This window comes from Gemmobacter aquatilis (genome assembly GCF_900110025.1).
Taxonomy (GTDB): Bacteria; Pseudomonadota; Alphaproteobacteria; order Rhodobacterales; family Rhodobacteraceae; genus Gemmobacter; species Gemmobacter aquatilis.
In genome coordinates this window covers 223,830-278,965 of record NZ_FOCE01000005.1, presented here as the reverse complement: position 1 = coordinate 278,965, position 55,136 = coordinate 223,830, and the positions used below count along the sequence as shown (strand labels likewise).

General features: G+C 65.6%; 56 protein-coding genes (2 of these 56 cut by a window edge). 25 read left to right on the top strand and 31 right to left on the bottom strand.

The genetic code is table 11. From position 1 onward, the window contains the following. Positions 1 to 193, top strand: partial view of an L-ornithine N(alpha)-acyltransferase gene (gene olsB / locus BMX43_RS11295; RefSeq protein WP_091301381.1) — the 3' end only. It extends 593 nt beyond the left edge of the window; 193 of the gene's 786 nt are visible here — the last part of the coding sequence; the start codon falls outside the window, past its left edge; its stop codon occupies positions 191 to 193. After that, positions 190 to 1,014, top strand: a complete 825-nt coding sequence (gene olsA / locus BMX43_RS11290) for a lyso-ornithine lipid O-acyltransferase (protein WP_091301379.1) — start codon at positions 190 to 192, stop codon at positions 1,012 to 1,014. The genes olsB and olsA overlap by 4 nt, the downstream gene beginning before the upstream one ends. Before the next feature lie 128 nt (positions 1,015 to 1,142). Here olsA and BMX43_RS19990 read toward each other — a convergent pair whose 3' ends face one another. The 4 genes from BMX43_RS19990 to BMX43_RS11270 form a co-directional block, all read right to left on the bottom strand. Continuing rightward, positions 1,143 to 1,517 (bottom strand): hypothetical protein, encoded by a 375-nt coding sequence (locus tag BMX43_RS19990; RefSeq protein WP_091301377.1) that lies wholly within the window; start codon positions 1,515 to 1,517, stop codon positions 1,143 to 1,145. Positions 1,518 to 1,626: 109 nt separating this feature from the next. Next, complete coding sequence (locus BMX43_RS11280) at positions 1,627 to 1,848, bottom strand: hypothetical protein (protein ID WP_139201566.1); 222 nt, start codon at positions 1,846 to 1,848, stop codon at positions 1,627 to 1,629. A gap of 9 nt (positions 1,849 to 1,857) precedes the next feature. Beyond that, entirely contained in the window at positions 1,858 to 2,559 is a 702-nt protein-coding gene (locus tag BMX43_RS11275; protein WP_139201565.1) for a phage protease, read from the bottom strand. A 5-nt stretch (positions 2,560 to 2,564) separates the two neighbouring features. Beyond that, the gene (locus BMX43_RS11270) at positions 2,565 to 3,674 is read right to left on the bottom strand and encodes a Mu-like prophage major head subunit gpT family protein (RefSeq protein ID WP_139201564.1); all 1,110 of its coding nucleotides are present in this window, start codon (positions 3,672 to 3,674) and stop codon (positions 2,565 to 2,567) included. A gap of 42 nt (positions 3,675 to 3,716) precedes the next feature. Here BMX43_RS11270 and BMX43_RS11265 point away from each other — a divergent pair, with 42 nt between their 5' ends. The 9 genes from BMX43_RS11265 (at position 3,717) to mog (ending at position 12,078) form a co-directional block, all read left to right on the top strand. Next, positions 3,717 to 4,244, top strand: a complete 528-nt coding sequence (locus tag BMX43_RS11265) for a helix-turn-helix domain-containing protein (protein ID WP_091301368.1) — start codon at positions 3,717 to 3,719, stop codon at positions 4,242 to 4,244. A gap of 342 nt (positions 4,245 to 4,586) precedes the next feature. Then, positions 4,587 to 5,267: a GntR family transcriptional regulator gene (locus tag BMX43_RS11260; RefSeq protein ID WP_245749448.1), complete on the top strand. Its 681-nt coding sequence runs from the start codon at positions 4,587 to 4,589 to the stop codon at positions 5,265 to 5,267. 139 nt (positions 5,268 to 5,406) lie between these two features. Beyond that, positions 5,407 to 6,798 (top strand): aspartate aminotransferase family protein, encoded by a 1,392-nt coding sequence (locus BMX43_RS11255; RefSeq protein ID WP_091301367.1) that lies wholly within the window; start codon positions 5,407 to 5,409, stop codon positions 6,796 to 6,798. Positions 6,799 to 7,064: 266 nt separating this feature from the next. Further along, on the top strand, positions 7,065 to 8,168 hold the full coding sequence (locus BMX43_RS11250) for an ABC transporter substrate-binding protein (protein WP_091301489.1): 1,104 nt from the start codon (positions 7,065 to 7,067) through the stop codon (positions 8,166 to 8,168). A 98-nt stretch (positions 8,169 to 8,266) separates the two neighbouring features. Next, the gene (locus tag BMX43_RS11245; protein WP_091301365.1) at positions 8,267 to 9,142 is read left to right on the top strand and encodes an ABC transporter permease; all 876 of its coding nucleotides are present in this window, start codon (positions 8,267 to 8,269) and stop codon (positions 9,140 to 9,142) included. Next, positions 9,139 to 9,930 (top strand): ABC transporter permease, encoded by a 792-nt coding sequence (locus BMX43_RS11240; RefSeq protein ID WP_091301364.1) that lies wholly within the window; start codon positions 9,139 to 9,141, stop codon positions 9,928 to 9,930. The genes BMX43_RS11245 and BMX43_RS11240 overlap by 4 nt, the downstream gene beginning before the upstream one ends. Then, positions 9,927 to 10,976 (top strand): ABC transporter ATP-binding protein, encoded by a 1,050-nt coding sequence (locus tag BMX43_RS11235; RefSeq protein ID WP_091301362.1) that lies wholly within the window; start codon positions 9,927 to 9,929, stop codon positions 10,974 to 10,976. The genes BMX43_RS11240 and BMX43_RS11235 overlap by 4 nt, the downstream gene beginning before the upstream one ends. 80 nt (positions 10,977 to 11,056) lie before the next feature. Further along, positions 11,057 to 11,554 (top strand): DUF2478 domain-containing protein, encoded by a 498-nt coding sequence (locus BMX43_RS11230; RefSeq protein WP_091301360.1) that lies wholly within the window; start codon positions 11,057 to 11,059, stop codon positions 11,552 to 11,554. Continuing rightward, entirely contained in the window at positions 11,554 to 12,078 is a 525-nt protein-coding gene (gene mog, locus BMX43_RS11225; protein WP_091301358.1) for a molybdopterin adenylyltransferase, read from the top strand. Before BMX43_RS11230 ends, mog begins: the two co-directional genes overlap by 1 nt. Before the next feature lie 84 nt (positions 12,079 to 12,162). Here mog and BMX43_RS11220 read toward each other — a convergent pair whose 3' ends face one another. Then, positions 12,163 to 12,885: a CbiX/SirB N-terminal domain-containing protein gene (locus BMX43_RS11220; protein WP_091301356.1), complete on the bottom strand. Its 723-nt coding sequence runs from the start codon at positions 12,883 to 12,885 to the stop codon at positions 12,163 to 12,165. Between the two features lie 64 nt (positions 12,886 to 12,949). Between BMX43_RS11220 and BMX43_RS11215 the strand changes: the two genes are divergently transcribed. Further along, positions 12,950 to 13,618 (top strand): NnrU family protein, encoded by a 669-nt coding sequence (locus BMX43_RS11215; RefSeq protein ID WP_091301354.1) that lies wholly within the window; start codon positions 12,950 to 12,952, stop codon positions 13,616 to 13,618. Positions 13,619 to 13,625: 7 nt separating this feature from the next. Here BMX43_RS11215 and BMX43_RS11210 read toward each other — a convergent pair whose 3' ends face one another. From BMX43_RS11210 to BMX43_RS11145, 14 genes are all read right to left on the bottom strand, one after another. Then, positions 13,626 to 15,251 (bottom strand): amidohydrolase, encoded by a 1,626-nt coding sequence (locus BMX43_RS11210; protein ID WP_091301352.1) that lies wholly within the window; start codon positions 15,249 to 15,251, stop codon positions 13,626 to 13,628. A gap of 50 nt (positions 15,252 to 15,301) precedes the next feature. Continuing rightward, positions 15,302 to 16,312: an extracellular solute-binding protein gene (locus tag BMX43_RS11205; protein ID WP_091301350.1), complete on the bottom strand. Its 1,011-nt coding sequence runs from the start codon at positions 16,310 to 16,312 to the stop codon at positions 15,302 to 15,304. A gap of 42 nt (positions 16,313 to 16,354) precedes the next feature. Next, positions 16,355 to 17,146, bottom strand: a complete 792-nt coding sequence (locus BMX43_RS11200; protein WP_091301348.1) for an ABC transporter permease — start codon at positions 17,144 to 17,146, stop codon at positions 16,355 to 16,357. After that, positions 17,139 to 18,017 (bottom strand): ABC transporter permease, encoded by an 879-nt coding sequence (locus tag BMX43_RS11195; protein ID WP_091301346.1) that lies wholly within the window; start codon positions 18,015 to 18,017, stop codon positions 17,139 to 17,141. Before BMX43_RS11195 ends, BMX43_RS11200 begins: the two co-directional genes overlap by 8 nt. Continuing rightward, positions 18,014 to 19,102 carry an ABC transporter ATP-binding protein gene (locus tag BMX43_RS11190; protein ID WP_091301344.1) on the bottom strand — a complete coding sequence of 363 codons (1,089 nt, stop codon included), beginning with the start codon at positions 19,100 to 19,102 and terminating at the stop codon, positions 18,014 to 18,016. Before BMX43_RS11190 ends, BMX43_RS11195 begins: the two co-directional genes overlap by 4 nt. A gap of 2 nt (positions 19,103 to 19,104) precedes the next feature. Further along, positions 19,105 to 21,198: an oxidoreductase gene (locus tag BMX43_RS11185; protein WP_091301342.1), complete on the bottom strand. Its 2,094-nt coding sequence runs from the start codon at positions 21,196 to 21,198 to the stop codon at positions 19,105 to 19,107. A 178-nt stretch (positions 21,199 to 21,376) separates the two neighbouring features. Further along, positions 21,377 to 22,330 (bottom strand): LysR family transcriptional regulator, encoded by a 954-nt coding sequence (locus tag BMX43_RS11180; RefSeq protein ID WP_091301340.1) that lies wholly within the window; start codon positions 22,328 to 22,330, stop codon positions 21,377 to 21,379. A 41-nt stretch (positions 22,331 to 22,371) separates the two neighbouring features. Beyond that, positions 22,372 to 23,859 (bottom strand): aldehyde dehydrogenase, encoded by a 1,488-nt coding sequence (locus BMX43_RS11175; RefSeq protein WP_217643953.1) that lies wholly within the window; start codon positions 23,857 to 23,859, stop codon positions 22,372 to 22,374. A gap of 4 nt (positions 23,860 to 23,863) precedes the next feature. Then, entirely contained in the window at positions 23,864 to 24,538 is a 675-nt protein-coding gene (locus tag BMX43_RS11170) for a DUF1028 domain-containing protein (RefSeq protein ID WP_091301338.1), read from the bottom strand. 145 nt (positions 24,539 to 24,683) lie between these two features. Continuing rightward, a complete protein-coding gene (locus BMX43_RS11165; RefSeq protein ID WP_091301485.1) occupies positions 24,684 to 25,100 on the bottom strand; it encodes a RidA family protein in 417 nt (138 codons plus the stop codon). An 11-nt stretch (positions 25,101 to 25,111) separates the two neighbouring features. Continuing rightward, a complete protein-coding gene (locus BMX43_RS11160; protein WP_091301483.1) occupies positions 25,112 to 26,383 on the bottom strand; it encodes a flavin-containing monooxygenase in 1,272 nt (423 codons plus the stop codon). Positions 26,384 to 26,430: 47 nt separating this feature from the next. After that, positions 26,431 to 27,564, bottom strand: coding sequence for an aromatic ring-hydroxylating oxygenase subunit alpha (locus tag BMX43_RS11155; RefSeq protein WP_091301337.1), 1,134 nt, complete (start codon positions 27,562 to 27,564; stop codon positions 26,431 to 26,433). Between the two features lie 16 nt (positions 27,565 to 27,580). After that, positions 27,581 to 29,104: a 4-hydroxyphenylacetate 3-hydroxylase family protein gene (locus BMX43_RS11150; RefSeq protein WP_091301335.1), complete on the bottom strand. Its 1,524-nt coding sequence runs from the start codon at positions 29,102 to 29,104 to the stop codon at positions 27,581 to 27,583. A gap of 128 nt (positions 29,105 to 29,232) precedes the next feature. Next, the gene (locus BMX43_RS11145) at positions 29,233 to 29,595 is read right to left on the bottom strand and encodes an ArsC/Spx/MgsR family protein (RefSeq protein ID WP_091301333.1); all 363 of its coding nucleotides are present in this window, start codon (positions 29,593 to 29,595) and stop codon (positions 29,233 to 29,235) included. A 216-nt stretch (positions 29,596 to 29,811) separates the two neighbouring features. On the opposite strand from BMX43_RS11145, the gene BMX43_RS11140 reads away from it, so the two are divergent. The 3 genes from BMX43_RS11140 to BMX43_RS19495 all read left to right on the top strand — a co-directional run bounded on the left by BMX43_RS11140 (position 29,812) and on the right by BMX43_RS19495 (position 32,991). After that, positions 29,812 to 30,465: a protein-L-isoaspartate O-methyltransferase family protein gene (locus tag BMX43_RS11140; RefSeq protein WP_091301331.1), complete on the top strand. Its 654-nt coding sequence runs from the start codon at positions 29,812 to 29,814 to the stop codon at positions 30,463 to 30,465. 37 nt (positions 30,466 to 30,502) lie between these two features. Continuing rightward, entirely contained in the window at positions 30,503 to 31,891 is a 1,389-nt protein-coding gene (locus BMX43_RS11135; RefSeq protein WP_091301481.1) for a TolC family outer membrane protein, read from the top strand. A gap of 143 nt (positions 31,892 to 32,034) precedes the next feature. Then, complete coding sequence (locus BMX43_RS19495; protein ID WP_139201563.1) at positions 32,035 to 32,991, top strand: hypothetical protein; 957 nt, start codon at positions 32,035 to 32,037, stop codon at positions 32,989 to 32,991. A 163-nt stretch (positions 32,992 to 33,154) separates the two neighbouring features. On the opposite strand, the gene BMX43_RS11125 is transcribed toward BMX43_RS19495, so the two are convergent. Beyond that, a complete protein-coding gene (locus BMX43_RS11125; protein ID WP_091301329.1) occupies positions 33,155 to 33,478 on the bottom strand; it encodes a DUF6280 family protein in 324 nt (107 codons plus the stop codon). A gap of 216 nt (positions 33,479 to 33,694) precedes the next feature. Between BMX43_RS11125 and efp the strand changes: the two genes are divergently transcribed. Further along, on the top strand, positions 33,695 to 34,258 hold the full coding sequence (gene efp, locus BMX43_RS11120) for an elongation factor P (RefSeq protein ID WP_091301327.1): 564 nt from the start codon (positions 33,695 to 33,697) through the stop codon (positions 34,256 to 34,258). A gap of 106 nt (positions 34,259 to 34,364) precedes the next feature. On the opposite strand, the gene ygfZ is transcribed toward efp, so the two are convergent. Together ygfZ and BMX43_RS11110 are read right to left on the bottom strand one after the other, a co-directional pair. Continuing rightward, the gene (gene ygfZ / locus BMX43_RS11115; RefSeq protein WP_091301325.1) at positions 34,365 to 35,117 is read right to left on the bottom strand and encodes a CAF17-like 4Fe-4S cluster assembly/insertion protein YgfZ; all 753 of its coding nucleotides are present in this window, start codon (positions 35,115 to 35,117) and stop codon (positions 34,365 to 34,367) included. A gap of 11 nt (positions 35,118 to 35,128) precedes the next feature. Further along, complete coding sequence (locus BMX43_RS11110; protein WP_091301323.1) at positions 35,129 to 36,883, bottom strand: ABC transporter ATP-binding protein; 1,755 nt, start codon at positions 36,881 to 36,883, stop codon at positions 35,129 to 35,131. A 146-nt stretch (positions 36,884 to 37,029) separates the two neighbouring features. On the opposite strand from BMX43_RS11110, the gene BMX43_RS11105 reads away from it, so the two are divergent. Together BMX43_RS11105 and BMX43_RS11100 are read left to right on the top strand one after the other, a co-directional pair. Then, the gene (locus BMX43_RS11105) at positions 37,030 to 38,235 is read left to right on the top strand and encodes a pyridoxal-phosphate-dependent aminotransferase family protein (protein WP_091301321.1); all 1,206 of its coding nucleotides are present in this window, start codon (positions 37,030 to 37,032) and stop codon (positions 38,233 to 38,235) included. After that, positions 38,232 to 38,663, top strand: coding sequence for a GNAT family N-acetyltransferase (locus BMX43_RS11100; protein ID WP_091301319.1), 432 nt, complete (start codon positions 38,232 to 38,234; stop codon positions 38,661 to 38,663). The genes BMX43_RS11105 and BMX43_RS11100 overlap by 4 nt, the downstream gene beginning before the upstream one ends. Positions 38,664 to 38,756: 93 nt before the next feature. On the opposite strand, the gene BMX43_RS11095 is transcribed toward BMX43_RS11100, so the two are convergent. The 3 genes from BMX43_RS11095 to copM all read right to left on the bottom strand — a co-directional run bounded on the left by BMX43_RS11095 (position 38,757) and on the right by copM (position 40,324). Beyond that, positions 38,757 to 39,374 (bottom strand): LysE family transporter, encoded by a 618-nt coding sequence (locus BMX43_RS11095; protein ID WP_091301317.1) that lies wholly within the window; start codon positions 39,372 to 39,374, stop codon positions 38,757 to 38,759. Next, the gene (locus BMX43_RS11090; RefSeq protein ID WP_091301314.1) at positions 39,371 to 39,847 is read right to left on the bottom strand and encodes an Lrp/AsnC family transcriptional regulator; all 477 of its coding nucleotides are present in this window, start codon (positions 39,845 to 39,847) and stop codon (positions 39,371 to 39,373) included. The genes BMX43_RS11095 and BMX43_RS11090 overlap by 4 nt, the downstream gene beginning before the upstream one ends. Before the next feature lie 87 nt (positions 39,848 to 39,934). Beyond that, on the bottom strand, positions 39,935 to 40,324 hold the full coding sequence (gene copM / locus BMX43_RS11085) for a CopM family metallochaperone (RefSeq protein ID WP_483863932.1): 390 nt from the start codon (positions 40,322 to 40,324) through the stop codon (positions 39,935 to 39,937). A 180-nt stretch (positions 40,325 to 40,504) separates the two neighbouring features. On the opposite strand from copM, the gene BMX43_RS11080 reads away from it, so the two are divergent. The 3 genes from BMX43_RS11080 (at position 40,505) to BMX43_RS11070 (ending at position 42,626) form a co-directional block, all read left to right on the top strand. Further along, a complete protein-coding gene (locus BMX43_RS11080; protein WP_175482088.1) occupies positions 40,505 to 41,290 on the top strand; it encodes a gamma-glutamyl-gamma-aminobutyrate hydrolase family protein in 786 nt (261 codons plus the stop codon). Between the two features lie 70 nt (positions 41,291 to 41,360). After that, the gene (locus BMX43_RS11075) at positions 41,361 to 41,885 is read left to right on the top strand and encodes a flavodoxin domain-containing protein (RefSeq protein WP_091301308.1); all 525 of its coding nucleotides are present in this window, start codon (positions 41,361 to 41,363) and stop codon (positions 41,883 to 41,885) included. 54 nt (positions 41,886 to 41,939) lie between these two features. Next, entirely contained in the window at positions 41,940 to 42,626 is a 687-nt protein-coding gene (locus BMX43_RS11070) for a D-lyxose/D-mannose family sugar isomerase (RefSeq protein WP_091301306.1), read from the top strand. A 66-nt stretch (positions 42,627 to 42,692) separates the two neighbouring features. On the opposite strand, the gene BMX43_RS11065 is transcribed toward BMX43_RS11070, so the two are convergent. Further along, the gene (locus BMX43_RS11065; protein WP_245749447.1) at positions 42,693 to 43,760 is read right to left on the bottom strand and encodes a L,D-transpeptidase; all 1,068 of its coding nucleotides are present in this window, start codon (positions 43,758 to 43,760) and stop codon (positions 42,693 to 42,695) included. Between the two features lie 162 nt (positions 43,761 to 43,922). Further along, the gene (gene kynU, locus BMX43_RS11060) at positions 43,923 to 45,119 is read right to left on the bottom strand and encodes a kynureninase (protein ID WP_091301304.1); all 1,197 of its coding nucleotides are present in this window, start codon (positions 45,117 to 45,119) and stop codon (positions 43,923 to 43,925) included. A 323-nt stretch (positions 45,120 to 45,442) separates the two neighbouring features. Here kynU and BMX43_RS11055 point away from each other — a divergent pair, with 323 nt between their 5' ends. The 4 genes from BMX43_RS11055 to BMX43_RS11040 all read left to right on the top strand — a co-directional run bounded on the left by BMX43_RS11055 (position 45,443) and on the right by BMX43_RS11040 (position 50,879). Beyond that, positions 45,443 to 47,020 carry a Re/Si-specific NAD(P)(+) transhydrogenase subunit alpha gene (locus BMX43_RS11055; RefSeq protein ID WP_091301477.1) on the top strand — a complete coding sequence of 526 codons (1,578 nt, stop codon included), beginning with the start codon at positions 45,443 to 45,445 and terminating at the stop codon, positions 47,018 to 47,020. Positions 47,021 to 47,030: 10 nt separating this feature from the next. Continuing rightward, a complete protein-coding gene (locus BMX43_RS11050) occupies positions 47,031 to 48,464 on the top strand; it encodes an NAD(P)(+) transhydrogenase (Re/Si-specific) subunit beta (protein WP_091301302.1) in 1,434 nt (477 codons plus the stop codon). A 103-nt stretch (positions 48,465 to 48,567) separates the two neighbouring features. Further along, positions 48,568 to 49,407: a fumarylacetoacetate hydrolase family protein gene (locus BMX43_RS11045; RefSeq protein WP_091301300.1), complete on the top strand. Its 840-nt coding sequence runs from the start codon at positions 48,568 to 48,570 to the stop codon at positions 49,405 to 49,407. Between the two features lie 185 nt (positions 49,408 to 49,592). Further along, a complete protein-coding gene (locus tag BMX43_RS11040; RefSeq protein WP_091301298.1) occupies positions 49,593 to 50,879 on the top strand; it encodes a DUF3422 family protein in 1,287 nt (428 codons plus the stop codon). A gap of 63 nt (positions 50,880 to 50,942) precedes the next feature. Here BMX43_RS11040 and BMX43_RS11035 read toward each other — a convergent pair whose 3' ends face one another. The 4 genes from BMX43_RS11035 to BMX43_RS11020 form a co-directional block, all read right to left on the bottom strand. Continuing rightward, complete coding sequence (locus tag BMX43_RS11035) at positions 50,943 to 51,863, bottom strand: ABC transporter permease (protein ID WP_091301296.1); 921 nt, start codon at positions 51,861 to 51,863, stop codon at positions 50,943 to 50,945. Continuing rightward, positions 51,856 to 52,863 carry an ABC transporter permease gene (locus tag BMX43_RS11030; protein ID WP_091301294.1) on the bottom strand — a complete coding sequence of 336 codons (1,008 nt, stop codon included), beginning with the start codon at positions 52,861 to 52,863 and terminating at the stop codon, positions 51,856 to 51,858. The genes BMX43_RS11035 and BMX43_RS11030 overlap by 8 nt, the downstream gene beginning before the upstream one ends. Before the next feature lie 81 nt (positions 52,864 to 52,944). Beyond that, the gene (locus tag BMX43_RS11025; RefSeq protein WP_091301293.1) at positions 52,945 to 54,648 is read right to left on the bottom strand and encodes a peptide ABC transporter substrate-binding protein; all 1,704 of its coding nucleotides are present in this window, start codon (positions 54,646 to 54,648) and stop codon (positions 52,945 to 52,947) included. Between the two features lie 62 nt (positions 54,649 to 54,710). Next, on the bottom strand, positions 54,711 to 55,136 hold the 3' end of the coding sequence (locus BMX43_RS11020; protein ID WP_091301291.1) for an ABC transporter ATP-binding protein. It continues 585 nt past the right edge of the window; 426 of the gene's 1,011 nt are visible here — the last part of the coding sequence; its start codon lies off the right edge, out of view; the stop codon is at positions 54,711 to 54,713.

Sequence of the window (55,136 nt, the reverse complement as noted above, 5' to 3'; positions counted from 1 at the left end):
TGACCGGCGGGCGGCGATGCAGGCCACCCCGGCGCTGATCAAGGCCTATCTGCGGCTGGGGGGCTTTGTCGGTGACGGGGCCTGGGTGGACCATGAGTTCAATACGACAGACGTGCTTCTGGTGATGGATACGGTGCGGATGTCGGCCAAGCACCGCGAATATTACGTTCGAAAACATGGGGATACCGCGTGAGCAATTGGCAGGCGGAGCGGATGGAGCCCTTTCGCATCAGCCCCCTTGGCTGGGGGCTGGTGGCGCTGCGGGGGGGCGCGCTGGCGGTGGTGACCTATGGCTGCCTGCTGCTGTTCCTGCTGGTGCGGCTGGTGGAGCGACCGTTGTTCGGGCTGTCGCGGCCGGTCACGCCGCGGATCACGCAATTCGTGTGCCGGGCCGGGCTGTTCATCATGGGGTTTCGCTACAAGCTGACCGGGCGACCGATGGCGGAGCCGGGGGCGATTGTCGCTAACCATGTGGGATGGCTGGATATTTTCTCGCTCAACGCGGCGGATCGGGTGTATTTCGTCTCGAAGGACGATGTGGCGGGCTGGCCGGGGATCGGGATTCTGGCGCGGGTGACGGGGACGGTGTTCATCACGCGCAAAAGCACCGAGGCCAAGCGGCAACAGGAAATGATGGAAGAACGGCTGCGTGCCGGGCATCGGCTGCTGTTCTTCCCCGAGGGCACCTCGACCGACGCGATCCATATGCTGCCGTTCAAGACACCGTTATTTCAGGCTTTTTTCACCCACGGGATGGAGCGGGTGATGCATATCCAACCGGTGACGGTGATCAGCGAGGCGCCGCCCGGGCGCGACCGGCGCTATTATGGCTGGTGGGGTGACATGAGCTTTGCCGGGCATCTGTTGCAGGTGCTGGCGACGCCGCGACAGGGGCGGATCGAGGTGATTTTCCACCCGCCGGTTCCGGTGGACGGCTTTGCGGACCGCAAGCAACTCGCCGCCTATTGCGAGCGGGTGATCCGCACCGCCCATCCGCATGTCGGGGCGGAATGAGCCGAAAATGGGGGGGTGACATCGGTACACCCCCTGTGTGTGGTGTCACATGGTTTGCAAGGGTGATGACAGATGGTTTGATTACGGAAGAGGGCGGGGGTCCGCAGGTTATCCCGTATGGTCCGGGGTCATGGCTTCACTGGCCGGTTCCCGCTGCGGCTCTTGCGCCACCATTCGTGGATTGCACTTTTTCCGACGCGGCGATTTGCGGGGAAGTTCTGGGCGACCTCGGCGGCGATCTCTGCGAAGGTCAAGCGGTCCACCCGCGCGGTGATGAATGCCTGCAACTCGGGATCACCTGCGATCTTGGGCGGCGGGCCGGGGCGGTGTTCGCGCCGGTGCGCGCTGATCGGGGCGGCGGTTTCTGGCAGGGCGTAAATGCCCTGTTGAACGGCCTGTTCAAGTGCCGTTTCCAGCGCAGCGATGGCCCGACCTTGCGCGGCATGGCTTGCCCGCAATTCGGCCAGTGCCTGGGAAAGATGGTCGCGGATAGCTGATGTCATCGCTTGCCCTGTGGCTGGTCAATTTGGCCCGTGACGGATGGACCGCAGCCACGGGCCGAAGGTCGCGTCAACCCGCCAGAAACCGCGACCCTGTTTTCTGCCATGTCGCTCACCCGATCTGGTTCGGATCAAGCCCGAGCTGCGAACAGACGGCCAGCCGTTCCTGACCACCCCGGAAGCGCCCGCGTTCCAGCAGCTCGGGGGGCGGGTTCCGGCCAGCCAATTGCGGCGGACCAAGGTTCACCCGCACCGGCGTGGTGGCTTCCCAGCCTTCGAACAGGGCAAGGTTCTGTGCGGCCAGTTCCCGCGCCCAGCCTTCCATCGCAGGCACCAGCTTTCCCTAGCAGCGGGCACGTTCCAGCGCCGCTTCCACGCGGCCCTCATGCAGTTCGGCCAGAAGCTGCATGTAGCTGGAAGCCAGTTCCTTGGCCGGGGTGGTGTCGGTCCTGGTGCGCTGCGCCGCGTTCAGGATGTTGCGGGCACGTTTGATCAGGTCTGCCACCGGCATGTCGGCAGGCGCACCCAGGGCTTCGCGCAACATCCGCACCACCGCAGCGGCATCGCCGTCTTCGCCCGTCGGCGCATCCTCTTCGGTGGTGCAGATCGCCTTCATGGCGATGGCCGGAGCATTGGTCAGGCCCGCGCGCTTTACGGCCATGACCTCGCCCGCCTTTGTCACCATGACCACGGGGCTGATGAAGCGGTATTCCCGCCCGGCGATCTTGGCCTTGCCGGTCGGCGTCCAGGCGATGCGCGCCCAGATGCCGTCTTCGCGCGCCGCCAGTTCCTCGATCCAGCCCGCAGCCGGGGCTTCGGCCTCATTGCGGCGGTCCAGCGCATGATCCATGTCCACCGGCATTCCGCGCTGCACATCAGCCTGCGATGCGGCGATGACGGCGGCCATGTCCTTCACGACCCACGGCCCGCGCTTGTTGGCCAGATCGAACTGGCCCGAAGGCAGAAGCTGCACCCAGCTTTCCACCGAACTTTGGGCAATTTCGGGCAGGGGCACGGTGTCCACGTCTTTGAGATGTGCGGTCATGGCGATCACTCTTGCAGATAGGGCGAGACAAGCAGTTCCGCCGAGCCGCGCCAGATGTTGGTGCCGCCACCGGGCAGTTCCTCTGCGGTCAGCAGGGCGCGGGCGGCGGCTTCATGGGCGGGCGGCACCACAAGCAGGTTCGGCACCACGCCCATGATGCGCCCGCCGTCATAGCGCATCGCCTGCATTGCCGCGCGCGCCGCCGCATAGTTTTCGGGGGTCAGTTCCTGTTTCGACCCATAGGCGAACTGCCACAGGCCATAACCCGCGTTCACCCGCGCCCGGATGCCGTAAAGGTATTCGTCGTGAAAGAACACATTGCTGTCGCTGTCCTTGTTCAGCGCCTGCATCTGGTAGGGAAGGCGGGTCTGGAAGACCAACGGCTTCACTTGGCGGAAGGTCACCAGCAGGAACCACGGTGTGCCAGTGCCGCCCTGGAAGTTGGAGACGGAAACCGCATCGGTGCCGTTCAGAAGCACAGGGTGATCCGCGTCGAAGAACGGCTGACCATCATAGCAGTCTGCCTCAAAGCCGCGCCGCAGCACCTCGAACACCAGTTCGTCGGGATGGACGGCGGCGGAATGGGCCATCATGCTGATCTGCGGCGTATAGACGCCCAGCCGGTCATCCTCGATGTCTTCCCGGCGCACCCGGATCGTGGTTTCGAACTTGCGGTTGTCCGGTGCCGTTCGTACCTGCCGCATAGATGTAGAACTCGAACTGTTCCCATGCCTCGGGTGAAAGTTCTGCCGTGACGTTGCGACCTTGATACGCCGGGGCCAACGCGGGTGCCAGTTCACGGTATCGACGCCAGTGACCAGCGCATCCCAACGGCGCTTGGTCATATGCGAAGGGGCAAGAATGGCTGTGTCGGCTTTCGCACTCTCGACCTTCAAAAGGCTTGCGATTTGGCCCCATTTCAGACCCGCCCACTCATGCTTCGCAATGAACATCATGGTTTCTGCACGGGCATAGGCGGTGTTCTGCACCCCCACCGGCTTCGTGGCGAGCGCCAGATGCGCAGCATCATCATGGGTGCCCACCGGCAGGCCCATCGTTTCCGCATGGCGGGCGAGAAAGGCTAGGCGCTCAGGTTCGGGCAGGTCAGAAAGCAAGGTATATATTACTATGATAGTAGTAATTGGCAGGGTGAAAAGATGAGCGCCGATACGATTGCGGCTAGGCTGCGACTGGTTAAGGATCAGAACCGCTGGACCGTTGCGGATATGGCGAAGATGATTGGCATCTCTCGTCGCACCTTGGAAAGCTACATGCGGCGCGAGAACGCGCCGCTGTCAGGAGTTGAGGCACTCAAACAGATTGCCCTTGGGCTTAGGGTTTCCCTAGACTGGTTAGTGCTCGGCGACGTCGATGCAGCTTTAGGCGGCGTTTTGCTCGTTCGCCTTGCGGCTGAACGTGCTGCACTCCCCACACTGAAGAACCTTATTGAGATGCAACAGCGTAACGAGTTGATACCTCAACCAGAATACATGGCTCAGGAAATCGGAGCTCATGCTGCTGGGCTTGCCGAGACCATCGTCAGCAGCGGCCTGACTATGGTGCAGATCGCGGCATTCATCAAAATATCAGGTGAGGACATGCAGAAATCGCTGAGAAAGAAAATGGATGAGATGAAGGCTCAGATAGAAGAGCTGGAGAAGGCACACCCCGAGCTGAAGAAGTGAACGGCGGTCGGTTTTTTCGGCCACCTAATATTTTTCAGGCATTGATTTTATTGAATAATTTCTGACCTGATACATGCCTCAGGGGCAATATTGCCGCGATTGGGCCGAAATGTATCAAACCATGTGTCATCGCATCCCTGTAACCCTTTGAAAAATATGAGCCGTAAAAAACGGTCAATGTTCAATCCAAGTGTTACCGCTCACCCTGTACACCTGACGTGCCGCAGGTGGCCTGCGGGTTTTCGTGCGGCAGCGCAGCGGAATTGCATGGCGGCGGGCCCCCAAGACTTGATCAAAACCCGCAAGCACCCCATAACCTCGGAAGGCCGGGGAGGGTGATCCATGGATGATGCGATGCAGGGGCAGGGCGAGACGGCGCGAAAAGTGCCGACGCATGAGCTGACCTATGCGCGGCTGCGCGACATGGTGATGTTCGGCGTGCTGGCGCCGGGCCAGCCTGTGACCATTCAGGGGCTGATCCGCGATCTGGATGCGGGCATGACGCCGGTGCGCGAGGCGATCCGGCGGCTGACCGCCGAAGGCGCGCTGTCCTTGCAGGACAATCGCCGGGTGACGGTGCCGCGCATGACGAAAGAGCTGTTCGAGCAACTGGTCCATGCGCGTCTGGCCATCGAGCCGAAGCTGGCGGAACTGGCCGCGCCGAAGGTGACGCCCGCGCTGATCGCACGGCTGACCGAGATCGACGCCGGGATCGAACCGGCGATCCGGGCCGGGGATGTGCAGGCCTATCTGCGGCAGAACCACGCCTTCCACTTTGCGCTGTACGAGGTGGCGGGGGCGACGGTGCTGGAAGACATCACCCGGTCGCTGTGGCTGCGGTTTGGCCCGTCGCTGCGGGCGGTGCTGGGGCGCTATATCGACAGCGGCTTGCCGGACCGCCATGCCGAGGCGTTGGCCGCGATGCGGGCGGGCGATGCGGCGGCGCTGGCGCAGGCGATCCGCGACGACATCCTGCAGGGGGTGGAGCAGGTGCAGGAGGCGCTGGCGGCGGGCGAGGCGTAAGGGCGCGTTTTTGGCTCCGGTGAAGTGGCTGCTTTTAATTTGATCAAATTCTTGCGTCCTGCTGCGGAACCTCTTAGATTGAGGGGAGAAGGGCGCGCCGAATCCGGCCCGCGCCTCGCCGAACCGATCCGAGGACGCCATGAACAAGATCACCAACCACCTGCCCACGGCCGAGCTTCAGGCGCTGGACGCCGCCCACCACATGCACCCGTTCACCTCGGATGGGGAACTGGCGAAAAAGGGTGTGCGGGTCATCACCGGCGCCAAGGGTGTCTGGCTGAAGGACAGCGAGGGCAACAAGATCATCGACGCCATGGCGGGGCTGTGGTGCGTGAATATCGGCTATGGCCGGCATGAACTGGCGCAGGCTGCGGCGCGCCAGATAGAAGAGCTGAGCTATTACAACACCTTCTTCATGACGACCCATGTGCCCGCCATCGCGCTGGCGGCAAAGCTGGCCGAACTGGCGCCGGGCGATCTGAACCATGTGTTCTTCGCCTCGTCCGGGTCGGAGGCGAATGACACCAATATCCGTCTGGTGCGGCGCTATTGGGATGTGAAGGGCCAGCCGGAAAAGCGGGTGATCATCGCGCGCAAGAACGGCTATCACGGGTCCACCATGGGCGGTGGCAGCCTGGGCGGCATGGCGCCGATCCATGCCACGGGCGGCATCATCGACGGCATCGTGCATATCGGCCAGCCGCATTGGTGGGCCGAGGGCGGCGACATGACGCCGGAAGAGTTCGGTCTGCTGCGCGCGCGGGAACTGGAAGAGAAGATCCTGGAACTGGGCGTGGACAAGGTTGCCGCCTTCATCGGCGAGCCGGTGCAGGGCGCGGGGGGCGTGATCATTCCGCCCAGCACCTATTGGCCGGAAATCCAGCGCATCTGCGACAAATACGGCATCCTGCTGATCGTGGACGAGGTGATCACCGGTTTCGGGCGCACCGGCAACTGGTTCGGCAGCCAGACCTACAACATCAAGCCGCATATCATGACGATCGCCAAGGGCCTGTCGTCGGGCTATCAGCCGATCGGCGGTTCCATCGTCTGTGACGAGATTGCCCATGTGGTGGGCAATGCGGGCGACGATTTCAACCATGGCTACACCTATTCCGGCCATCCGGTGGCGGCGGCTGTGGCGCTGGAAAACCTGCGGATTCTGGAAGAGGAAAACATCATCGGCCATGTGCGCGATGTGGCGCATCCCTATCTGGCCGAGCGCTGGCACGCGCTGAAGGATCACCCGATGGTCGGCGAGACCAATCTGGTCGGGCTGATGGGATCGCTGGTGCTGACGCCGAACAAGGAGACTCGGGCGAAGTTCGCGGGCAAGCAGGGCACCGTGGGCTTCCGCGTGCGGGAACGCTGCTTCAAGAACAACCTGATCATGCGGCATGTCTATGACCGGATGATCATCTCGCCGCCGCTGGTGATCACGCCGGAAGAGATCGACGTGCTGATCGCGCGGGCGAAGCTGTCGCTGGACGAGGCCTATAAGAGCCTGGTCGAGGAAGGGCTGTTCAAGTGAGGTGATTCGCGCATTTCGCGCAGATTCGAACCTGAAGGGCGGGCGCGATTTTCGCGCCCGTTTCGTTTTTAGGCGATTTTATTCTGTAACGGATCGTTCCGGGCGTAATTTTGTGAAGAAAATGTAACAGACGTGTAACCGACTCGTTGCGCGGTGGAATTTTTTGCGCTTGGATCAGCGACAGGGGCGGTTCCATCAAACTGTCACACGACAAGAATAAGACGCTTAAGTCACCAACGGGGCCCTGAGGCCCAAGGGAGATGAAGATGACATTTTCGAAAACCACGGCCGGCCTGACGATCGCGGCGCTGCTCGCCTCGACCGGGCTGGTGAGCGCACAGTCGCTGGCCGAAATTGAAGCGGCGGCAAAGGCCGAAGGCATGCTGACCACCATCGCCCTGCCGCACAGCTGGTGCGGTTATGGCGACGTGATCGCCGGCTTCAAGGCGAAGTACCCGGAAATCACCGTGAACGAGCTGAACCCCGATGCGGGCTCGGCCGACGAGGTGGAAGCGGTGAAGGCCAACAAGGACAACAAAGGCCCGCAGGCGCCCGACGTTGTGGATGTGGGTCTGGCCTATGGCCCGGCGATGAAGGCCGAAGGGCTGCTGATGCCCTACAAGGTTTCGACCTGGGACGAGATCCCCGACAGCATCAAGGATGCCGAGGGGCATTGGTATGGCGACTATTACGGCGTCATGTCCTTCATCGTGAACAAGGATCTGGTCGCCAATACCCCGGCGGACTGGGCCGATCTGACCAAGCCGGAATATGCCGGGCAAGTGGCGCTGGCGGGCGATCCGCGCGCGTCGAACCAGGCGATCCTCGGTGTTCTGGCGGCGGGTCTGTCGTCGGGCGCCGCTGCGGGCGAAGCGGCGGGCAAGGCGGGCCTCGACTATTTCGCGGCGCTGAACAAGGCGGGCAACTTCGTCCCCGTGATCGGCAAGGCGGGCACCATCGCGCAGGGCGCGACGCCGATTGTTGTGGCCTGGGACTATAACGCGCTGGCTTGGGCCGACGAGCTGGCCGGCAACCCGCCGGTCGAGGTGGTCGTGCCGAAAACCGGCGTTCTGGCCGGGGTCTATGTGCAGGGCATCAGCGCCTATGCGCCGCATCCGAACGCTGCGAAACTGTGGATGGAATACCTGTATTCGGATGAAGGCCAGAACCTCTGGCTGAAGGGCTACTGCCACCCGGCGCGCTTCAACGCGATGTCGGCAGCGGGCAAGCTGGATGCCGACGCCATGGCCAAGCTGCCCCCGGCGGCGTCCTATGAGGCCGCCTACTTCCCGACGCTGGAAGAAGTGGACGCCAACAAGGCGGCCGTGACCGGCGGCTGGGATGCCGTTGTGGGCGCGAACGTCCAGTAACCGGACCTGACGCGACTGCCGCCCCGGCCCGAGACCCTCGGGCCGGGGCGTGCCATAAGAAGAAACGCCTCCTCCTCCTCTCCAACGGGACGCCCCCTATGCCCGACGCCCGAACTGCGCCTTGGCGGCGTTTGCCGCTGACCTGGCTGGGCCTTGCGCCCTTCCTGATCTTCAGCCTGCTGTTTCTGATCCTGCCCACCGCCCATATCGTGATTGGCGCGTTTCAGGATCGCAGCGGCGCCTTCACCTTGCAGAACCTGCGCGATCTGAACACCGGCACCATCCCGTCGAGCTATTGGGTTTCGATAAAGATTTCCGTCGCCTCGTCGGCTTTGGGCTGCCTGATCGGCTTTGGCATGGCGGCGGCGGTGGTGTTTGGCGCTGTGCCGCGTGCGATCAAGGCGCCGCTGCTGACGTTTTCGGGGGTCGCGTCGAACTTTGCGGGTGTGCCGCTGGCCTTTGCCTTTCTGGCGACCTTTGGCCCGGTGGGGTTGGTCACGCTGTTCCTGCGCAACAATTTCGGCATCGTGCTGAGCCGCGATCTGGGCTTCAGCATCCTGTCCTTCTGGGGGCTGACGGTCACTTACCTGTTCTTCCAGATCCCGCTGATGATCCTGATCATCACCCCGGCGCTGGAAGGGTTGAAGCGCGAATGGCGTGAGGCGGCAGAGGTGCTGGGGGCCAGTGCGGTGCAATACTGGCGCATGGTGGCGCTGCCGATCCTGTTCCCGTCGCTGCTGGGCACCTTCGCGCTGCTGTTTGCCAATGCCTTTGGCGCGGTGGCGACGGCGATTGCGCTGACCGGATCGGCGCTGAACATCGTGCCGATCCAGTTGTTCGCGCAGATCCGCGGCGATGTGCTGGGCAACCCGAACCTCGGCTATGCCATGGCCTTTGGCATGATCATGGTCACGGCAGTGGCCAATATCCTTTACATCTGGCTGCGCATCCGCGCCGAAAGGTGGCTGAAATGAGCCTTTGGGGACGCATCACCGGCTGGATCGTTCTGCTGTTCGGGCTGGGCTATTTCCTGCTGCCGCTGCTGGGGCTGACCGAGTTTTCGCTGAAGGCGCGGCGCGGGGTCTACAGCTTTGACGCCTATGCGAAAATCATCGGCGACCCGGAGTTTCAGGCGACCTTCGCCTATTCCATCACCATGGCGCTGGTGACCATTGTCTTCGGCGTGTTGCTAGTGGTGCCGACCGCCTATTGGGTGCGGCTGAAAATGCCCTGGGCGCGGCCTTATGTCGAATTCATCACGCTGCTGCCGCTGGTCATTCCGGCCATCGTGATCGTGTTCGGCTATATCCGGCTCTACAACACCTCCAGCTTTCTGCCGCTGACCGGCTCGATCATGGGCACCAATCTGTTGCTGGCCTTTGGTTATACCACGCTGGCGCTGCCCTATATGTATCGCGCCGTCGATACGGGCATGCGCACCATCGATGTGGCGACGCTGACCGAGGCCTCGCAGAGCCTGGGTGCCGGTTGGGTGACGATTCTGGGCCGGGTGATCCTGCCCAATGTGGTGCCTGCCGTGCTGTCGGGCGCCTTTCTGACCTTTGCCATCGTGATCGGCGAATTCACCCTTGCCGCGCTGCTGAACCGCCCGGCCTTCGGGCCCTATCTGGCGCGGATCGGGGCGAACAAGCCCTATGAACCTTTCGCGCTGTCGGTCATCGCCTTTGGCATCACCTGGGCCTGCATGGGGCTGATCCAGCTCGCCAACCGCTTCTCCAAACATACGAAAGCCGCGCAATGAGCTTTTTGGACATCTCGCATCTGGAAAAATCCTTCGGGTCGAACCGGGTGGTGAAGGATTTCAACCTTGCCGTGGAAAAGGGCGAGTTCATCTCGTTGCTCGGCCCGTCGGGCTGCGGCAAGACCACGGTGCTGCGCATGGTGGCGGGGTTCGAGTCGCCCTCGACCGGGGTGATCCGCATCGGCGGGGTGGATGTGGTGGGCACGCGGCCCAACCAGCGCAATATCGGCATGGTGTTTCAGGCCTATGCGCTGTTTCCCAACATGACGGTGGCGCAGAATGTCGGCTTCGGGCTGAAGATCAAGGGGGCCGGGCGCGACGAGATTACCGCGCGGGTGGCCGAGATGCTGAAGCTGATCGGCTTGCCTGACAAGGGGGCCGCCTATCCGTTCCAGCTTTCGGGCGGGCAGCAGCAGCGGGTGGCGCTGGCGCGGGCGCTGGCGCCGAAGCCGCAGGTGCTGTTGCTGGACGAGCCGCTGAGCGCGCTGGATGCCAAGGTGCGGGTGAGCCTGCGCACCGAGATCCGGGCGATCCAGCGCGAGTTGGGGATCACCACGATTTTCGTGACCCATGATCAGGAAGAGGCGCTGTCGATTTCCGACCGGATCGTGGTGATGAATGGCGGGATCGCCGATCAGGTGGGCACGCCGTTCGAGATCTACAACCGGCCGACCACGCGGTTCGTGGCGCAGTTCGTCGGGCAGTTGAACACGTTTTCGGCCGAGGTGCTGGATGGGCCTGCGGGCCGGGTGAGCGTGGCCGGGGTGCCGGTGACGCTGCCGGTGGCGGTTGCGGGGGCCCGCGTCGATCTGGCCGCGCGGCCCGAGGCGGTGCGGCTGGGGCGCGGCGCGGGCGATGATGTGGTGTTGCCCGCCACGGTGCGCGAGGTGCATTTCCTTGGCTCGGTGATCCGCATCACCGCCGAAATCGCGGGCGGGCGGGTGGCGCTGGACACGTTCAACCGCCCCGATGCGCCGCCGCCGGTGATCGGTGCCGCGGTGGAGCTGAGCCTTGCCGCGCGCGATCTGATCCCGCTGGCGGGGTAAGGGCGGCGGCGAAGCGTTTGCCTCTGGCCGGTCTTGCCCCTATCCTTTGTGCGCCAGAAGGGCGCCAGAGGAGAGGCGAAGTGCGGATCGGATATGTCTTCCTGCCGGAGCGCGGTGCCACGGATGCGGTGCTGACCGAGGTTGCGGCGCACCTGCTGGCCGAGGGGGTGCCGGTGGCGGGCGCGGTGCAGAGCAATACCGGCTGCGATATTCATTGCGACATGGATGTGCGGGTGTTGCCCGACGGGCCGGTGATCCGCATCTCGCAGCGGCTGGGGGCCGGGTCGTCCGGCTGCCGTCTGGATGCCGGGGCGCTGGAAGTGGCGGTGATGGAAGTGGCGGCGCGGCTGGCGGGGGCGCGGCTGCTGGTGGTGAACAAGTTCGGCAAGCACGAGGCCGAGGGGCGGGGGTTCCGGCAGATGCTGGCGGAGGTGGCGGGCGACGGCGTGCCGGTGCTGATCGGCATCAACAGCATGAACCGGCAGGCGTTTTTTGATTTCGCGGGCGATCTGGCCGAGGAAGTGGCACCGGAGCGCGCGCTGGACTGGGCGCGGCTTGTGGTGGCGGAGGGGGTGTGATGGCGCTGATCGCGGTTCTGACGGTATCGGATCGGGCCTCTGCCGGGGTCTATGAGGACAAGGGCGGGCCGGCGATCGAGGCGTGGTTGCGCCGGGCGATCACCTCGGCGGTGGAGATCCGGCGCGAGATCGTGCCGGACGGGCGCGAGCGGGTGGCGGCGGCGTTTCGGCACTGGGCGGATGTGGCGGGGGCCGATCTGATTCTGGCCACCGGTGGCACCGGGCCATCGCCCCGCGATCTGACGCCGGAGGCGATGGATGATGTGGTGGAGCGGCACTTTCCCGGTTTTGGCGAGCTGATGCGGGCGGTTTCGTTGCGCGAGGTGCCGACCGCGATCCTGTCGCGGCAGGGGGCGGGGACGCGCGGGAAAAGCCTGATCATCACGCTGCCGGGCAAGCCTTCGGCCATCGGCACCTGTCTGGATGCGGTGTTTCCGGCGGTGCCCTATTGCCTTGACCTGATGGGGGCGGCGCGGATCGAGACCGACCCGGCGATCTGTGCGGCGTTTCGCCCCAAAGGGTGAGGGTGGCCAATCAACCGGAGCGCGCTGCGCGCGCGCGGCTTTTTTGCCGATCCTGCGGATCGGGAGCCTCCGGCGGGGATATTTTCAAACAGAAAATGATGGGCCAGAAAATACGTGTGTCGTGGCGCGAGTGAGGGCGGCGGCGATCAGCGGGGCCACCTGCGGGTGTTCGCCGATGGCCGGGAGCAGGGGGCCGGGAAAGTTGGCCTCGGCCAGCGCTTGCGGCACGTCTTGTGCGACATGGCCCGCGCGGGTGGCGAAGAACGGCAGGCAGAGCGCCGGGCCCAGGATCTGGGCGGCGTGGTGCAGCAGCGGGTCTTCTTCGACATAGCCGGTGACGACGTGGAAGCGGGTGGCTTGGCGCAGCGCCTCGGCCATCTGTTCGGTGATGGTGGCGGAGGCGCGGGAGACCTGCGAGCCATGGGCGGCGAGGAGGAGGGTGGTTTGGGCTTCCGGGAGGCCATGGGTTTGGGCCGCGGCGCGGGCGGTGCGGGCGAGCAGGGCGGGCAGTTCGGGGTCATGGCCGAAGGCGGGAAGCTGGTGGGGGCTTTTCATCCCGGCGGCGGCGAGGCGTTTGGGCAATTGGCGGCGGGTGAAGAAGCCTTCGGCCATGAAGAACGGGTAGATCAGCGCGTCGGGCAGCGCCTTGGTGGCGGCTTCCAGTGCGCCGGGCAGGGCGAGGGTGGTGCCGCGGATCTGCCAGCCGGGCAGCCAGAGGCGCACGCGGGCGGCAAGGGCCTGCATGGCGCGCTCTTGCGGTTCGGGATCGGCGGGGGAGCCGTGGGCGATGAGGATGGCGCTGGTCATCGGGCAAGGATAGGCGGGCGGGGCGGCTTGTCCAGTGCGGGGCGTGAATTGCGGGAGGTGGGACATGGGATGGGGTGAGTTCGCGGCGGCGCTGGCGGCATTCGGGCTAAGCCATGTGGTGCCGGTGCGGCCTGCGGTGAAGGCGGCGCTGGTGGCGCGGCTGGGGCGGGGCGGCTTTGGTGCCAGCTATGGGCTGCTGTCGCTGGCGCTGCTGGTCTGGGTGATCGCGGCGGCGGGGCGGGCGCCGTTTGTGCCGCTGTGGGATCCGGCGCTGTGGATGCGCTGGCTGGCCAATCTGGCGATGCCGGTTGTGGTGGGGCTGGCCTGTCTGGCGTTGGGGGCGGCCAATCCGTTGAGCTTTGGCGGGCGGGCGGCGGGGTTTGACCCGTTGCACCCGGGGATTGCCGGGGTGGTGCGGCATCCGCTGCTGTGGGCGCTGCTGATCTGGGCCGGGGTGCATCTGCTGGTGAATGGCGATCTGGCGCATGTGGTGATGTTCGGGCTGTTCGCCGGGTTTGCCGCGCTGGGGATGCGTGGGATCGACGTGCGGTTGCGGCGGATGTGGGGGGAGGCGGAGTGGCGGCGGCTGGCGGCGGGGACGGCGAACCGGCCCTTTGGCGGGGCTTGGCGCGGCTATCGGCCCGCGCTGTGGCGGCTGGCGCTGGCGGCGCTGGTCTGGGCCGGGCTGTGGCATCTGCATCTGCCGGTGATCGGGGTCAGCCCGGCGCCGTGAGGCGTGGTCAGCCGCGCCAGACCTGTTGCCCGGCGCAGAGGGTGAGGGTGACGCGGGCAGCGTTGGGTGTTTCGGCAAGGCGATTGAGGTCGCCGGTCAGCAGGATCAGGTCGGCCTGTTGGCCGACGGCAAGGGTGCCGCGGTCGGTTTCGGCGAACATGCCGTAGGCCCCGGCTGCCGTATAGGCGGCAAGCGCCTCGGCCAGCGTCAGGCGCTGGTCGGGCATGTCGGGCGCCCAGGGCTGGCGGGTCAGCGCGCAGTGCAGGCAATGCAGCGGGTCGAGCGGCGAGACCGGCCAGTCGGTGCCGAAGGCCAGCGGTGTGCCCTGATCCGCGATCATGCGCCACGGGAAGGCGGTGGGCCAGCGGGTGCGGCCCATGATCGTGGTGGTGGGTTCCAGCGGCAGGCCCGCGCTGCCCGGCGGGTGGACCGGCTGCATCGAGGCCATGACGCCCAGCGCGCGCAGGCGCGGCAGGTCGGCTGGGGTGATCGTGTCGATATGTTCGATGCGGTGGCGCGAGTCGCGGGGGCCGTTGGTCTGTTGGGCGGCCTCGTAACCATCCAGCACCGCGCGCACGGCGCCATCGCCCACGGCATGGACGGCGATCTGCAGGCCTGCGGCATCGGCGCGGGTGGCGAGGAGGGCGAAACCTTCGGGCGAGATCAGGCGGGGGCCGTTGTTTTCGGGCTGGTCGGGGTAGCCGCCGACGACATGCGCTGTCCAGGTGTCATAGACGCCATCCATGAACATCTTGATCATGCCGAAGGACAGGTTGCCTTTGGCGGGCGTTTGCGCCTGCGCGATCAGGGCGTTCTGGCGGGCGGCATCCTGATCTTCGGTCAGGTTCATCGGCAGTTTGACGCGGATCGGCAGGTCATCGGCCAGTTCGGTGAACAGGCTGGCCTGATAGAGATTGCCATCCATGTTCACCGCCGAGGTGATGCCGTGGCGGGCGCAGTAATCGAGCGCGCGCAGGATGGTCTGCTTGTCATGGGCGCGCTGGTCTGCGGTGGGCGGGAGGGGCGGTTCCTGCCCGATCATCGCGGTGCTGTCGCGCCCGCCGGTGGGGGTGAGGCGGCGGACAAGCTCCATCGCCGCACCTTCGCGCAACTCGCCGGTGGCGGTGCCGTCAGGGGCCATCACCACCTCGGACCCCGGCGGGGTGGTGGCGCCGTGCAGGAGGTTTGCGAGGCGCAGGGCGGCGGTGTTGGCCCAGGCGGCGTGGTAATCGGTGGAGGTGATGAAGACCGGGCGGTCCGCGATCACCGCATCAATCGCGTGGCGGTCGGGGCGGGTGCCGGGGCCGAGCAGTTCGTAATTGGCGGCGTAGGCGCAGAGGAAATCGCCGGGGGGCAGGGTTTGCGCGAAATCGCGCAGGGCGGTGGCGAAGGCCGCGGCAGAGGTGACCGGGGCGAGGTTCAGTTGTGACAGCGCGGTGCCGCCGAGGAAGATGTGCAGGTGGCTTTCGGTGAAGCCGGGCAGCAGGGTGGCACCCTGCGCGTCGATGGTTCGGGCGGCGGGCGGGGCGTCGGCGGGGGCGCCGAGCCAGCAGATGCGGCCATCGGTGACGGCCAGCGCAAGCGGCGTGCCTTCGGGGAAGCGGCGGGCGTTCTGGATCAGCAGGTCGGTCATCGGGGCCTCGGGCGGTGTGCCCCCCGGGTTTGGGCCGGGGGGCGTTGGGGTTATTGCAGAAGCTGGGTCCAGACCTTGGTCACCAGATCCTGGGCTGCGGGCGAGCAGGTGCGCGAGAATTCGACCGGGACGGTGGGGAACAGTTCCGGCGCGTTTTCGGGCGTGTATTTCGCCTGTGCCAGATCCAGCGCCACCGGGGCGGAGTGGCCGTAATAGTTGTATTGCACGGTGGCGTTTTCGGGGGTGGACATGAAGTCGATGAACTTCTTGGCGTTCTCGACATTGGCGGCCCCTTTGGGCACCACGAAGCTGTCAAGCCAGCCGACCAGACCCTCTTTCGGCATGGCATATTCGATCGGCGCCTTTTCATTGGCGCGGGTTTTCATCGAATTGCCATCCCACCAGAAATGCGCCGCAACCTCGCCGCCGCCGATGCGGTTTTCGATATTGTCCGAGGTATAGGCGGCGACGAAGGGTTTCTGCGCGGCGAGCAGGTCGTAGACCTTCTTCATTTCGGCCGAGTCTTCCGAGCAGAACGGCACGCCGAGGTAAAGCTGGGCGGCGCCGACGATTTCGTCGGGATAGGACAGCATGGCGATCTTGCCCTGCAGGGCGGCTTCGGGTTCGAATAGCACTTTCCAGCTATCGACCGGGCCTTTGTACTGATCGCGGTTCACGGTGAAACCGGCGGTGCCGTAGGCCAGCGGGATGGAATATTCGTTGGTTTCATCCCACCACTGGCCGCGCCATTTTTCATCCACCGCCTGATAGGCGGCGAGGCTGTGGGCGTCGATGTCTTCCAGCAGGCCTTCGTCGGCCATGATCTTCAGGAAGTGCTGCGAGGGGGTGACGAGATCATAGCCCGAAGCGCCGGCCTGCAGTTTGGTCAGCAGGTCTTCGTTGGCGTTGAAGCCGTCCATCGTGACCTTGATGCCGGATTCGGTTTCAAACTTGGCGATCAGTTCGGGTGCGATGCTGTCGGACCACGCATAGATATTCAGCGTGCCTTCGGCCATCGCGGGCGAGGCGAGGAGGGTTGTGGCGAGGAGGATGCGTTTCATGGAGGACTCCTTGTTGGGTGGTTTCTGGTTGGTGGTTCGGGGTCAGGCGCGCTTTTCGCTGCGGAAGGTGAGGATCAGCGCGGTTGTGGCGAGGATCAGCGAGCCCAGCACGATCAGGGTGGAGATCGCGTTCAACTCGGGCGTGGTGCCCTGTTTGATCAGGCCGAAGATATAGACGGGCAGCGTGGTCGATCCGCCGGAATTGAGCATGTTGGAGGTGATGAAATCATCCATCGAGATGACGAAGGCCAGCATGGCCCCGGCAAACACCCCCGGCGCGATCAGCGGGAAGGTGACGCGGCGAAAGGTGGTCCAGGGGGTGGCGTAGAGGTCTTGCGCAGCTTCCTCGAAATCCGGCTCCATCCCTTGCAGGCGGGCGCGGATCGGCAGGAAGGCGAAGGGGATGCAGAAGGCGGTATGGGCGATGATCAGCTTCGCCATGCCGTTTTGCAGGCCAAGCTGCGAGAACAGGATCAGCACCGCCACGGCCAGCACGATTTCGGGCAGCAGCAGCGGCAGGTTGACCACGGTTTCCGACAGGCGGCGGAACTTCACGTCGCGGCCCCGCACGATGACGAGGGCGGCCATCAGGGCGACGGAGGTGGCAAGGACGGTGGCGATGCTGGCCACGGTGAGCGAGATCTTCACCGCATCCATCAGCGCGCGGTTGGCCAGCGCGCTGTCATACCATTTCAGGGAAAACCCGGTCCAGACCGAGACGAGGCGGTTTTCGTTGAAGGAAAAGAAGATCACCACGCCGATGGGCAGGTAGAGATAGAGGAAGAACAGCGCGGTGAAGCTGCGGGCGAAGGGATAGCGTTTTACGTCAGTCATGGGGCACCTCGGGCCGGGCGCGCAGCGCGTTGACCATCAGGAAGATCATCACCAGCACCATCAGCACCACGGCAATGGCCGCCCCGAAGGGCCAGTTGCGCCCACCGCCGAATTGCGTCTGGATCAGGTTGCCCATCAGCATGGCCTTGCCACCGCCCAGCAGGATCGGTTCCAGCACCGCGCCGAGGCAGGGGACAAACACGAGGATCGCCCCCGCCATCAGGCCGGGCATCGCCAGCGGCAGGATCACCCGGCGGGCGGTGGTGAAGCGCGAGCCATACAGATCGTGCGACGCCTCGATCAGCGCGGGGTCGAGTTTCTCGATGCTGGCGAAGACCGGCAGGATCATCAGCGGGATGTAGCTGTAGACCAAGCCGGTGAGCATGGCGCCATTGGTGAACAGCAGGCTGTCGATGTCGGTCACCAGGCCAAGCGAACGCAGGGTTTTTTCCAGCACGCCGTCATTGCCGAGGATGATGATCCAGGCATAGACCCGCACGATCATCGACACCCAGAACGGCAGGGTGACGAGGTAGATCAGCACGGCCTTGGCCCGCCCCCCGGCCTGCGCGATGGTATAGGCGGCGGGCAGGGCAAGGGCGGCGCAGATCGCCGTGGTCAGGCCCGCCAGCCACAGGGTGCGACCGATGATGGACAGGTATTGCGGGGTGAAGGCCAGATTGCCGTCCCAATCCTCTTCGAACAGGATCTGCGCGTAGGAGGCGGGGGAGAAGCCCCAGTCGAAGCCGCCATAGGCGCCGCGGCTGGCGAAGCTGACAAGGATCACGATGCCGATGGGCACCACCAGCGTCAGCGCCATGATGACCCAGGCGGGGGCGAGGCCCCAGATGCGGAAATCGGTGGGTTTCATCGCGCCAGCACCCGCGCGCTGTCATGGCGAAAGCCGAGGCGGACGGTGCGGCCCGGATCGAAGCTGGCGGAGTGGCTGACGGCGTTGCGGCGCGACACCCGCAGTTCCACCCCCGCCACATCGACGGTGTAATGGGTGTAGCCGCCCATGTAGTTGCGCCCGGTGATCCGGCCCTCCATCAGCTCGCCCGACTGGGCGGGGCCGTCGGCCTGATCTTCCATGCCGATCTTTTCGGGGCGCAGCGACAGGGTGGCCTTGCTGCCCACCTGCGCGCCCTTGTGGAAGGTGGTCAGGGTCTGGCCCATCGGCGTGCGGATGGTGGCCTGCGGCCCGTTGACCGCCAGCACATCGACCTCGAAGAAATTGGTCTCGCCGATGAAATCCGCGACGAAGCGGTTTTCGGGGTCTTCGTAGATCTCGTTCGGGGTGCCGAGGTGCTGAATCTCGCCATGGCCCAGCACGCAGATGCGGTCTGACATATCCAGCGCCTCTTCCTGGTCATGGGTGACGAAGACGAAGGTGATGCCGGTGGCGCGTTGCAGGGCGCGCAACTCGTCGCGCATGGCCTGACGCAGCTTGAGGTCCAGCGCCGACAGCGGTTCGTCCAGCAGCAGCACCTCGGGTTCCGGGGCCAGCGCGCGGGCGAGGGCGATGCGCTGGCGCTGGCCGCCGGAAAGCTGCGCGGGCCTGCGGCGGGCGAATTGCGACATGTGGACCATTTCGAGCATCTGCGCGGTGCGGGCGCGGCGGCGCTCTTTCTCCCAGCCGAGGTTTTCGAGGCCGAAAGAGATGTTCTGTTCCAGCGTCATATGCGGGAACAGGGCGTAGCTTTGGAACACGGTGTTGACGCGGCGCTTGTGCGGCGGCAGCGACAGGATGTCCTTGCCATGCAGGCGGATGGTGCCCGAGGTCGGGCTTTCAAAGCCTGCGATCATGCGCAGAAGCGTGGTCTTGCCGCAGCCCGAGGGGCCGAGCATGGTGAAGAATTCATTGTCGTAGATGTCGAAGCTGACCCCTTTCAGCGCCTGGAAGGTGCCGAAGGATTTGGCGACATTGACGACCTCGACGGCTTTCTTGCGGTCCATGATCAATCCACCGCCAGTTCGGTGATTTCGCGGCGGAAGGGCAGGGTATCGCCCCAGTCGCCCCCCGTCTCGTCCGGCCAGACGCCGGTATCCAACTCGCGGGCATAGCGGTGCCCGGCGAAGGTGGCCCAGGCGATGGGGCCGGGGGCGGCGGCGTCGCCGATCAGTTGCACCGAGCGGATGCCGGCGTCGGCCCAATCGGCCTGCCGGGCGCGCAGGGCGTGGAACAGGCCGTCGTTGGCGATGCGCGAGGCGACCATGATCACCGCATCGCAGGCGATGTGGCCGCGTTGGTCGGTATAGGTGCAGTTGGTTTCCACCCCGTCGGCGCGCAGGCTGGCCACGCCGGTGTTGAGCACGATCTTCACCCCGGCAGCGATCAGGCGGCGGTGGATCGCGCCCTGTTCCAGCGTGTTGATCGTCCAGTCCGAGACATAGGCCGAAGGGGTGACGAGGGTCACGTCGCAGCCTTTTTGTGCCGCCAGTTCGGCCAGAACGCCGCCCATGTAGTAATGATCGTCATCGAAGACCACGACCTTGCCCGAGGGCAGCCGCCCCTCCATCACGTCATCGGGGGTGAAGACGGGCAGGGCGCCGACCTTGGGCATCGGCATGACATGCTGGCGCGACACGCCATCGGCCCGCCACTGGGCGCCGGTGGCGATGCAGATGTTCTGGAAGCCGAAGTCCAGCACCTCGTCCACGCTGAGGGCGGAGCCGGGATACATCTGCACATTCGGGCGCTGGCCAATCTGATACAGGCGGTAATCGGCCACGCGGCCCCAGGCGGAGAGGCCGGGCAGCAGGCGTTCGCGGGCAACGCGGCCACCGAAGGCCTCGCGCGCCTCGGCCACCGCCACGTCATAGCCGCGCAGGGACAGCGCCCGCGCCGCCTCCAGCCCGGCGGGGCCGGAGCCGATGACCAGCACGTTTTCGCTGTCGCCGCGGGTGGCGATTTTCTCGGGGTGCCAACCGCGGCGCCATTCTTCCATGAAGGTCGGGTTCTGGGTGCAGCGCGAAATCGCCTGCGTCATGTCGCCGGTGATGCAGATATTGCAGCCGATACATTCGCGGATGTCGTCGATCCGGCCTTCTTCGATCTTCTTGGGCAGGAACGGGTCGGCGATGGAAGGGCGGGCGCAGCCGATGAAATCGAGCGTGCCCTGGCGGATCATCTTCGCCATCACATCGGGCGAGGTGAAGCGGCCCACGCCGACCACGGGTTTCGGCGACAGGTCGCGGATGCCGCGCACCAGCGCCTCTTGCGCGGCTTCTTCCTTGAAACGCGACGGGCCGGAGCAATCTTCCCAGGTGCCCTGCGCCAGATCCCAGAGATCGGGCAGTTCGGCGTTCATGGCGATGAAATCGCGCACCTCGGCGTTGGAAAAGCCAAGCTCGCCAATGGTTTCATCCAGGCTGACGCGCAGGGTGATCGCCATGGTATCGCCCACCGCATCGCGCATGTCGGCGATCACCTCGCGCGCGAAGCGCGAGCGGTTTTCCAGACTGCCGCCGTATTCGTCGCTGCGCTGGTTGGTGGCGCGGCTGAGGAAATGCTGGAAGATGCCGAAGCCATGCGCGCCGTAAAGGCAGATCAGATCGAACTCGGCCAGTTTGCAGCGCTTGGCGGCGTTGACGAACCAGCGGCGCAGGTTGCGGATGTCGGATTTATCCATCGCGCGGGCTTGCACCGGATCGTTGGTGAAGGTGCGGATCGGCAGGGCGCTGGGCGCCAGCGGCACCTCTTTGGTATACATGTTCGGGCCGTTGATGCCCGAATAGGCCAGTTGGATGCCCGCCAGCGCGCCATGGGTTTTCATCGCGCGCGCCATCTTGCGCAGCATCGGGATATCCTTGTCCTCCCACAGCCGCAGTTCGATAAAGGGGGTGATTTCCGAGGTATGGTGCATCTCGGTCTGTTCGGTGAAGATCACGCCCCAGCCGCCTTCGGCCTTGATGCCGCGCATCGCGGCGGCGGCCGAAGGGTCGCGGTAGCCGCCGCCATTGCAATGGGGCACCTGATAAAAGCGGTTCTTGGCCGTCAGCGGGCCAATGGCCATGGGTTCAAAGAGGATGTCATAGCGAGGATCGCGCAAGGCCCTGGCTCCTTCGTGTGATCAGGCCGCTTGTTGCGGCGTCAGGGCACAGAAAAGCGGTTGCGGGGCTTCGGGTAAATTATCGGTTCCGAAAGCCCGACTTAGGCGCAGTCTAACAGAAAAGCGACGCGCGTGTGATTTGGGCGAGGTGCCCGGATTTTCGGCGCAATATGAAGGGTCAGAAGTCGCGCGGCGGCCCGTCGAGCCGCAGGCGCAACCCATGGGTGTTTTCGGGCGTCAGTTGCGCGCGGCAATGATCGACAAAGGCACGCACGGTTTGCGAGGCGCGCGCCCCTTCGGACAGCACGAGGCCCAGTTGCATCGGGCGCACCGGCCCGGTCATCGGCACATAGCGCAGCTTGCGGCCATCGGGCGCGCGGTCGGACCAGGGCCGGATATTGGCGATGGAATAGCCGAATCCCTGGCCCACGAGGCTTTGCATCACCGCCATGTCGCGGGTGCGTTCGGCAATGCGCGGGCGCAGGCCGATTTCGGCGAAGAAAGACAGGAAATATTCGGCGCTGATCGGCAGATCGAGCAGGATCATCGGATAATCCGCCAGTTCGGCCGGCGAGACGGCGGACAGATGCGCCAGTTCGTGCGTGTCGGACAGCACGGCATAGGGGGGCAGGCTGGCCAGCGACACGAACTCCAGATCGGGCGGGATGTTCAGGTCATAGGACAGCGCGAGGTCCAGATTGGCACTGCGCAAGCCCTCGAAAATCTCGGACTGGTTGCGCTCGAACTGGTGGAAATCGACCTCGGGGTTCATGTCCACGAAGCTGCGGCGCAGTTGCGGCAGCACGACCTGCGCGAAGGTCAGCAGGCAGCCCACGTTCAGCGGGCCGCGCACCTTGCCGGTGATGGTATTGGCCAGATCGTTCAGCGCCGCCGCCTGCGCCAGCACCACCCTGGCCTGTGCAACGAATTGCTTGCCGCCCTGCGTCAGCGACAGGCCATGCGCGTGTTTGCGCACGAACAGCGGCAGGCCGAATTCCTGTTCCAACTGCGAAATCGCCGCCGAGATCGACGGCGACGACACATTCACCTTGTCGGAGGCCAGCGCGATGGAGCCACATTCCCCCACCGCCACGAGGTATTCCAACTGGCGGAGGGTGAAACGCAAGGGCATGGCTTATCCGATCCTGTTGCGGGTCAGGGGCAGCCTAACCCTCATCCGTATTTGATCCAAGTGGTCTTCAGCGCGGAATATTTGTCGAAGCTGTGCAGCGACAGATCGCGCCCGAAGCCCGACTGCTTCATGCCGCCGAAGGGGGTCATCGCCGACAGCGCATCGACGGTGTTCACCGACACGGTGCCGGCAAACAGCCGGTCCGACAGCGACAGCGCGCGGCCCAGATCGCGGGTCCAGAGCGAGGCGGCGAGGGCAAAGGGGCTGTCATTGGCCAGCGCAATCGCCTCGTCTTCGGTGGCAAAGGTCTGGATCGACAGGACGGGGCCGAAGATTTCCTCGCGCACGATGCGGGCATCGGGGGCGGCATCGGCAAAGATCGTGGGCTGGATATAGGCGTCGGAGCCGTTGATCGTGACACGTTCGCCCCCGCAGACCAGCCGGGCCGATTGCTTGCCCGAGGCGATATAGGACATCACCGTATCGGTATGCGCCCGGTCCACCATCGCCCCCATGGCCGAGGCGGGATCAAGCGGATCGCCGGGCTGCATCGCCGCCGCGCGGGCGGCCATGCGGTCGATCATTTCCTCGGCGATGGAGCGATGCACCAGAAGGCGGGAATTGGCCGAACAGACCTCGCCCTGATTGAAGAAGATGCCGAAGGCGGCCATGTCGGCGGCGGCATCCAGATCGGCATCGGGGAAGATCAGGTTCGGGCTTTTGCCCCCCGTCTCCAGCCAGACCTGCTTCATGTTGGATTCGCCCGCATAGCGCTGGAACAGCTTGCCGACGGTGGTCGATCCGGTGAAGACGAGGCAATCGACATCCGGGTGCCGCCCCAAGGCTTGCCCCGCATCCTGCCCGAAGCCCGGCACCACGTTCAGCACACCGTCCGGCAGCCCGGCCTCGGCGGCGAGTTCGGCCAGACGCAGGGCGGACAGCGGGCTTTGCTCGGCAGGTTTCAGCACCACCGAATTGCCCATCGCCAGCGCGGGGGCGAGCTTCCATGTGGCCATGTCGAGCGGGAAGTTCCACGGCACCACGGCGCCGACCACGCCCAAGGGGACGCGGCGGATCATCGCCAGATCGGCGGCGCCGGTGGGGGCGATCTCGTCATAGAGCTTGTCGATCGCCTCGGCGTGCCACTGGAAGAAATGCGCGGAACCGGGGGCGTCGATGGTGGCGGCGTCCTTCACCAGCTTGCCCATGTCGAGGCTGTCGAGCAGCGCCAGTTCGGGGATATGGTCGCGGATCAAGGCGGCGAGGCGCAGCAGAACCTCTTTGCGGGCGGCGGGGGTCTGGCGGCTCCACCGCCCGTCGTCAAAGGCGCGGCGGGCAGATTTCACTGCGCGGTCAATGTCTTCCGCGCCGCCCTTGGCGATGTCGGCCAGAATCTGGCCGGTGCCGGGGTTGACGGATTCAAACCGCGCGCCGCTGGCGGCGGGTTGGGCTTTGCCGTCGATCCAGATCTGGGTGCGCAAGCGCAGGGCGGCGGCGCGGGCCTGCCATTCGGGAAGGGTGAACATCATGTCCTCATTCGTCTCCGGGCACGCCGTAAGAGGGCGCCTGCGTCGGGTCGATGGCGCGCTGCACATAGGCGGCCATTTGCGGCTTGTAGATCTGCCAGGCGGTGGCAAGGGCGGTGATCGGGCAGTCTTCGGTCCAGTCGCAGCGCAGATCGGCCAGGGGCCAATCCAGCCGGTCCACGATCTTCAGTCCCGCCGAATGCACCGGCCCGGCCTCGCCCCCGGCGGCCAGCCCGGCCTGCAGCGCGGCGATCAGCCGGTCGCCCAGATGGCCGCTTGCGGCCTCAAAGGCGGTAACCATGGCCTGCGGCACGCCTGCATCGGCCAACAGGTTGCCGCCCGCGGCGCAATCCACGCCCTGCGCCTCGCCCCACAGGCCTAGCACCTGCCGCCCGGAATGGATGGCGCGGCGCCCGGCGGCATCCACCACGAGGATCTGGCGGTAGTCGATATGGGCGCGCCCGGTGGTGATCTGCGCCAGCGCCTCCGGCGCGCTCAGGCCCGCGGCCAGCGCGTCCAGCACCAGCGGCCCCAGCGCCGGGTCGGTGACATTCTGGCTGGCCACCACGCCGACACCGGCGCGGGCATGGGCGCAGCGGGCGGCGACGGCGGGGGAGGAGGACGAGATCACCATGCCGAACTGGCCGGTTTTCGCGCAGCGGGCGACGAGGGAAAATGTCATGCGAAGCCTTGGGTTGGAGACGCCGGGGGCTGTCTGCCCCCGGACCCCCGAGGATATTTTTGCCAAGATGAAGGAAGGCTCCCCTTCATCCTGGTCCAAATACTCCACGGGGGTCCGGGGGTGTGAAACCCCCGGTTCTGCGGGGTCAATCGGGGATGACGGCGGTGGCGTCGATTTCCACCAGCCATTCGGGGCGTGCGAGCGCCACGACAGTCAGGCCGGTGCAGACCGGGTGCACGCCTTTGATATATTCGCCCATGGTGCGATAGACCGCCTCGCGGTGGCGCACGTCGGTCAGGTAGACCACCAGTTTCACCACATGCTCCATGCGGCCCCCGGCCTCTTCGACCAGTTGGCGGATGTTCTGCATCACCTTGTGGGTCTGCTCCACCGGGTCGTTGCCCTTGATGTTCACCGCCGTATCAAGGTCTTGCGGGCATTGGCCGCGCATCCACAGCGTGGTGCCGCCCCGCGTGGCGACGGCCTGGCACAGGTCATTGTCCAGCCGCTGTTCGGGGTAGGTGTCCTTGGTGTTGAAGGTGCGGTAGCGTTTATGTTCCATGTCGGTCTCCTTCATTCGGCGGCTTTGGCGGCGGCGGTGTCGCCGGGGGCGCGGTAAGCCAGATAGCTGCGTTGTTTGGCGATATGGTCGGCCACGAATTTGGCATCATGCCAGACGCCCCAGATGAAGGACGAGCCGCGGCGCGACTGATAGGGCAGGCCGAGGAAATAGATCCCCGGTTCCGAGGACACACCGCGCTGGTGGCGGGGTTTGCCGCTTTCGTCCAGCGCATCGACCTTGAGCCAGCCGTAATCATTGCTGAAGCCGGTGGCCCAGAGGATGGTGGTCACGCCCGCCTCGGCCAGATCGAGGCTGAGCAGCGGGTTGACCATGCAGTCGGGGGCGGGGCCGATGGCGCGGGCCTCGGGGTCTTCGGGCAGGTCGATGCCGTTGCGGGCGGCCCAGGCGTCGGCCTCATCCAGCAGCGCCAGCAGGTTGGCGTCGCCGCGTTCGATGTTGCGGGCGAGGTCCTGGGCGAAGGTCATCTTGCCGCCTTCGAAGCGTTCGGTGCGACCCACCAATGTCATGCCGCGCGCGGCGAGTTTGCGGAAATCGACCGTCTGGCCGCCATGGGCGCCGCTGACGGCGATGGTGGTATGTTCCGCCCCCTTGGGCGCATCCGCGTCCCACATGTTCAGCACGCCCAGCCACCAGACGAAATCGCGGCCCCGGTAGCGGCGCGGCGGGCGGTCATGCGGGCCGACCGAGAGATAGACCTTGCGCCCGGCCTCCATCAGTTCCTCGGCGATCTGGGCACCCGACGATCCGGCGCCGACCACCAGCACCGCGCCGGGCGGCAGTTGGCCGGGGTTGCGGTAGCTGTTGGAGTGGATCTGGGTGAGGCCAGCGGTTTCGGGCACCAGCGGCGGGATCAGCGGCACCTGAAAGGCGCCGGTGGCGGCGATGACATATTGCGCCTCGACCGGGCCTTGCGAGGTTTCCACCCGGAAGCCGCCGCCGGGTTTGCGGGTGACCTCGGTGACCGAGACGCCGCAGCGGATGGGGGCGTGGAACTGTTCGGCATAGGCGGCGAAGTAATCGGCCACCTGTTCCTTGCCGACAAACGCCTCGGGATCGCCGGAAAACTCCATCCCCGGAAAGCGGTCATGCCAGGCGGGGCCGTTCGCCACCAGGCTGTCCCAGCGGCAGGAGCGCCAGCGTTCGGCGATGCGCCCCTGTTCCAGCACCAGATGCGGCACGCCTGCGCGGGAGAGGTGTTCGCTCATGGCCACGCCGGCCTGGCCGGCGCCGACCACCAGCGCTTCGATCTTTTCGACTGACATCATCATGTCCTTTGGTATTCAGCGGGTTGCGGGGGCCCGGTTCTGGTTCACGCAGGGATGCGCGAGGCGAGGTAGCGGGCGAAGTCGTAATTGGGGCGTTCAAGGTGGCTGAGCGGGCCGGGTTGCGCCATGCTGGCGCAGAGGCCGCGATAGACCTTTTCGGTGCAGCCCTTGTCTTCGACATTCACATCGTCGAGCAGGGCTTTGACATTGGCGAGATGGGTTTCGGCCTGCGGATCGGCGAGCCAGTCGGCGGACATGCCCATGCCGAACAGCACGTTCACATGGCCCGGCCCATCGGGGGTGAGCGAGAGATACCAGAAATAGCCGGGGGTCAGCGTGATCAGCAGCGCCGGGTAGATGGCCAGAAGCCAGGTCTTGCGGCGGTCGTCGCCGGTCAGCGTGGAGTTCGACGGGTGGGCGAGGGCGAGGGGAACGGTGTCGTTCTTCAGGATCCAGTGATAGTTGAACGCCTCCAGCCCTTCGGGGCAGACCATTTCCTCCAGCTTGGAGGCGCCGCCGATGGTGCCCGCGTGGCACATCGGCAGGTGATAGCTTTCCATGAAATTCTCGGCCAGCACCTTCCAGTTGGTGGCCCAGCGGAAGGTCTCGCGGTAGGTTTCGGTATAGGTCGTCATGTCGAGCGGCGCGATGAGGGCCGCCGCCTCGGCCAGCCGGTCCGACGGGGCGACGGCGTCGGGGTTGAGCGAGACCAGGATCCAGCCCTGCCAGACTTCGCAGCGGATGGCGGGCAGGCCCAGCGCCTCTTTGCAGAAGCTTTCGTTCAGGGTCATCGCCGGGGCGCCGCGCAAGGAGCCGTCGAGGTTGTAGGTCCAGGCGTGATAGGGGCAGACGATGCTGCGGGTATGGCCGCGCCCTTGCAGCAGGGTGGACATGCGGTGGCGGCAGACGTTGGACATCGCGCGGATCGTGCCCTCGCGGTCGCGCAGCACGACGACGGGTTCGCCTGCGATCTGCAGCGTCAGGTAGTCGCCGGGGTTGGGCAGGCTTTCGGCGCGACCGGCGCAGATCCAGTCTTGCGCGAAGATGTGTTTCTGTTCCTGCGCCAGAAACTCGGGCGAGGTATAGACCGATTTCGGCATCGCATGGGCCTGCGGGAAGGGCACGGCGACATTGGCGTGCAGTTCCTGTGCCGGGCTCTGGGGGGTGTGCTTGTTCATCGCTTGGCCCTTTCGGTTACTTGGCGGCTTTGCCTTTGGGGGTTTCGGTGGCGAACCATTTCGACAGGCTGCTGTCGCCCGGCGTCAGGGTCTTGGCGCCCAGCACGCGGTCTGACAGGCCAGCGGCGTCTTTCACCAAGGACAGCGGGCCGTCCCAGTCGAAGTTGCGATAGACGGCAGAGAGATGGGCGAAGGGCGGCGATTGCGCGAACATCTGGAAGCTGAGCCGGTGGCCCGCGTAATCGCTGTTGAGCAGGTCACGCGCGAAGGCCAGCAACTTGCGGCGATCCTCGGCGCCCCATTCGTCGTTGATCGTATAGTATTTTTCCAGCCAGGGCGCGGTATCGGGGTGGCGGAAGCTGGCGGCATCCGGCGTCAGGCTGATCTGGCCGCCGCAGAGATCGCGGGCGATGTGCATCATCTCGTGCAACTGGCCGCAGGCTAGCACGCGCCCGGCGTAAAGCAGCGACTGGTTGGGCATCATCAGCCCGGCAGGTGAGCGTTCGCCCAGCACGATGGCGGCGGTGAGATGGGCGTTGAGGCTTTCGCGCCAGACGGCGAGTTGTGCCAGTTTTTCCTGCACGGGTTGCAGTTTGTCCAGCCCGGTCTGGCGCACGTTGAACAGCGCGGCGCCGATCAGCATGTCGGCCAGTTTCAGGCTGCGCTGCACGAAGGCGAAGGCGGAATAGCGGTGCAGCGTGGCGCGGATGTGCATGGCCGCCTGCGTGTGGCGGTAGAACAGCACGTTTTCCCACGGGATCAGCACATTGTCGAAGATCACCAGCGTATCCACCTCGTCAAAGCGGTTGGACAGCGGGTAATCCTCGGCCTGGGCGCGGGTGGCAAAGCCGGTGCGGCAGATGAATTTCAGCCCCGGCGCGCCCAGATCGCAGATGAAGCCCACGGCGTAATCGGAGAGCGCCGCGTCGCCCCAGTTGGCGATGGTGGGTTTGGTGAAGGCCTGATTGGCATAGGCGGCGGCGGTTTCGTATTTCGCACCGCGCACGATGATCCCGGCATCGGTTTCCTTCACCACATGCAGCAGCATGTCGGGATCCTGATCCTGCGGTGCTTTGGACCGATCACCCTTCGGGTCGGTATTGGCCGACACATGGAACGGGTCGGCCTGCAGCACCTTGGCGATATGGGCCTTGATGTTGGGGGCGAATTGCGGGTCGATCGCGGCCAGCGCCTCGGCGCCGTCGAGCAGCGACCACATCTCGCCCACGGTTTCGTCACCGACGCGGGTGACGATGCCGCCCACCGCATCCAGCACGGTATCGGTGGCGCGGCGCTTGGCCCACCAGTCGGCCTGGGTATAGGGCAGGGCATTGCCGATGGCGTTGGTCTGGCCGTTCTGGGTGACGGTCATCACGTCGCGGGTGGCCGGGTCATGTGCCATGTCGTGGATGCGGGCGCGGATATCGACCAGCGGTTTGAACATCGGATGCGTGGCGACATCGCGGACCTTTTCGCCGTTCACATAGACCTCGCGGCCGTCGCGGATCGAGTCGCGGTACTCTGTGCCGGTGCGGATCATCTCAAACGCTCCCGAAGGAATTGGGTTGAGAGCAGAGTGCCGCAGCAGGGCTTAAGGGAAAAGCAGTGAGTTTTTCAGCTTTGATTAGGCTGAGGCTAAGATCGCGCTGGGCGCGGACCGGGGCGGGATCAGGGCAGGAGAGCGGTGAGCCGGTCCAGCGGGCGGCACAGCGCGGTGCCGCGCGGGCTTTGGACGAAGGGGCGTTCGACCAGCACCAGATGGGCCAGCATGGCGGCGAAGATCGCGGCGTCCGGCGTGTCGGGCGACAGCAGGCCCAGGTCTGCGGCGCGGGGGTCTTTGCGGCGCAGCGCGTCGCGGGCGGTCAGCCCGGCGGCAGAAAGCAGGGCGGCAAGGCTGTCTGCCGTCCAGCCGGTTTGCAGATAGAGGCGCAGTTCGGGTTCCACCCCTGCGGCGCGGATCATCTCCAACGCCTTGCGCGCGGTGGAGCAGGCCGGGTTGTGCCACAGGATCATCGGAAAGGTGTCGGTCATCGGGCGAGTTTAGGGGGCGTGCTGCGGCGGGGCAAGCGGGCCTGCGACGGAAACGCCGCCGTGCCGCGTATGAGGACGGTGGTCTTGCGGCAGAATGGGTTAGGGTTGTATGCTGACAGTTGAATGTGACGCTGGCCTTGCCCGAGAAGGCATGTTGCCGTGGGGGTTATTCTGTGGCATCACAGTAGGGATTGAAACTAGACCGATGAGTTTAGCATGACCGACTTCGCTGCCCGCCGCACCATGATGGTCGATACCCAGATCCGCCCCTCGGACGTGACGAAATTCCCGATCATCGAGGCCATGCTGGCCGTCCCACGCGAGGCGTTCGTGCCCGCCGACAAGCGCGAGGCCGCCTATATGGGCGAGCATGTCGCCATTGGCGGCGGCCGCGTGGTGCTGGACCCGCGGGTTCTGGCCAAACTTCTGGACGCTCTGGACATCCAGCCGACCGAAACGGTGCTCGATCTGGGCTGTGGCTTCGGCTATTCGACGGCTGTGATCGCCCGCATGGCGGAAGCCGTGGTGGCGGTGGAAGAGGACGAGGCGCTGGCCGCCGAGGCGCAGCGCACGCTGTCCTCGCATGGTGTGGACAATGCGGCGGTGATCGTGGGCAAGCTGGTGGCGGGTGCGCCCAAGGCCGGGCCCTATGATGTGATCACCGTGCAGGGTGCGGTGGAAACGGTGCCCGAGGCGCTGCTGGCGCAGGTGAAAGAGGGCGGGCGGATCGGCTGCCTGTTCATGGAAGGTGCGCTGGGTGTGGCGCGCATCGGCTATAAAATCGACGGCCAGGTAACCTGGCGCTATGCTTTCAACGCTTCGGCCCCGGTTCTTCCGGGCTTTGCGGCGAAGCGGGCCTTTACGCTCTGACCGCAACAGCGGCAGCGCCAAGAAACAGGAGCAGGTGATGTTTGGACTGAGGCAGTGGCTTGCGGCGAGTGCCGCAACGGTGGTCATGGCGGCTGCCCCGGTGGCACAGGCCGAGACGCTGGCGGATGCGCTGATCGCGGCCTACAAGACCTCGCATCTGCTGGACCAGAACAGGGCATTGCTGCGCACGGCTGACGAGGATGTGGCAACGGCGGTGGCCGGGTTGCGCCCGGTGATGCAGTTCGTGGCGCAGGCCACGCGGCAGCACCGCATCTATGACCGGGGCGGCATCAAGCAGAACATTGATACTGCCGCCGTCGCGCTGTCGTTCGATCTGACGCTGTTCGATTTCGGGCGCACGCAGGCCAGCATCGACGCCGCGAAAGAGGCGGTACTGGCGACGCGCGCCGGTTTGCGGGGGGTGGAGCAGTCTGTCCTGCTGAACACGGTGCAGGCCTATGTCAACGTGCGGCTGGCGCAGGAGATCGTCGATCTGCGCCGCAACAACCAGCGGGTGATCGGCGAGGAACTGAAAGCCTCGCAGGATCGGTTCGATGTGGGTGAGGTGACGCGGACCGACGTGGCGCAGGCGGAATCGGCGCTGGGCGCGGCGCGGGCGTCGCTGGCGGCGGCAGAGGGTGATCTGCTGGTGGCCCGCGAAGCCTACAAGGCATTGACGGGGGCCTATCCGGGCAAGCTTGCGACCCCTCCGGCGGCACCGAAACTGCCGAAATCACTGGAGCAGGCGGTGGCCATGGCGATGCGCGAGCATCCGGACATGATCCAGCAGCAGCATCAGGTGAAGGCGGCCGACATGGTGGTTGCGCAGGCCGAGGCGAACATGAAGCCGACCATCGGCCTGTCCACCCGATTTGGGCGCACCAGCGGTATTCTGGTGAACGAATTCGACGAGGGCACGACCAGCCTGACGATGAGCCACACGCTGTATGCCGGGGGCAAGCTGTCGGCGCAGTATCGCCGTGCTCTGGCACAGCGTGAGGCGCAGCGGTCAGCCTTGCTGAATACCACGGTCACCGTGGAGCAGAATGCGGTCAATGCCTGGTCGTCGATCACCGTGCTGGGCGCGCAGATTGCGGGCAATTCGCGGCAGATCGAGGCGGCGCAGGTGGCCTTCGAGGGCGTGCGCGAAGAGGCCAAGCTGGGCGCGCGCACCACGCTGGAGGTGCTGGATGCCGAGCAGGATCTGCTGGACGCCCGCGCGGCGCGTTTCCAGACCGAGGCAGAGCGGTATTACAGCTATTACAGCCTGCTGGCAGCCACCGGGCAACTGACGGTCGAAAAGCTCAATCTGGGGATTCCGACCTATGATGTCGCGGCCTATTACAACGCGGTGAAGGATGCCCCGGCGACCTCATATCAGGGCCGGGCGCTGGACCGGGTGCTGAAGGCGATCGGCGAAGAATAAGCGCCGGGCGTCAAGTCCTTCTGTTGCTTGCGAATTGTTAACCGCTGCTGCGGCATCGTCTTGCGGGACATGCGGGCAGCGGTTACTGTTTGGCAAAGCATGAATACGGTCGGGCAAGACGGGCCGGGTAGGACGGGGCAGGCATGAGCGAGCCGATGAGTTCAGTGGAGATCGAAGATGTCCTGTCCTCCATCCGGCGGCTTGTGTCGGAGGAGTTGCGGCCCGTGCAGCGCATGGCGCCTGTGGCGCAGGCTTCCGGGGCGAAGGCCCCTGCGGGGGGCGGGCGGCTGCTGCTGACCCCGGCGCTGCGGGTGGTGCCGGGCCGGGCTGAGCCGGACGCGACGCCTGACCCGACACCGCAAGGCGATTCGGTGCTGGAGGCGCTGCTGGGGCAACTGGCCGGGCGACCGGCGGACGAGGCCGAGGCTTTGCCCGATCCGGCAGAGGATGCGGCGGCACCGCGCGGCGGCGCGGCCTCTGTCGAGGCGTTGTTCGCGGCGATGGGCACGCGTATTCCCGATGCCGAATTTGAACCCGAACCGGATGTGGCGCTGCGACCTGCCGCCAAGGGAGAGGTGGAGGCCGACGATCTGGCGGTTGAGGAGGCCATGGCGGCCGTAGCCGCGGCGGTACCCGGCTGGCCCCGATCGGAGGTGATGGAGGTCGATCTCGACGCGGTGGACGAGGCCGAGGTGATCGAGGTCGAAGGTGACGAGGCCGGAGAGATCGACGGGGAGAACGTCGAGGCGCTGCGGCTGTCGGAGGCCTGGCGCGATGGGGCTTGGCCGCTGGAGCCTGCGCCTGCCGATGCGGCCCGTTTGGACTCTGCGCCCGAAGCAGCGCTGGATGCCGATCAGGCCGAAGCTGCGGCTGTGGCCGAGATTCTGGCCGCCGATCAACAGGCGGCGCAGGCGGCACCAGAGCCGGATCTGCTGGGCGAAGAGGATTTCCTGATCGACGAAGAGGTGATGCGGGCGCTGGTGCGCGACATCATCCGCGAGGAATTGCAGGGCGCGCTGGGAGAGCGGATCACCCGCAATGTGCGCAAACTGGTGCGGGCCGAGATCCACCGGACGCTGCTGTCGCGCGATCTGGGCTGACGGAGAGCTGTGTGCGGGCTTGTGCGGCGGGATGATCCGCCGGATTCAGGCATCCGGCTTTGCTCACCTTGGGCTTTTACCCTGTGCCCCACGACAGAAAACGCGCCCCGCAGGGCGCGCTGTTCAAATCCTCGGCGGCGTTCAGCCGCAGGCGTGGCAGTGCTCAGGCGGCTTCGGCCTCAAGCTCCATCGCGTGGCGGCGTTCGGATTCCTCGCGCGACAGTGCGACCGAGGTGCGCACGCCTTTCGAGACGAATTCCATCAGGCCCTTGACCACCCGTTCGTTCGGGTCGATCCCGGCGCAGGACAGAACCTCGCGCCCGTCGCGCGAGCGTGCCCAACGGGCGATCTGTTCCGGCCCGTTGCCATATTTCTTGTCATCGGCGATCGCGTCATCAAGTGCGGCAAGCACGACGGCGGCAAAAAGTTTGCGCGCGCGCTGGCCTTGCTCGTAGTTGAACGCGGTGCCGTCGATGAAGTCAGCCATTTTTCTTGTCCTGTTCTTGCTCTTGCATGTTCCGGCGTTTGGGGGGGATACGCCTGAACTGCATGATTCGGTATGCCGGTCCTGTCATGGCAGCCATGCGTCAGGTGCATGGCTTGGGGCGGGGCGCTACAGTATCTAGTTGCCTTGCCAGGAAGCAGCCGCCGATATATAGGGGCCTCTGCAAATTAATCAAGCTTTTGACAAGGTTTTGCCGAGATGCCGAAGATCAACGGGAATGAGATCCGTCCGGGCGCGATCCTGGAACATGATGGCGGCCTCTGGGCGGCGGTCAAGGTCAACCATGTGAAGCCGGGCAAGGGCGGTGCCTTTGCGCAGGTGGAGCTGAAGAACCTGCGCGACGGGCGCAAGCTGAACGAACGCTTCCGCTCGGAAGACAAGGTGGACGAGGTGACGCTGGAAAACAAGGACCAGCAGTTCCTGTATGAAACCGACGGGCGGCTGGTGTTCATGGATGCCGAAACCTATGAGCAGATCGAGATCGACGCCGATCTGCTGGGCGATCGCCGGCCGTTCCTGCAGGATGGGATGACCGCGACGGTGCTGTTCTATGGTGAAGAACCGCTGAGCGTGAAGATCCCGCAGAAGGTGAAGTGCCGCGTGGTGGAGGCCGAGCCGGTGATGAACGGCCAGACCGCCTCGAAAAGCTTCAAGCCCGCCGTGCTGGACAATGGCGTGCGCATCATGGTGCCGCCGTTTGTCGGCCCGGATGAGGATATCATCGTGCATACCGAATTGATGGAATATTCGGAACGCGCCTGAGCGGGCGAATTTTCTGCGAAAATTCAGGGGCGGGGCCTTTGGCCCCGCTTTTCTTTTGCGGCTGTGGTTGGGGCGTGTTGCGAATTTTCGCAGAAAATTCGGTCGGTCAGGCGGTGATGCGGGCCTCGCCTGCGGTCAGCGGACCGTCCAGCCGGTCGAAGCGCAGATGGGCCAGCGCATGGCCGCCCGACTGGGTGAACAGCGTGCCCGCCTCGCGTCCGTCGGGCATCAGGATCGGGGTGCCCACGGGGGCCGTGCCGGTGATGCCCACCCGGATCAGGCCCTTGCGCAATTCGGTCTTGTGCTTCATCCGCGCGGTGACCTCTTGCCCGACATAGCAGCCCTTGCGGTAATCGACGCCCTGCAGCGTCTCGAACCCGGCTTCGAGGATGAAGGTCTCGTTCGGGATCAGCTCGATGCCGGTTTCGGGGATGACATGGGCGACGCGGATCGCGTCCCAGTCGATCATCGGCGTTGAACCGGGGGCGCCATAGGTGCGCCAGCCAAGGGCGGGGTGGCGCGGGTCGGGCAGGGCATCTGCAGGGGCAGGGCCGAGGCCGCGCGTCACGCTCAGGTCAGAGGGCGCGAAGGTGACGGCGGCGCGCAGGCGATACAGGGTCAGCCGCCGCAGCGTATCGGCGGCAAGGCTTTCGGGCAGGTCGAGCAGCAACTGCCCGCCGCTGTTCACCACGAAGAAATCGGCGAGGTATTTGCCCTGTGGCGACAGCAGCGCGGTGTAGACGAGATCGGGGTCGCGCAGGCGCAGCACGTCATTGGTGACCAGCCCTTGCAGGAAGGGCAGGGCATCGGCACCGCCCAAAGCGATCAGGCGGCGGTCGGGGGCGGTTTCACCGGGCATTGCAGGCTCCGTCACGGCTGAAATTGCAGCTTGTAGAGATCGGCATACAGCCCGCCTTCTGCAAGCAGGGTGTCATGGGTGCCTTGCTGCACGACGCGGCCCTTGTCCATCACCACGATCTTGTCGGCATCGCGCACGGTGGCAAGGCGGTGGGCGATCACGATGCGGGTGCGCCCGGTGCCCAGCCGGTGCAAGGCATCGGCCACCAGCGCCTCGGACTGGGCATCCAGCGCCGAGGTCGCCTCGTCCAGCAGCAGGGCCGGGGCCTGCGACAGCAAGGCGCGGGCGATGGCGACGCGCTGGCGTTGGCCGCCCGACAGGGCAGAGCCGCGCGGGCCTGCCGGGGTATCGACCCCCGCAGGCAGGGCGCGCAGAAACTCGCTGACATGGGCGGCGTCCAGCGCGCGGGTCAGATGGGCCTCGTCCACCTCATGGCCCAGCGCGATGTTCTCGCGGATGGTTTCGTCGAACAGCATGGCGTCCTGACTGACCACGGCGAATTGTGCGCGCAGTTCGGGCAGGGTCATGTCGGCGATGTCGGCGCCGTCGAGCGTGATCGTGCCCGCATCGGGTTCGGCCAGGCCGGTGAGCAGGTGGAACACGGTGGATTTGCCCGCACCCGAGGCGCCGACCAGCGCGGTCATCCGGCCCGCCTCGGCGGTGAAGCTGAGGCCGTTCAGCACCGGCACCTCGCCATAGGCGAACTGCAGATCCTGCACGCGGATGGTGGGCGGGGTGCCGGTGGGATGGGCGGTGCCTGCGCGCGGGCGCGGCGGGGCCGACAGATCGAACAGGCGATAGAGTCGCTCCAGGCTGGCCGCCGCGATCTGCCAGACGCCCGACATGTCGCCCAACCGGCGCAGCGGCTGGAAGGTCAGCGACATGGCGGTGAAGAAGGCCATGAATTCGCCCGTGGTGCGGGTGCCCTCGGCAATCTCGCGCCCGCCGAGCCACAGGACGGTGAAGAAACCGATCCCGGTGATGATGTCGATCAGCGCGGGCACGGTGGAGCGGCCCGCCATGGTGCGCACCTCGGCCCGGACGATGGCGCCGACGATGCGGCGGAAGCGGCCGGTCTGATAGGTCTCCATCCGGTTCAGCTTGATCGCCATGATGCCATGAAAGATCTCGTCCAGCCGGGTGGCGCGCAAGCCCGCCTGTTCGCGCATCTGTGCGGTCTTGCGGCGGATATAGCGTTGCACCACCAGCGCGGGCAGGATCAGCACCGGCGCGCCGATCATCGCGGCCAGCGTCCAGCGCCAGTCGATCGACAGGGCCACGGTGAACAGCGCCACCAGCGAGACGATGTCGCGCCCCACCCCGACGATCACCGCCGACCAGACGCGCTGCACGGCGCTGGTATCGCCCACCAGCCGCTCCATCAGCGCGCCGGGCGGGTTGTCCTGAAAGAACCGTGTGTCCAGCGTCAGCACATGCGCCAGCAGATCGACCTGCATCGCGGTAGAGCTTTTCTGCGCCACCATGGTCAGCAGTGTCTTGCCGAAGATCGAGGTGAAGGCGCGCACCACGAACAGCCCGAGGATGGCCAGCCCGACCCAGAGCAGCATTCCGGTGCCGCCCGGTGCGAACACGTCGTCGAACAGCGGCACCAGCAGCCAGGACAGCGCGCCCAGCGTGCTGCCCTCGATCACCATGAACAGGAAGGCCAGCAGCATCAGGGCCAGGTGAGGGCGCAGGTAACCGCGCCACAGCCGCCCGAACAGGCGGCCAGTCGTATAGCGCGGGTCTTGCGGGGCACGGGCCAAGGGAACCTCCGGGGCTCAGGATGACCCGAGGTCTAGCCCGGCAGGCGGGGCAGGGCAAGGCGGGGCGGGGCAGGGTGGGGCGGCCCCGCGTTGACCTTGGCGCAAGGCGGGCGTAGCCATTGGGCGGAACCCGCGCGGAGACTGCGATGCTTGCCAACGGACGCCCCTATCTTGCCATTCCCGGCCCTTCCACCATGCCCGACCGGGTGTTGGCGGCGATGCACCGGGCGGCGCCCAATATCTATGCGGGCGCCTTGCCCGAGATGGTGGAAACGCTCTGGCCCGATCTGCGCGCCTTGGCGGGCACGGTGGCGCATGTGGCGATCTATATCGCCAATGGTCATGGCGCGTGGGAAGCGGCGAATGCCAATCTGTTCAGCCGGGGTGACCGGGCGCTGGTGCTGGCCACCGGGCGCTTTGGCCATGGCTGGTGCGAAAGCGTGCAGGCGATGGGCGTGCAGGCGGATCTGCTGGATTTCGGCAAAGCCGCCCCGGTCGATCTGGCGCGGTTCGAGTCGGCGCTGCGGGCGGATGCGGGCCATAAGCTGAAGGCGGTGCTGGTGACGCATGTCGATACCGCAAGTTCGGTGAAGAACGACATTGCGGCGATCCGGGCGGTGATGGATACGGTGGGGCATCCGGCGCTGCTGGCAGTGGATTGCATCGCCTCGATGGGCTGTGATGCCTTCCATATGGATGCCTGGGGCGTGGATGTCATGGTCGCGGCCAGCCAGAAGGGGCTGATGGTGCCGCCGGGGCTGGGCTTCGTGTGGTTTTCCGACAAGGCGCTGCTGGCTTGCGCCAACAGCGATCTGCGCACGCCCTATTGGGATTGGCGCCCGCGCGCCAATGCGACAGAGTTCTGGCAATACTGGGCGGGCACCGCGCCGACGCATCACCTGTTCGGGCTGCGCGAAAGCCTGAACATGATCGCCGAAGAGGGCCGCGCGGCGGTCTGGGCGCGGCATGCGGCGCTGGCCCGCAGCGTCTGGGCGGCGTTTGACGCCTGGGGCGCGGGTAACCCCGACATCGCGCTGAACGTGGCCGATCCGGCGCATCGCGGCCATTCCGTCACCGCCGCTCGGCTGGGCGCGCCCCATGCCACCCGGCTGCGCGGCTGGCTGGAGGAAAAGGCCGGCGTCACGCTGGGCATCGGGCTGGGCATGGCGGCGCCGGACGACCCGGCCTATCACGGCTTTCTGCGCGTGGCGCATATGGGCCATGTGAATGCGCATATGACGCTGGGGGTGCTGGCCACGATGCAGGCGGGCATGGTGGCCCTGGGCATCCCGCATGGCCCCGGCGCGCTGGATGCCGCCGCACGGGTGGTGGCCGAAGCGGCGGGCGCATGATGCCGCGCCGGGCCACGGCGGCGGATTGCGCCACGGTCAAGGCGGTGATCGACGCCGCCTTCGCGCCCTATGCGCCGCTGATCGGGCGCAACCCTGCGCCAATGCAGGCCGATTGCGCCGCGCTGATCGCGGCGGGGGCGGTCTGGCTTTGCACCGATCAGGCGGTGATGGCCTGCACACCTCAGGCCGACAGCATGGAACTCGACATCCTCGCCGTCAGCCCCGCCGCGCAGGGGCAGGGCCTCGGCGCGCGGCTGGTCGCGCAGTGCGAAAGCCTTGCCCGGCAACAGGGCCTGCCCGCCGTCACCTTGCACACCAATGCCGTGATGAGTGGCGCGCTGCGGCTTTACCCAAAGCTGGGCTATGCGAAAACCGACTGCCGTGTCGATCAGGGGTTCCAGCGCGTCTTCTTCCGCAAGACGCTCTGACCCCTGTTTCATTTTCTGTCTGAAAATATCCTCGGGGGGCGGCCGCAGGCCGTGGGGGGCAGACAGCCCCCCGTCCATCCTCGCCACCCCGCGCTAGAACAGGGCTTTCAGCACCAGCCCTGCCCCCCAACCCACCAGCACCAATCCTGACCCGAGGTCGATCCAGCGCAGCGCCTGCGGCGTCAGCCAGCGCCCGGCGAACAACGCCAGATGCACGAGGATCAGCCACCAGAGCGCCGAGCCGCAGAACAGCCCCGCCACCAGCCAGACCGGCCCGGCTGCCGCCTCGGCCCCAAGGGCGGCGACCATGCCCAGAAAGGCCAGGATGGTAGCCGGGTTCGACAGCGTCAGCAGATAGGTGCCGGTGAAGGCGCGCAGGGTGGCGATGCCCGTGGCCCCACCCCCGGCCCCTTCTATGCGGGGCGTCCGGGGCGGGGCGAAAAAGGCGCGCAGCGGCCCGCTGCCCAGCCAGATCAGCAGCAGACCGCCCAGCACCTGCATCGGCTGGGCATAGGCCAGCAGCCCGGTTGCCGCAAACCCCAGCGCCACCGCCAGCCCATAGCTGGCATCCGCCGCCGCGGCCCCCAGGCCGGTGGCCAGGCCCGCCGCCCGCCCGTCGGCCAGACTGCGCCGGATGCAGAGCAGCCCGATCGGTCCGACCGGCGCGGCGATGGCAAAGCCCATCACCGTGGCATTCAGAAACGCGCTCATGCCCGGCCCCCGGCCAGATCCCCGGCGAGGGGCAGGCAGGGCGTTTCCTTTTCGGCCTGCAGCGAGAAGATGGTTTCGGTTCTCAGCACGGCGGGCAGGGGCTTGACCGCCTCGGTCAGAAAGCGCTGCACGGCGGCGGGATCGGCGACCCGGATCTTCATCAGATAGGAATGTGGGCCGGAAATGTGATGCAGCTCCATCACCTCGGGGCGGGCGGTCAGGGCCGCCACCGCCTCGGCCTCGCCCTGCCAGGCCAGATCGAGCAGCAGAAAGCAGCAGCATCCCGCGCCCAGCCGCGCCGGGTCCAGCAGGGCGGCGGTGGCGCGGATCGTGCCATTGGCCTGCAGGCGGCGCAGGCGGTCATTGGCGGCGGAGACCGACAGGCCCACGGCGCGGGCGATCTCGGTCGCGGAAAGGCGGCCCTCCTGTTGCAGGAGGGCCGCGATGGTCAGGTCTGTGGCATCAAGGTCCATGATCGTCCTGTGGGAGGTATGTTCAGGATGATTTATGGAATGATTCCATATTTTACGCAAGTATTGCGGAATTTATTCCTTTATTCGTTACTTCTTGTGTTTCTCCAGCCAGTCGGTCATCCAGGCGATCTCGGCCTCCTGTGCGGCGATCACGCCTTCGGCCAGTTTGCGGACCTCGGGGTCTTTGCCATGTTCCAGCACGATCTTCGCCATCTCCACCGCGCCCTGATGGTGCGGGATCATCCCGGCGATGAAATCGACATCGGCGTCGCCGGTAAAGGCCATGTCCATGCCGCTGTGCATCTTCATGTTGGCCTCCATATAGGCCATGGTCGCCGGGCTTTCGGTGCCGGTCATGCCATGGCCGGAATGGTCCATTGTGCCTTCGGCCAGCGCGGGCAGGGCGAGGGTGGTGCAGGTGGCAAGGGCGATCAGGAAACGGGTCATCGGGGGCTCCTCTCTGGATTGGACCTGCACTATCCAAGCTTCCAGCGGGGGGAAGGCAAGTCACCCTGACGTGAGCGGGGCGGTGCAAGCGCGGGCATCTGCCCGAAATGCAGGCGGGCTGAGCGTTGTTGCACCGAAAGCGCGGGGATTCCCCCTTCAAAGCGGGGCGGGGCGGGCCTAGACTATGGGCGTAACCGTGGAATGTCGCGCATGTCCAAATCATCCAGACGCCCCGTCGTGGGGATCATCGGCAACATGAACCTGCTGAATGAAAGCTATCCGGTCCATGCCGGGGGCACGATGAATTCCGAGGCGGTGGCGCAGGTGGCAGGCTGCTTGCCGCTGATCATCCCCGCCGATCCGCGGCTGGTCTGCGTGGCCGAACTGCTGGACACCTGCGACGGCTTTCTGCTGACCGGCGGGCGGCCCAATGTGCATCCCACCGAATATGGCGAGCCGGAAACCCCGGCGCATGGCTGTTTTGACCGCTGCCGCGATGCGATTACCCTGCCGCTGATCCGCGCCTGTGTCGATCGGGGCCAGCCCTTCCTGGGCATTTGTCGCGGGTTTCAGGAGGTGAACGTGGCGATGGGCGGCACACTTTACCCCGAAATCCGCGATCTGCCGGGGCGGATGAATCACCGGATGCCGCCCGATGGCTCGATCGAGGAGAAATTCGCGCTGCGCCATGCGGTGCGGTTCACGCCGGGGGGCGTGTTCGCGCGACTGATGGGGGCGGAAGAGGTGATGACCAACACGCTGCACGGGCAGGGCATCAACCGGGCCGGGCCGCGCATCGTGATCGACGGACTGGCACCGGATGGCACGCCCGAGGCGATCTATGTGCAGGACGCGCCGGGCTTTACCCTGTCGGTGCAATGGCACCCGGAATGGAACGCGGCAGGCGATCCGGTGTCGCGCCCGCTGTTCACCGCCTTTGGCGCGGCCTGTGCGGCATGGGTGGCGGGGGCGGCGGGGCAGGCGCGCGTCGCCTGAGCGGCTGATACAGGTCAAGGCAGGGCGGGCGCGGGTCAGGCAGGATGGCTTGTAACGGGGGAGTTCTGCGATGAAGATCCTGATCGTCTATGCCAGCACCGACGGGCAGACCCGCAAGATTGCCCGATTTGCCGCCGACCATCTGGTGGATCGCGGCCAGACTGTTGAATTGTTGCCCGTGGCTGAGGCTGAAGGGGTGGATCTGGCGCGGTTTGGCGCGGTGATCCTTGCCGGATCGGTGCATATGGGAGGGTTTCAGGCGCCATTGATGGCGTTTGCCAAGGAGGCTGCCGCGCGGTTGTCGGCGGTGCCGTCGCTGTTTCTGGCGGTGTCGCTGTCGGCTGCCGGGCAGGATGCCGAGGATTGGGCGGGGCTGCGCGCCTGTGTGAGTGCGTTTCAAGAGACGACCGGCTGGGTGCCGGGGCAGGTGGAGCATGTGGCGGGGGCGTTCCGCTTTTCCAGCTATGACATGATCCGCGGCTGGGCGATGCGCTGGATCGCAGCGCAGAAACATCAGCAGATCGCCCCGCATGAGGACCGCGAATATACCGACTGGGCCGCGTTGGCGGCGGTGCTGGATCGGTTCGCGGTCTGACTTGTTTGCGCTAACGCGCGTGATATGCTGGCGGACTTCAGGGGGAGGGACGGCATGAAACGCTCACGCATCAACGATATCATGCAGGCGGCGGACGGGATGATCCGGGAGTATGGATTCGTGCTGCCGCCTTTTGCTTATTGGACACCGGCTGAATTTGCCGCGCGGCGCGATGCCGGGCAGATCGCGGCGCGGCGCATGGGCTGGGACATCACAGATTACGGGCAGGGCCGGTTCGACCGGATGGGGCTGTTTCTGTTCACGCTGCGCAATGGCATGCTGGCCGATCTGCAGCGCGGCGGTGGCATGTGCTATGCCGAAAAGCTGCTGATCTCGCGGCAGGATCAGCTTTCGCCGATGCACACCCATGTCATCAAGGCGGAAGACATCATCAACCGGGGCGGTGCTGCGCTGGTGATCGAGCTTTATGGCAGCGACGACGCGGGCGGCTTTGCCCCGGATCGCGGCGGCGTAGTGATGTGCGACGGGATCGCGCGCGCCTATGCGCCGGGCGAGAAGCTGCGGCTGGCACCGGGCGAAAGCGTCACGCTGATGCCGGGCGACTGGCACGCCTTTTGGGGCGAGGGCGGCGATGTGCTGATCGGTGAGGTCAGCACGGTGAATGACGATCTGACCGACAATATCTTCCGCGAGCCGATTGGCCGCTTTGCGGAGATCGAAGAGGACGAAGCGCCGCTGCACCTGCTGGTCAGCGATTATGACCGCTGGCTGAAGGGCTGAACGGCGGATCGCAACGGAAAAGGGCGGCCTGTGCGGGGCCGCCCTTTTGCTTTGGGGGTGCCCGGTTCAGGGGCAGACGATGCCGGGCGCCGGAACGCAGGTGGCGGCAGGCGCCGCTGCCGGGGGCACCACCGCCGGGGCCGCAGGCTCGGGCGGGGTGTCGGCGGCGGGCACGCTGGCCGGATCGGTCGCAGGCACGACGACGGCGGGGGCGGCAGGCGTGGCCGGGGCCACGGCGGGCGTAGGCGCCACGGGGGCCGGTGCCGCCAGCGCGGGCGGCACGGCGCCCAAAGCGGGCGGCGTCAGCGCCGGGGCGGTCATCGTCGGGAAGCCCGGCGCGGGGGCGCCAAGGGCTGCGGGCTGCGGTTTGGGCGCAGCCGGGGCCTTGGGCGCCGCGGCTTTCTTCGGTTTGGGCGCGGGCGGCGGCAGCTTCAGCTTGGTGGGCCGGGTGCCATCGGCGTTCAGCACCACAACCTTCGCACCATCGGGCACGCGGTTATACAGGTCCATCACGTCTTGATTGATCATGCGGAAGCAGCCGGACGAGGCATTGTGCCCGATGGATTTCCATTCCGGTGTGCCATGGATGCGGAAGCCGTAATCCACCCCGCCGGTGGTCAGATACAGCGCGCGCGCGCCCAGCGGGTTGGTCGGGCCGCCCGGCTGGCCGTCTTTCCACTTTTCCAGCTCGGGCTTGCGGGCGATCATTTCCGGCGGCGGCGTCCAGGTGGGCCAGTGACGGCGATTGGTGATCAGCGCCTCGCCCGCCCATTGGAAGCCATCCTTGCCGACGGCGATGCCATAGCGCAGCGCCTTGCCGGGGGCGGTGACCAGATGCAGGGTCTTGTTGGTGGGGTCGATGATGACTGTGCCGGGGGCATCGGTCGTCTCATAGGCGACTTCCTGGCGGATCAGATGCGGCGGGATCTTCTCGACCGGCACGGCGGGCACGACAAAGCTGCCATCCTGTTTGGCGGCATAGGCTTCGACAAAATCCGCAGGGACGGGCTGGGGGATGACGGGCGCGGTGGCCGTGGGTGTCTTTGTCGCCTCGGTCAGCGACGGATCGACGCAGGCGGCGAGCGTGCCGGCAAGGGCGGTGCTCAGCGCGAGGCGCATCAGGTGGCGCAGCATTCTTCAAATTCTCCCAAGGCGCAGAAACAGGTCGGTCAGGTCTTTTAGTATTGTTTCCAGAGTTACCCAAAGGCGCTGTGCCGGTCCACCGTTGAAATTGCGCAGACGCGTGCGGCGGCGCCACAGACAAGGGGCTGGGCGATCACAGTCCTGTGACCATGGTCAGGTGACGCGGGCACGGGTGCGGTATTCCGGCTGATCCCACAGGCGTTCGGCCATGACCTGCGACAGGATCGCCACGGCGCCATCCACCTCGGCGATGCCGATATAAAGCGGGGTGAAGCCGAAGCGCAGGATGTCTGGCGCGCGGAAATCGCCGATCACGCCGCGTGCAATCAACGCCTGCATGATCGCATAGCCCTCGGGGTGGCGGAAGCTGACCTGAGAGCCGCGTTGGGCATGGGCGCGGGGGGTGGCGAGTGTCAGGTCGGGGCAGGTGGCTTCGACCCCCGCGATGAAGCGGTCGGTCAGCGCCAGCGAGGTGGCGCGCAGGTCATCCAGATCGACCGCATCCCAGATGTCGAGCGCGGCGTCGAGTGCGGCCAGTTGCAGGATGGGCGGGGTGCCGACGCGCATCCGTTCGATCCCGCGACCGGGGCGATAGGACGGATCGAAGGCAAAGGGCGCCTCATGGCCCAGCCAGCCGGACAGGGCGGGGCGGGCGATTTCGGCATGGCGCGGGGCGACATAGATGAAGGCTGGGCCACCGGGGCCGGAATTGAGGTATTTGTAGGTGCAGCCCACCGCGAAATCGGCGCCGCCTGCGGCCACGCCAACCGGGAAGGCCCCGGCGCTATGGGCCAGATCCCAGATCGCCAGCGCACCCACCTGATGGGCACGGGCGGTCAGGGCGGGCATGTCATGGCGCCGCCCGGTGCGGTAATCGACCTCGGTGATCATCATCACCGCCACGCTGTCATCCAGCGCAGCCATCACCTCTTCGGGGGCCACGGTCTTCAGCCGGTAATCGCCGCCCAGCGTGCGGCACAGCCCTTCGGCCATATAGAGGTCGGACGGGAAATTGCCGGTGTCGGACAGGATCACCCGCCGATCCGGGTTCATTTCCAGCGCCGAGGCCAGTGCCTGATAGACCTTGATCGACAGCGTGTCGCCCATCACCACATGGCCGGATTCGGCGCCGATCAGCTTGGCGATGCGGTCGCCGGTGCGGGCGGGCTGTTCCATCCATCCGGCCTTGTTCCAGCCGGTGATCAGCATCTGGCCCCATTCTTCGGTCACGGTGCGGGCGATGCGGGCGGCGGCGGCGCGGGGCAACGGCCCGAGTGAATTGCCGTCAAGATAGATCACCCCTTCGGGCAGATCGAACAGGGCGCGGGTGGCAGTGAAATCGGTGGTCATGGCGGGCTCCTCCGGGCTGGGCGGAAAGGTGCGACAGCGCGGGGGCGCCTGCAAGGGCGGGATGCGGTGTGACGTAACGGAAGGTCACTTTCCCTGAATTAGCGCGCGGTGGCGATCAGAGGTTGCATTGTCGGGCTTGAACGGGATTATGCCGGAAATGTGAGGTTCGCAACTTTCATAGCAACGGGGCGGACCATGCGTGACAGGACGGGAACCGATACTTTTGCCGCATGGCAGCAAGTATGTTTTGTAATTTTGTTGCGCGATGGGTATCGAGTAGGGGCGAAAGGCGCCGCGAGGCGCGCAGGAACAGGGGAGTGGCCGTGAAGATCGGGGCACCGAGGGAAATATTCGAGGGCGAGAACCGGGTTGCGATGACGCCCGATTCGGCGCTGCAACTGGTGAAGCTGGGGCATGTTTGTGTCGTCGAGACCGGAGCCGGGGCGAAGGCCGGTTTTTCGGATGCGGCCTATGCCAAGGCGGGGGTCGAGGTTCTGGCTTCGGCGCAGGCGGTGTTCGAGGCAGCCGATGTGGTGGTGAAGGTCCGCGGGCCGGAACCGTCGGAGGTGGAGATGCTCCGCCCCGGCCAGACGCTGATCAGCTTCTTCTGGCCGGCGCAGAATCCGGATCTGCTGGAGGCGGCGCGCGCCAAGGGGGCGACCGTGGTCGCCATGGACATGGTGCCGCGCATCAGCCGCGCGCAGAAGATGGACGCGCTGTCGTCGATGGCCAACATCGCCGGTTACCGCGCGGTGATCGAGGCGGGCAACAACTTTGGCCGCTTCTTCACCGGGCAGGTGACGGCGGCGGGCAAGGTGCCCCCGGCCAAGGTGCTGATCGTCGGCGCCGGTGTGGCGGGGCTTGCGGCCATCGGCACCTCTGTGTCGCTGGGCGCGATCGTGATGGCCTTCGACGTGCGTCCCGAAGTGGCCGAGCAGATCGAATCGATGGGCGCATCGTTCGTCTACCTTGAGTTTGACGCCTCGGAATTGCCCGATGGCGCGGCGACGGGCGGCTATGCGGCCCCGTCCACCCCGGCGTTTCAGGCCAAGCAGCTGGCGAAGTTCCGCGAACTGGCGCCCGATGTGGACATCGTCATCACCACCGCCCTGATCCCCGGCCGGCCCGCGCCGAAGCTGTGGACCGAGGACATGGTGGCGATGATGAAGCCCGGCTCGGTCATCGTGGACCTTGCGGCGGAACGCGGCGGCAACTGCGACCTGACGGTGCCCGATCAGAAGATCGTCACCGAAAACGGCGTGACCATCGTGGGTTACACCGATTTCCCCAGCCGGATGGCGGCGCAGGCCAGCACGCTTTATGCCACCAACATCCGCCACATGCTGACGGATCTGACGCCCAAGAAAGATGGCGTGATCTTCCACAACATGGAAGATGACGTGATCCGCGGCGCGACCGTGGCCAAGGATGCGGCGATCACCTATCCGCCGCCGCCGCCCAAGGTGGCCGCCATCGCCGCTGCCAAGCCCAAGGAAAAAGCCAAGGAGCTGACGCCCGAGGAACGCCGGGCGCAGGAAACCGCGGCCTTCAAGGCGCAGACCCGCAATCAGGTGGGGATGCTGGTCATCGGGGGCGGGCTGATCCTGCTGGCGGGGCTGTTCGCGCCGGCCAGCTTCATGTCGCACTTCATCGTCTTCGTGCTGTCGGTCTATGTCGGCGTTCAGGTGATCTGGAACGTGTCGCACAGCCTGCACACGCCGCTGATGGCGGTGACCAATGCGATTTCGTCGATCATCATTCTGGGCGCGCTGATGCAGATCGGCTCGGGCAGTTTCCTGGTGATCGTGCTGGCGGCGCTGTCGGTGTTCATGGCCGGGATCAACATTTTCGGTGGGTTCATGGTCACGCGGCGCATGCTCGCCATGTTCCAGAAGTCGTAAGGAGGCAGCCATGGAATTCGGTTTTACCACGGCGGCTTACGTCGTTGCGGCGGTTCTGTTCATCCAGTCTCTGGGTGGGCTTTCGGGGCAGGAAAGCGCCAAGCGCGCGGTCTGGTATGGCATTGCGGGCATGGCACTGGCGGTGGCGGCGACGCTTTACGGCCCCGGCGCTGGCCTGTGGGGACTGTCGGCGGCGCTGATCATCGGCGGCGGGGCCATCGGCTGGGTTGTGGCCCAACGCGTGCAGATGACGGAAATGCCGCAGCTTGTGGCGGCGATGCACAGCCTCGTCGGTCTGGCGGCGGTGTTCATCGGCTTCAACACCCATATCGAACTGGTCCGCGTCGCGGGCATGGACGAAGCGGCGCGTCAGGCGCTGGAGGGCTTTGCCGCGGTGATCGCGCATAAATCGCCGGTCGAAATCTCGATCCTGCGGGTGGAGACGTTCCTCGGCGTGTTCATCGGGGCTGTCACCTTCACCGGGTCGGTCATTGCCTTTGGCAAGCTGGCGGGCAAGGTGGATGGCAAGGCGAAGAAACTGCCGGGCGGGCATCTGCTGAACGCAGGGGCGGCGCTCATTTCGGTGGTGCTGCTGGTGGTCTATCTGCAGACCGGCTCCACGCTGGCGCTGCTGGTGATGACGGTGGCCGCGCTGTTCATCGGCTATCACCTGATCATGGGCATCGGCGGCGCCGACATGCCGGTCGTGGTGTCGATGCTGAACAGCTATTCCGGCTGGGCGGCAGCGGCGATCGGCTTTTCGCTGTCGAACGACCTGCTGATCGTGGTGGGCGCGCTGGTGGGGTCTTCGGGTGCGATTCTGAGCTACATCATGTGCAAGGCGATGAACCGGTCGTTCGTGTCGGTGATCCTCGGCGGTTTCGGTGGCACCACCGGCCCGGCGATGGAAGTGACCGGCGAACAGATCGCGATTGACGCCGATGGCGTGGCGGCGGCGCTGAACGATGCGGACAGCATCATCATCATTCCGGGGTACGGCATGGCGGTGGCGCAGGCGCAGCAATCGGTGTCGGAACTGACGCGCAAGCTGCGCGCCAAGGGCAAGACCGTGCGTTTCGCCATCCACCCAGTGGCAGGCCGTCTGCCGGGGCACATGAACGTGCTGCTGGCCGAAGCGAAGGTGCCTTATGACATCGTTCTGGAAATGGACGAGATCAACGAGGATTTCCCGAATACCGATGTGGCCATCGTCATCGGCTCGAACGACATCGTGAACCCGGCGGCACAGGAAGACCCCAACAGCCCCATCGCCGGCATGCCGGTGCTGGAATGCTGGAAGGCGAAACAGGTGTTCGTGTCGAAACGCGGCCAGGGCACCGGCTATTCCGGCATCGAGAACCCGCTGTTCTACAAGGAAAACACCCGCATGTTCTATGGCGACGCCAAAAAGAGCATCGACGGCCTGCTGCCCATGATCGAGTGACACGATTTTTCTGCGAAAAATCGAAGGCCCCCGGAAGACCGGGGGCCTTTTGCGTTGCGCGGCCCGGGGGTAGAACTGGGCAGGTTCACAGGAGGACGATGCGATGAAGCTGGTGCGCTATGGCGAGCGGGGGGCGGAACAGCCCGGGCTGATCGACGCCGAGGGGCGGCTGCGGTCGCTGGTCGGGCATGTGCCCGATATTGCGGGCGCGGTGCTGGAAGATCTGGGCGCGCTGCGGGCGCTGGATGTGGCGGCACTGCCGCTGGTCGAGGGCGAGGTGCGGCTGGGCGCCTGTGTCGGCGGCGTTGGCAAGTTCATCTGTATCGGGCTGAACTATTCCGATCACGCCGCCGAAAGCGGCATGGCGGTGCCGCCCGAGCCGGTGATCTTTGCCAAATTCACCTCGGCGATCTGCGGGCCGAATGACCCGATCCTCATCCCGCGCGGCTCGGTCAAGACCGATTGGGAGGTGGAGCTGGCCTTCGTGATCGGCAAGCGCGCCAAACATGTGAGCGAGGCCGACGCCCTGTCGCATGTGGCAGGCTATTGTCTGGCCAATGACGTGTCGGAGCGCGCCTGGCAGACCGAACGGTCAGGCCAATGGTCGAAGGGCAAGGGATCGGACAATTTCGGGCCGCTGGGGCCGTGGCTGGTGACGCTGGACGAAATCGCCGATCCGCAGAACCTGCCGATGTGGCTGGAGGTGAATGGCGAACGGATGCAGCAGGGCAGCACGACCAGCATGGTCTATGGCGTGGCCTATCTGGTGTCCTATCTGTCGCAATTCTTCACGCTGCATCCGGGCGATGTGATTTCCACCGGCACGCCGCCCGGCGTGGGCATGGGGCACAAGCCGCCGCGTTACCTAAAGGCGGGCGATGTGGTGACGCTGGGCATCGACGGGCTGGGCACCCAGCGCCAGCTTTGCGTGGACGAGGGGTAAAAGCGGGCGGGGCGGTCTCCGCCCCGCTGCCCCCCCTTGGATGGGGCATTTCGGGTGCCAGCTGTGGCGCGCAGGCACGGTATTCCGCTGTATGCCATTAAATCATTGGTTTCGCTTGATATTTTTGTTTACAGACGCAATTCCCGCGCTATGGAGGGAAACCGACCTCCTTGCCGGAGCCTGACATGATCCCGATGCCCGACCATCCGCTGCGCTATGCGCTGGTGAACGAGTTGCACGCGCGCCCGTTTCCGGCGCTGCTGGCGCCCTGCACTGCCGCCTATGTGGCGATCAAACAGCCGGACAATGCCGCCAACCGCGACCGTGCGGTGGATCGCGCGCATCTGCTGGACCTGCTGGACCGCAACGGCGCGCCGCATCCGCAGCCCGACGCCACGCATTTCTCGGGCCAGATCGGGCGGGCAGAGCTGAAATGGGAAAGCCATACCGAATTCGTGACCTATTCCGCCTTCACCCCCGGCCTGTCGGATCGCCCGTTCGACCCGATGGAGGCGCGGATCTTCCCGGAAGACTGGCTGGCGGCGGCGCCGGGGCTGCGGCTGGCCGCCGTGCTGATCCGGGTTGAATTGCTGCCGGAGCGGATCGAGGAGGTGCATGAGAAACTGGCCGACTGGTTCGTGGCCGAAAGCCTTGCCGTGTCCAGCGTCGTCGATGGGGCGGCGGTGATCGCCGGTGATTTCCGCATCGACCCGGCGGGGCATATGCGCTTTGCCGTCTTCGTGCGCCCGGAGACCGGCGCGCGGCGGGTGGGCCGCATCGTGCAGCGCCTGTGCGAGATCGAGACCTATCGCGCCATGTCGATGCTGGGGCTGATGCGGGCGCGCGATTTGTCGATGCGGCTGAACGCGCTGGACCCGGCGCTGTCGGGGCTGGTGTCGGGGCTGGATGCGGCGGCCCGTTCGCCCGAAGAGGCGCTGCATGAATTGCTGGTGATTTCGGCGGAACTTGAAAGCCTCGCCGTGCGCTTCTCGTTCCGCTTTGGCGCGACCGAGGCCTATGAGGCGATTGTCTCGCAGCGCATCGAGGTGCTGCGGGAGGAACGGCTGGATGGGCGGCAGACCTTCGGCGAATTCATGATGCGGCGCTATGATCCGGCGATGCGCACGGTGAAATCCACCGAGGCGCGGCTGCGCACCATGGCCGAACGCGCCGCCCGTGCCGCCGAACTGCTGCGCACGCGGGTCGATGTCGAACGCAGCGCGCAGAACCAGCGCCTGCTGGAAAGCATGGACCGCCGCGCCGATCTGGCGCTGCGCCTGCAACATACGGTGGAAGGCCTGTCTGTGGTGGCGATCAGCTATTACGCCGTCAGCCTTGCCACCTATGCGCTTTATCCGCTGGCCAAGGCCGGGCTGCATTTCAGCAAGGAAGCCACGGCGGCCCTGCTGGTGCCGCCCGTCATCCTTGGCGTCTGGCTGATGGTGCGGCGCATCCGCAAGGCGATGCACTGATCTTCATTTTCTGTTCAAAAATATCCCACGGGGGTCCGGGGGCGTGAAGCCCCCGGTCGCCGCTCATCGCCCGCGAATCCGCGGGTCCAGCGCGTCGCGCAGCCCGTCGCCGATATAATTCACGCTCAGCACCGTGAGCGAGATCGCCAGCCCCGGCCAGACCACCCGCTCCGGATAGGTGCGAATGGAATCGATGCCGTCATACAGCAGCCGCCCCCAGGTCGGGAAATCCGGCGGGAAGCCGAGGCCGAGGAAGCTGAGCACGCTTTCGGTGATGATCGCGGCGGCGATGCCCAGCGTGGCGGCGACCAGCACCGGCGACAGTACATTGGGCAGGATATGGCGCAGGATGATGCGGCGGTTCGGTGTGCCGATGGAGCGGGCGGCCAGCACGAATTCGCGCTCTTTCAGCGCCAGAACCTCGCCGCGCACCACGCGGGCCGATTGCATCCAGCTTGTCACCCCGATGGCCAGCACGATCAGCAGGAAGGTGCCCAGCCGCGGCCCGAGGACCGAGGCCACCATTTCCGAAAACAGCATCATCATCACCAGCAGCAGCGGCAGCAGCGGCAGGGCCAGAAACAGGTCGGTGAAGCGCATCAGCAGCCCGTCGGCGCGACGGAAATAGCCGGCCAGCACGCCGATGGTGGTGCCGATGAAGATGGCGACCAGCATCGCCACCAGCCCCACCGCCAGCGAGATGCGCCCGCCGAACATCATCCGGGCCAGAATGTCGCGGCCCAGTTGATCGGTGCCCAGCGGGTGGTCGAAGCTGGGCGGGTTGTTGCGCAGCTTGAACATCTTGACGGTGTTCGGCTCGATGAAATTCGGGTCGATGCGCCACAGCAGCGGACCGATCAGCACGAAGAACACCAGCGCGCCCAGCAGGATCAGCGCCGCCATGGCGCCCTTGTGCTGGCGGAACTGGTGCCAGACGGCAAACCACTGGCTGCGGGGTTTCTGGCTCTGGGTCGCGTCAGTCATAGCGGATCCGCGGGTCGAGGATGCCATACAGGATGTCGGCGATCAGGTTGAACATCACGATCAGCACCGCAAAGATGAAGGTCAGGGTCTGCACGGTGGGCAGATCGCTGACATGGATGGCGCCGATCAGGGCGGCCCCAAGGCCGTTGATCTTGAAGATCTGCTCGGTCACGATGGCGCCGCCGAACACGGTGGGCAGGCCCAGGGCGATCACCGTCACCACCGGGATCAGCGAATTGCGCAGCACATGTTTCAGCAGCACGGTGCTTTCGGTCATTCCCTTGGCCCGCGCGGTGCGCACATAATCCTGCCCGAGGTTTTCCAGCACCGAAGACCTTGTGTAACGGCTGATCTCAGCGGCGTTGAACAGGGCCAGCACGGTGACCGGCATCGCCATCTGCATGACCATCTTGTAAAAGCTCGCCCAGTCGGTCACCCGCAGCGTGGTGTCATAGATCGTGGGCAGCCAGCCGAGTTTCACCGAAAAGATCAGGATCAGCAGGTTGCCAGTAAAGAAGGTGGGCACCGAAAAGCCCGCCATGGCAAAGAAGGTGCCCGCCTGATCGAACCAGCTATACTGGCGATAGGCGGAATAGATGCCGATGGGCAGGGCGATCAGCACCCCCACCGCATAGGCGGTGCCGACCACGGTCAGCGTTTGCGGCATCCGTTCGCCGATGATGCGGAACACCGGCACCTTGGATTGCCAGGAAATGATTCGCTGCGCGCCCTGTGCGAAATCGGTGCCGAAGATCGCGTCGATGCCATACAGCGGTTCTGTCCAGAAAAACTGTTTCAGCCACAGCAGATAGCGCACCATGACCGGCTGGTCGGCGCCCATCGCCTCCATCATCTTCTGGCGCACATCGGGGGGCACGGTCAGCGGGATGTCGGACATCGGGCTGCCGGGGGCGAAATCGACCAGAAGGAAGATCACCAGCGAAATGAGGAGGAGGGTGGGGATCGCGGTCAGCAATCGCCGGATGGTGAAGGTCAGCATGGGCCCTCGCGGTTTTTGTTCTTGGTGCTGCCAAAGACAGGGGCGCGGCGGGGCCGGGGCCTCGCCGCGCCAGGGTTCAGATCACTTCACACGATACCAGTCGGCTGCATTCCACAGTTCGCTGTCCCACGAATTCATGATCACGCCGCCCAGTGCGTTGGACTGGGCCGAGAACCGGCCACGGTCCACCAGCGGCACGACAACCATGCTGTCCTTGGTCAGCATGTCGTTCAGCTTTTTCACCAGTTCGGCGCGCTTGGTCGGCTCGCCGGTGGCGGACAGCTCTTTCAGCGCCGCATCATAGGCCGGATCGCAGAAGCGGTTGATGTTCTCACCCTGCCACTGGTTGTCGGGGCCGGGGATCTTGTCGCACAGATATTGCGACAGGTAAGGTTCCGGGTCGGTGCCGTCGAAGTTGTTGGCATACATTTCAACGTCGGCATAGAATTTCTGGAACGTGTCGGGTGAACCCGCATCGCCGCCGAAATACACGCCCGGGTCGATGGATTTCAGCTCCACCTCCACGCCCAGCTCGTTCCACCAACCCTTGATCAGCGCCTGAAAGTCCTGACGCACCGGGTTGACCGAGGTCTGATACAGCATCGACAGCTTCTTGCCGTCCTTGTCGAGGATGCCGTCCCCGTCGCTGTCGGTCCAGCCTGCCTCGGCCATAAGTGCCTTGGCGCCTTCCATGTCCTGCTTCAGGCAGCCGGTATTGTCGGACGCATAGACGGCCGGAGCGGGGACGAGGTTGCAGGTCGGCCGACCGGCGCCGCCATAGCCGATATCCACCAGCGCCTGACGGTCAATCGCCATCGACAGCGCCTGACGGACCTTGATGTCCGACAGCACCGGGTGCGGGTGTTTGGTGGTGGACCGTTCGCCTTCCGGCAGCGCCGGGGACGGATCGGTCATGTTCATCTCGATCAGCTCGACCAACGTGCCGAAAGCGTTGACGAACTTGCCCTTGCCGCCGGCCTCCATCTGGGTCTGCTGCTCGGGGTTGATCTGGGTGTTCCAGGCGTAATCGAATTCGCCGGTTTCCATCACGGACGAGGCTGCCGCCAGCGCATCGCCGCCGCCCTTCACCGTCACGGTGGCAAAGGCGGGTTTCGCCGGATCGCGGAACTTGTCGTTCGCGGCAAGGATCACCACGTCATTCACCTTGAAATCAGTGACGACGAAGGGGCCGGTGCCGATCGGCTTGGTGTTCGGGTCGGTGCAGCTTGCGGCGGCAGCGCCGAGGCAGGCTGCGAATTGCGCCTTTTGCAGGATCGGCGCGGTGGCGCCGGTGAAGGGCTGATAGGGATAGGGCTTGGGGGCCTCGAAGGTCACGACGACCGTCTGGGCATCGGGTGTTTCGACCGATTTGATGCCTTCATATTTGGCGCCCTGCGCGCATCCGCCATCGGGATGGGTGCAATATTCCCAGGTGAATTTCACATCTTCCGAGGTGACCGGCGTCCCGTCGGACCAGACCAGCCCATCCAGCAGTTTCCAGGTGATCGAGGTCTGGTCGGCGGCCACGCCGCCATTTTCCAGCGTCGGGATCTCTTTCACCAGACGCGGCACAAGATTGCCGTCCTGATCGAAGCTTGCCAGCGGTTCCAGCACCAGCGAGCCGACTTCCACGTCCTTGGTGCCGGACGAGAGATAGGCGTTCATCGTCGAGACCGCCTGATAATAGAGGATCTTCAACTCGCCGTCGCTGCCGCGTTCGGCATGGGCGGCGGGGGCCAGCGCGAAGGCGGCTGCCGCGCCCAGAAGGGCTGCTTTCAATTTCATTGTGATACTCTCCTCGTTGTTTGTGACGCTCGGGTGGCCTGACGGAGCCTCGGGGCGGCCGGTTATCCGGCTCTGGTGGTTTGGGGCGGGGTCACGAGATGGCAGGCGACAAAGCGGCCCGGGCGGGCCTCGGTCAGCACGGGTTCCAGATCGTGACAGATCGGCATCACCTTGGGGCAGCGGGTGCAGAAGTTGCAGCCCTTCGGCGGGTTGGCGGGCGAGGGCACATCGCCCTTCAGGATGATCCGGGTGCGCCGCCCCTCGCGGTTGGGGTCGGGTTCGGGCACGGCGGACAGCAGCGCCTCGGCATAGGGGTGCAGCGGATCGGCATAAAGATCGTCACGCGGCGAGATTTCGGCGATCTGGCCCAGATACATCACCGCCACGCGGTCGGCGATATGGCGCACCATGCTCAGGTCATGGCTGATGAACAGATAGGTCAGGCCCAGCCGGTCCTGCAGGTCTTCCAGCAGGTTCACCACCTGCGC

Bases quoted from the DNA above. Each gene is read 5' to 3' on its own strand.
- BMX43_RS19990 (WP_091301377.1), bottom strand. From the start codon at position 1,517: ATGACATCAGCTATCCGCGACCATCTTTCCCAGGCACTGGCCGAATTG.
- BMX43_RS11275 (WP_139201565.1), bottom strand. From the start codon at position 2,559: ATGACCGCACATCTCAAAGACGTGGACACCGTGCCCCTGCCCGAAATT.
- BMX43_RS11265 (WP_091301368.1), top strand. From the start codon at position 3,717: ATGAGCGCCGATACGATTGCGGCTAGGCTGCGACTGGTTAAGGATCAG.
- BMX43_RS11260 (WP_245749448.1), top strand. From the start codon at position 4,587: ATGGATGATGCGATGCAGGGGCAGGGCGAGACGGCGCGAAAAGTGCCG.
- BMX43_RS11255 (WP_091301367.1), top strand. From the start codon at position 5,407: ATGAACAAGATCACCAACCACCTGCCCACGGCCGAGCTTCAGGCGCTG.
- BMX43_RS11250 (WP_091301489.1), top strand. From the start codon at position 7,065: ATGACATTTTCGAAAACCACGGCCGGCCTGACGATCGCGGCGCTGCTC.
- BMX43_RS11245 (WP_091301365.1), top strand. From the start codon at position 8,267: ATGCCCGACGCCCGAACTGCGCCTTGGCGGCGTTTGCCGCTGACCTGG.
- BMX43_RS11240 (WP_091301364.1), top strand. From the start codon at position 9,139: ATGAGCCTTTGGGGACGCATCACCGGCTGGATCGTTCTGCTGTTCGGG.
- BMX43_RS11235 (WP_091301362.1), top strand. From the start codon at position 9,927: ATGAGCTTTTTGGACATCTCGCATCTGGAAAAATCCTTCGGGTCGAAC.
- mog (WP_091301358.1), top strand. From the start codon at position 11,554: ATGGCGCTGATCGCGGTTCTGACGGTATCGGATCGGGCCTCTGCCGGG.
- BMX43_RS11220 (WP_091301356.1), bottom strand. From the start codon at position 12,885: ATGACCAGCGCCATCCTCATCGCCCACGGCTCCCCCGCCGATCCCGAA.
- BMX43_RS11215 (WP_091301354.1), top strand. From the start codon at position 12,950: ATGGGATGGGGTGAGTTCGCGGCGGCGCTGGCGGCATTCGGGCTAAGC.
- BMX43_RS11210 (WP_091301352.1), bottom strand. From the start codon at position 15,251: ATGACCGACCTGCTGATCCAGAACGCCCGCCGCTTCCCCGAAGGCACG.
- BMX43_RS11205 (WP_091301350.1), bottom strand. From the start codon at position 16,312: ATGAAACGCATCCTCCTCGCCACAACCCTCCTCGCCTCGCCCGCGATG.
- BMX43_RS11200 (WP_091301348.1), bottom strand. From the start codon at position 17,146: ATGACTGACGTAAAACGCTATCCCTTCGCCCGCAGCTTCACCGCGCTG.
- BMX43_RS11195 (WP_091301346.1), bottom strand. From the start codon at position 18,017: ATGAAACCCACCGATTTCCGCATCTGGGGCCTCGCCCCCGCCTGGGTC.
- BMX43_RS11190 (WP_091301344.1), bottom strand. From the start codon at position 19,102: ATGGACCGCAAGAAAGCCGTCGAGGTCGTCAATGTCGCCAAATCCTTC.
- BMX43_RS11180 (WP_091301340.1), bottom strand. From the start codon at position 22,330: ATGCCCTTGCGTTTCACCCTCCGCCAGTTGGAATACCTCGTGGCGGTG.
- BMX43_RS11175 (WP_217643953.1), bottom strand. From the start codon at position 23,859: ATGATGTTCACCCTTCCCGAATGGCAGGCCCGCGCCGCCGCCCTGCGC.
- BMX43_RS11170 (WP_091301338.1), bottom strand. From the start codon at position 24,538: ATGACATTTTCCCTCGTCGCCCGCTGCGCGAAAACCGGCCAGTTCGGC.
- BMX43_RS11165 (WP_091301485.1), bottom strand. From the start codon at position 25,100: ATGGAACATAAACGCTACCGCACCTTCAACACCAAGGACACCTACCCC.
- BMX43_RS11160 (WP_091301483.1), bottom strand. From the start codon at position 26,383: ATGTCAGTCGAAAAGATCGAAGCGCTGGTGGTCGGCGCCGGCCAGGCC.
- BMX43_RS11155 (WP_091301337.1), bottom strand. From the start codon at position 27,564: ATGAACAAGCACACCCCCCAGAGCCCGGCACAGGAACTGCACGCCAAT.
- BMX43_RS11150 (WP_091301335.1), bottom strand. From the start codon at position 29,104: ATGATCCGCACCGGCACAGAGTACCGCGACTCGATCCGCGACGGCCGC.
- BMX43_RS11145 (WP_091301333.1), bottom strand. From the start codon at position 29,595: ATGACCGACACCTTTCCGATGATCCTGTGGCACAACCCGGCCTGCTCC.
- BMX43_RS11140 (WP_091301331.1), top strand. From the start codon at position 29,812: ATGACCGACTTCGCTGCCCGCCGCACCATGATGGTCGATACCCAGATC.
- BMX43_RS11135 (WP_091301481.1), top strand. From the start codon at position 30,503: ATGTTTGGACTGAGGCAGTGGCTTGCGGCGAGTGCCGCAACGGTGGTC.
- BMX43_RS19495 (WP_139201563.1), top strand. From the start codon at position 32,035: ATGAGCGAGCCGATGAGTTCAGTGGAGATCGAAGATGTCCTGTCCTCC.
- BMX43_RS11125 (WP_091301329.1), bottom strand. From the start codon at position 33,478: ATGGCTGACTTCATCGACGGCACCGCGTTCAACTACGAGCAAGGCCAG.
- efp (WP_091301327.1), top strand. From the start codon at position 33,695: ATGCCGAAGATCAACGGGAATGAGATCCGTCCGGGCGCGATCCTGGAA.
- ygfZ (WP_091301325.1), bottom strand. From the start codon at position 35,117: ATGCCCGGTGAAACCGCCCCCGACCGCCGCCTGATCGCTTTGGGCGGT.
- BMX43_RS11105 (WP_091301321.1), top strand. From the start codon at position 37,030: ATGCTTGCCAACGGACGCCCCTATCTTGCCATTCCCGGCCCTTCCACC.
- BMX43_RS11100 (WP_091301319.1), top strand. From the start codon at position 38,232: ATGATGCCGCGCCGGGCCACGGCGGCGGATTGCGCCACGGTCAAGGCG.
- BMX43_RS11095 (WP_091301317.1), bottom strand. From the start codon at position 39,374: ATGAGCGCGTTTCTGAATGCCACGGTGATGGGCTTTGCCATCGCCGCG.
- BMX43_RS11090 (WP_091301314.1), bottom strand. From the start codon at position 39,847: ATGGACCTTGATGCCACAGACCTGACCATCGCGGCCCTCCTGCAACAG.
- BMX43_RS11080 (WP_175482088.1), top strand. From the start codon at position 40,505: ATGTCCAAATCATCCAGACGCCCCGTCGTGGGGATCATCGGCAACATG.
- BMX43_RS11075 (WP_091301308.1), top strand. From the start codon at position 41,361: ATGAAGATCCTGATCGTCTATGCCAGCACCGACGGGCAGACCCGCAAG.
- BMX43_RS11070 (WP_091301306.1), top strand. From the start codon at position 41,940: ATGAAACGCTCACGCATCAACGATATCATGCAGGCGGCGGACGGGATG.
- BMX43_RS11065 (WP_245749447.1), bottom strand. From the start codon at position 43,760: ATGCTGCGCCACCTGATGCGCCTCGCGCTGAGCACCGCCCTTGCCGGC.
- kynU (WP_091301304.1), bottom strand. From the start codon at position 45,119: ATGACCACCGATTTCACTGCCACCCGCGCCCTGTTCGATCTGCCCGAA.
- BMX43_RS11050 (WP_091301302.1), top strand. From the start codon at position 47,031: ATGGAATTCGGTTTTACCACGGCGGCTTACGTCGTTGCGGCGGTTCTG.
- BMX43_RS11045 (WP_091301300.1), top strand. From the start codon at position 48,568: ATGAAGCTGGTGCGCTATGGCGAGCGGGGGGCGGAACAGCCCGGGCTG.
- BMX43_RS11040 (WP_091301298.1), top strand. From the start codon at position 49,593: ATGATCCCGATGCCCGACCATCCGCTGCGCTATGCGCTGGTGAACGAG.
- BMX43_RS11035 (WP_091301296.1), bottom strand. From the start codon at position 51,863: ATGACTGACGCGACCCAGAGCCAGAAACCCCGCAGCCAGTGGTTTGCC.
- BMX43_RS11030 (WP_091301294.1), bottom strand. From the start codon at position 52,863: ATGCTGACCTTCACCATCCGGCGATTGCTGACCGCGATCCCCACCCTC.
- BMX43_RS11025 (WP_091301293.1), bottom strand. From the start codon at position 54,648: ATGAAATTGAAAGCAGCCCTTCTGGGCGCGGCAGCCGCCTTCGCGCTG.